48 protein-coding genes, 2 tRNA genes, 3 pseudogenes and 1 riboswitch (1 of these 54 cut by a window edge) are annotated in these 56,245 nt (G+C 72.5%); of the genes and pseudogenes, 30 read left to right on the top strand and 23 right to left on the bottom strand.

The genetic code is table 11. The features are described from left to right. Positions 1–202 precede the first annotated feature (202 nt). Together A949_RS32235 and A949_RS0102765 are read left to right on the top strand one after the other, a co-directional pair. Positions 203–508, top strand: coding sequence for a hypothetical protein (locus tag A949_RS32235; protein WP_019354478.1), 306 nt, complete (start codon positions 203–205; stop codon positions 506–508). A gap of 25 nt (positions 509–533) precedes the next feature. Continuing rightward, on the top strand, positions 534–1,649 hold the full coding sequence (locus A949_RS0102765; protein ID WP_019354479.1) for a YlbL family protein: 1,116 nt from the start codon (positions 534–536) through the stop codon (positions 1,647–1,649). Between the two features lie 142 nt (positions 1,650–1,791). Here the strand turns inward: A949_RS0102765 and A949_RS0102770 are convergent, their stop codons facing one another. Continuing rightward, complete coding sequence (locus A949_RS0102770) at positions 1,792–2,358, bottom strand: PPA1309 family protein (RefSeq protein ID WP_026004281.1); 567 nt, start codon at positions 2,356–2,358, stop codon at positions 1,792–1,794. Positions 2,359–2,498: 140 nt separating this feature from the next. Between A949_RS0102770 and A949_RS32240 the strand changes: the two genes are divergently transcribed. The 4 genes from A949_RS32240 to A949_RS0102790 all read left to right on the top strand — a co-directional run bounded on the left by A949_RS32240 (position 2,499) and on the right by A949_RS0102790 (position 7,835). After that, positions 2,499–5,420, top strand: coding sequence for a UPF0182 family membrane protein (locus tag A949_RS32240; RefSeq protein ID WP_175488538.1), 2,922 nt, complete (start codon positions 2,499–2,501; stop codon positions 5,418–5,420). A 47-nt stretch (positions 5,421–5,467) separates the two neighbouring features. Next, a tRNA-Met gene (locus A949_RS0102780) sits at positions 5,468–5,544 on the top strand. A 167-nt stretch (positions 5,545–5,711) separates the two neighbouring features. Continuing rightward, positions 5,712–7,586 carry a tetratricopeptide repeat protein gene (locus A949_RS0102785; protein WP_175488537.1) on the top strand — a complete coding sequence of 625 codons (1,875 nt, stop codon included), beginning with the start codon at positions 5,712–5,714 and terminating at the stop codon, positions 7,584–7,586. A gap of 175 nt (positions 7,587–7,761) precedes the next feature. Continuing rightward, positions 7,762–7,835, top strand: a tRNA-Met gene (locus A949_RS0102790). A gap of 191 nt (positions 7,836–8,026) precedes the next feature. Here A949_RS0102790 and A949_RS0102795 read toward each other — a convergent pair. Then, positions 8,027–8,443, bottom strand: a complete 417-nt coding sequence (locus tag A949_RS0102795) for a Fur family transcriptional regulator (RefSeq protein ID WP_019354483.1) — start codon at positions 8,441–8,443, stop codon at positions 8,027–8,029. A gap of 134 nt (positions 8,444–8,577) precedes the next feature. Here A949_RS0102795 and A949_RS0102800 point away from each other — a divergent pair, with 134 nt between their 5' ends. Beyond that, positions 8,578–10,044, top strand: a complete 1,467-nt coding sequence (locus A949_RS0102800) for a catalase (protein ID WP_019354484.1) — start codon at positions 8,578–8,580, stop codon at positions 10,042–10,044. Positions 10,045–10,195: 151 nt separating this feature from the next. Here the strand turns inward: A949_RS0102800 and A949_RS0102805 are convergent, their stop codons facing one another. Together A949_RS0102805 and hisN are read right to left on the bottom strand one after the other, a co-directional pair. Next, positions 10,196–10,618 carry a CBS domain-containing protein gene (locus A949_RS0102805; RefSeq protein WP_019354485.1) on the bottom strand — a complete coding sequence of 141 codons (423 nt, stop codon included), beginning with the start codon at positions 10,616–10,618 and terminating at the stop codon, positions 10,196–10,198. Positions 10,619–10,784: 166 nt separating this feature from the next. Next, positions 10,785–11,579, bottom strand: a complete 795-nt coding sequence (gene hisN, locus A949_RS0102810) for a histidinol-phosphatase (RefSeq protein ID WP_019354486.1) — start codon at positions 11,577–11,579, stop codon at positions 10,785–10,787. A gap of 191 nt (positions 11,580–11,770) precedes the next feature. Here hisN and A949_RS0102815 point away from each other — a divergent pair, with 191 nt between their 5' ends. Beyond that, positions 11,771–12,400, top strand: coding sequence for a TetR/AcrR family transcriptional regulator (locus A949_RS0102815; RefSeq protein WP_026004282.1), 630 nt, complete (start codon positions 11,771–11,773; stop codon positions 12,398–12,400). Between the two features lie 64 nt (positions 12,401–12,464). On the opposite strand, the gene A949_RS0102820 is transcribed toward A949_RS0102815, so the two are convergent. The 4 genes from A949_RS0102820 to A949_RS0102835 all read right to left on the bottom strand — a co-directional run bounded on the left by A949_RS0102820 (position 12,465) and on the right by A949_RS0102835 (position 16,115). Next, positions 12,465–12,788 (bottom strand): DMT family transporter, encoded by a 324-nt coding sequence (locus tag A949_RS0102820; protein WP_019354488.1) that lies wholly within the window; start codon positions 12,786–12,788, stop codon positions 12,465–12,467. An 82-nt stretch (positions 12,789–12,870) separates the two neighbouring features. Further along, positions 12,871–13,887, bottom strand: a complete 1,017-nt coding sequence (gene rsgA, locus A949_RS0102825) for a ribosome small subunit-dependent GTPase A (protein ID WP_019354489.1) — start codon at positions 13,885–13,887, stop codon at positions 12,871–12,873. Positions 13,888–13,900: 13 nt separating this feature from the next. Further along, positions 13,901–15,298 (bottom strand): 3-phosphoshikimate 1-carboxyvinyltransferase, encoded by a 1,398-nt coding sequence (gene aroA, locus A949_RS0102830; RefSeq protein ID WP_019354490.1) that lies wholly within the window; start codon positions 15,296–15,298, stop codon positions 13,901–13,903. 76 nt (positions 15,299–15,374) lie between these two features. Beyond that, positions 15,375–16,115 (bottom strand): M50 family metallopeptidase, encoded by a 741-nt coding sequence (locus A949_RS0102835; RefSeq protein WP_019354491.1) that lies wholly within the window; start codon positions 16,113–16,115, stop codon positions 15,375–15,377. Between the two features lie 96 nt (positions 16,116–16,211). On the opposite strand from A949_RS0102835, the gene A949_RS0102840 reads away from it, so the two are divergent. From A949_RS0102840 to def, 8 genes and pseudogenes are all read left to right on the top strand, one after another. After that, entirely contained in the window at positions 16,212–17,069 is an 858-nt protein-coding gene (locus A949_RS0102840; RefSeq protein WP_019354492.1) for an SOS response-associated peptidase, read from the top strand. Between the two features lie 61 nt (positions 17,070–17,130). Further along, positions 17,131–17,820, top strand: a complete 690-nt coding sequence (locus A949_RS0102845; RefSeq protein ID WP_019354493.1) for an alpha/beta hydrolase family protein — start codon at positions 17,131–17,133, stop codon at positions 17,818–17,820. Positions 17,821–18,119: 299 nt separating this feature from the next. Beyond that, positions 18,120–18,791, top strand: a complete 672-nt coding sequence (locus A949_RS0102850; RefSeq protein WP_019354494.1) for a sigma-70 family RNA polymerase sigma factor — start codon at positions 18,120–18,122, stop codon at positions 18,789–18,791. Continuing rightward, complete coding sequence (gene rsrA, locus A949_RS32245; protein ID WP_019354495.1) at positions 18,788–19,165, top strand: mycothiol system anti-sigma-R factor; 378 nt, start codon at positions 18,788–18,790, stop codon at positions 19,163–19,165. The genes A949_RS0102850 and rsrA overlap by 4 nt, the downstream gene beginning before the upstream one ends. A gap of 468 nt (positions 19,166–19,633) precedes the next feature. Next, a pseudogene (locus A949_RS32250) lies at positions 19,634–20,443 on the top strand (HD-GYP domain-containing protein); the annotation flags it as partial. Continuing rightward, positions 20,440–21,711, top strand: coding sequence for an HD-GYP domain-containing protein (locus A949_RS0102865; RefSeq protein WP_019354497.1), 1,272 nt, complete (start codon positions 20,440–20,442; stop codon positions 21,709–21,711). The pseudogene A949_RS32250 and the gene A949_RS0102865, both read left to right, overlap by 4 nt. 172 nt (positions 21,712–21,883) lie before the next feature. Next, complete coding sequence (locus tag A949_RS0102870; RefSeq protein WP_019354498.1) at positions 21,884–22,885, top strand: tetratricopeptide repeat protein; 1,002 nt, start codon at positions 21,884–21,886, stop codon at positions 22,883–22,885. 104 nt (positions 22,886–22,989) lie between these two features. Next, positions 22,990–23,634, top strand: a complete 645-nt coding sequence (gene def / locus A949_RS0102875; protein ID WP_019354499.1) for a peptide deformylase — start codon at positions 22,990–22,992, stop codon at positions 23,632–23,634. Positions 23,635–23,736: 102 nt separating this feature from the next. Here the strand turns inward: def and A949_RS0102880 are convergent, their stop codons facing one another. From A949_RS0102880 to A949_RS0102905, 6 genes are all read right to left on the bottom strand, one after another. Further along, the gene (locus tag A949_RS0102880; RefSeq protein WP_019354500.1) at positions 23,737–24,762 is read right to left on the bottom strand and encodes a ribonucleotide-diphosphate reductase subunit beta; all 1,026 of its coding nucleotides are present in this window, start codon (positions 24,760–24,762) and stop codon (positions 23,737–23,739) included. Next, complete coding sequence (locus tag A949_RS0102885) at positions 24,762–27,203, bottom strand: ribonucleoside-diphosphate reductase subunit alpha (RefSeq protein ID WP_019354501.1); 2,442 nt, start codon at positions 27,201–27,203, stop codon at positions 24,762–24,764. The genes A949_RS0102880 and A949_RS0102885 overlap by 1 nt, the downstream gene beginning before the upstream one ends. Before the next feature lie 160 nt (positions 27,204–27,363). After that, positions 27,364–27,498, bottom strand: a riboswitch (cobalamin riboswitch). 159 nt (positions 27,499–27,657) lie between these two features. Further along, positions 27,658–28,155, bottom strand: a complete 498-nt coding sequence (locus tag A949_RS0102890; protein ID WP_026004284.1) for a GNAT family N-acetyltransferase — start codon at positions 28,153–28,155, stop codon at positions 27,658–27,660. Positions 28,156–28,263: 108 nt separating this feature from the next. After that, a complete protein-coding gene (locus A949_RS0102895; RefSeq protein WP_026004285.1) occupies positions 28,264–28,467 on the bottom strand; it encodes a CstA-like transporter-associated (seleno)protein in 204 nt (67 codons plus the stop codon). A gap of 20 nt (positions 28,468–28,487) precedes the next feature. Continuing rightward, positions 28,488–30,674: a carbon starvation CstA family protein gene (locus A949_RS0102900; RefSeq protein ID WP_019354504.1), complete on the bottom strand. Its 2,187-nt coding sequence runs from the start codon at positions 30,672–30,674 to the stop codon at positions 28,488–28,490. 194 nt (positions 30,675–30,868) lie between these two features. Then, a complete protein-coding gene (locus tag A949_RS0102905) occupies positions 30,869–31,663 on the bottom strand; it encodes a GntR family transcriptional regulator (RefSeq protein ID WP_019354505.1) in 795 nt (264 codons plus the stop codon). A 277-nt stretch (positions 31,664–31,940) separates the two neighbouring features. On the opposite strand from A949_RS0102905, the gene A949_RS0102910 reads away from it, so the two are divergent. From A949_RS0102910 to A949_RS0102940, 7 genes are all read left to right on the top strand, one after another. Continuing rightward, positions 31,941–33,209, top strand: coding sequence for an extracellular solute-binding protein (locus tag A949_RS0102910; RefSeq protein WP_026004286.1), 1,269 nt, complete (start codon positions 31,941–31,943; stop codon positions 33,207–33,209). A 66-nt stretch (positions 33,210–33,275) separates the two neighbouring features. Further along, a complete protein-coding gene (locus A949_RS0102915) occupies positions 33,276–34,298 on the top strand; it encodes a carbohydrate ABC transporter permease (RefSeq protein ID WP_026004287.1) in 1,023 nt (340 codons plus the stop codon). Then, positions 34,298–35,128 (top strand): carbohydrate ABC transporter permease, encoded by an 831-nt coding sequence (locus A949_RS0102920; RefSeq protein ID WP_019354508.1) that lies wholly within the window; start codon positions 34,298–34,300, stop codon positions 35,126–35,128. The genes A949_RS0102915 and A949_RS0102920 overlap by 1 nt, the downstream gene beginning before the upstream one ends. A gap of 122 nt (positions 35,129–35,250) precedes the next feature. Continuing rightward, positions 35,251–36,792: a glycoside hydrolase family 3 protein gene (locus tag A949_RS0102925; protein WP_019354509.1), complete on the top strand. Its 1,542-nt coding sequence runs from the start codon at positions 35,251–35,253 to the stop codon at positions 36,790–36,792. A gap of 132 nt (positions 36,793–36,924) precedes the next feature. Further along, positions 36,925–37,986: an SIS domain-containing protein gene (locus tag A949_RS0102930; RefSeq protein ID WP_019354510.1), complete on the top strand. Its 1,062-nt coding sequence runs from the start codon at positions 36,925–36,927 to the stop codon at positions 37,984–37,986. A 13-nt stretch (positions 37,987–37,999) separates the two neighbouring features. Next, the gene (locus A949_RS0102935) at positions 38,000–38,650 is read left to right on the top strand and encodes a class II aldolase/adducin family protein (protein ID WP_019354511.1); all 651 of its coding nucleotides are present in this window, start codon (positions 38,000–38,002) and stop codon (positions 38,648–38,650) included. Positions 38,651–39,140: 490 nt separating this feature from the next. Beyond that, positions 39,141–40,610, top strand: coding sequence for a sensor histidine kinase (locus A949_RS0102940; protein ID WP_026004289.1), 1,470 nt, complete (start codon positions 39,141–39,143; stop codon positions 40,608–40,610). Positions 40,611–40,821: 211 nt separating this feature from the next. Here A949_RS0102940 and A949_RS0102945 read toward each other — a convergent pair whose 3' ends face one another. Together A949_RS0102945 and A949_RS0102950 are read right to left on the bottom strand one after the other, a co-directional pair. After that, positions 40,822–41,085, bottom strand: coding sequence for a WhiB family transcriptional regulator (locus A949_RS0102945; RefSeq protein ID WP_016469673.1), 264 nt, complete (start codon positions 41,083–41,085; stop codon positions 40,822–40,824). Between the two features lie 314 nt (positions 41,086–41,399). Then, positions 41,400–42,368 (bottom strand): diacylglycerol/lipid kinase family protein, encoded by a 969-nt coding sequence (locus A949_RS0102950; RefSeq protein WP_019354513.1) that lies wholly within the window; start codon positions 42,366–42,368, stop codon positions 41,400–41,402. 67 nt (positions 42,369–42,435) lie between these two features. Here A949_RS0102950 and A949_RS0102955 point away from each other — a divergent pair, with 67 nt between their 5' ends. Continuing rightward, complete coding sequence (locus tag A949_RS0102955) at positions 42,436–42,891, top strand: hypothetical protein (protein ID WP_019354514.1); 456 nt, start codon at positions 42,436–42,438, stop codon at positions 42,889–42,891. 91 nt (positions 42,892–42,982) lie between these two features. Here A949_RS0102955 and A949_RS0102960 read toward each other — a convergent pair whose 3' ends face one another. The 5 genes from A949_RS0102960 to A949_RS0102980 all read right to left on the bottom strand — a co-directional run bounded on the left by A949_RS0102960 (position 42,983) and on the right by A949_RS0102980 (position 48,362). Beyond that, positions 42,983–43,921, bottom strand: coding sequence for an RNA polymerase sigma factor SigF (locus A949_RS0102960; RefSeq protein WP_051019376.1), 939 nt, complete (start codon positions 43,919–43,921; stop codon positions 42,983–42,985). Positions 43,922–43,941: 20 nt separating this feature from the next. Beyond that, positions 43,942–44,355, bottom strand: coding sequence for an anti-sigma regulatory factor (locus tag A949_RS0102965; protein ID WP_019354516.1), 414 nt, complete (start codon positions 44,353–44,355; stop codon positions 43,942–43,944). A gap of 519 nt (positions 44,356–44,874) precedes the next feature. Next, on the bottom strand, positions 44,875–45,867 hold the full coding sequence (locus A949_RS0102970) for a 1-aminocyclopropane-1-carboxylate deaminase/D-cysteine desulfhydrase (protein WP_019354517.1): 993 nt from the start codon (positions 45,865–45,867) through the stop codon (positions 44,875–44,877). Positions 45,868–45,945: 78 nt separating this feature from the next. Further along, entirely contained in the window at positions 45,946–46,536 is a 591-nt protein-coding gene (locus A949_RS0102975; protein WP_019354518.1) for an N-acetylmuramoyl-L-alanine amidase, read from the bottom strand. A 74-nt stretch (positions 46,537–46,610) separates the two neighbouring features. Continuing rightward, entirely contained in the window at positions 46,611–48,362 is a 1,752-nt protein-coding gene (locus A949_RS0102980; protein ID WP_019354519.1) for a hypothetical protein, read from the bottom strand. 250 nt (positions 48,363–48,612) lie between these two features. On the opposite strand from A949_RS0102980, the gene A949_RS0102985 reads away from it, so the two are divergent. Together A949_RS0102985 and A949_RS0102990 are read left to right on the top strand one after the other, a co-directional pair. Beyond that, positions 48,613–49,968, top strand: a complete 1,356-nt coding sequence (locus A949_RS0102985) for a hypothetical protein (protein WP_026004290.1) — start codon at positions 48,613–48,615, stop codon at positions 49,966–49,968. Positions 49,969–50,053: 85 nt separating this feature from the next. Beyond that, a complete protein-coding gene (locus A949_RS0102990) occupies positions 50,054–50,584 on the top strand; it encodes an NUDIX hydrolase (RefSeq protein ID WP_026004291.1) in 531 nt (176 codons plus the stop codon). A gap of 63 nt (positions 50,585–50,647) precedes the next feature. Here the strand turns inward: A949_RS0102990 and A949_RS0102995 are convergent, their stop codons facing one another. Beyond that, positions 50,648–50,881, bottom strand: coding sequence for a hypothetical protein (locus A949_RS0102995; protein ID WP_019354522.1), 234 nt, complete (start codon positions 50,879–50,881; stop codon positions 50,648–50,650). A gap of 219 nt (positions 50,882–51,100) precedes the next feature. On the opposite strand from A949_RS0102995, the pseudogene A949_RS32255 reads away from it, so the two are divergent. After that, positions 51,101–52,292 (top strand): annotated as a pseudogene (locus A949_RS32255) (methyltransferase). A 60-nt stretch (positions 52,293–52,352) separates the two neighbouring features. Here the strand turns inward: A949_RS32255 and A949_RS32260 are convergent. Continuing rightward, positions 52,353–53,125 (bottom strand): annotated as a pseudogene (locus A949_RS32260) (GNAT family N-acetyltransferase). Positions 53,126–53,379: 254 nt separating this feature from the next. Here A949_RS32260 and A949_RS32265 point away from each other — a divergent pair. The 3 genes in view from A949_RS32265 to A949_RS0103020 are tightly spaced (at most 2 nt apart) and all read left to right on the top strand, a layout consistent with a single transcriptional unit that may run on beyond the window. Continuing rightward, a complete protein-coding gene (locus A949_RS32265) occupies positions 53,380–54,564 on the top strand; it encodes a type III polyketide synthase (protein WP_078534009.1) in 1,185 nt (394 codons plus the stop codon). Further along, positions 54,561–55,172, top strand: a complete 612-nt coding sequence (locus A949_RS32270; protein ID WP_019354525.1) for a cupin domain-containing protein — start codon at positions 54,561–54,563, stop codon at positions 55,170–55,172. The genes A949_RS32265 and A949_RS32270 overlap by 4 nt, the downstream gene beginning before the upstream one ends. A gap of 2 nt (positions 55,173–55,174) precedes the next feature. After that, on the top strand, positions 55,175–56,245 hold the 5' portion of the coding sequence (locus A949_RS0103020; RefSeq protein WP_019354526.1) for a cytochrome P450. Its footprint extends 126 nt past the window's final position; the window shows 1,071 of its 1,197 coding nt (coding positions 1–1,071); its start codon is at positions 55,175–55,177; the stop codon falls past the right edge of the window.

Genomic DNA, 56,245 nt, shown 5'->3' on the forward strand with positions numbered 1-56,245 from the left:
GGCCGCCGACGGCCCCGGAACCGGCCCGGACCGGCCCGGACCGGCCGGTCCCGCCGCGCACGCGGGTGCAGCTCGCTCCGGTTGCGTAACCGGCCCCTCGCCCCGACCGTTGAGACACCGACGGTTAATCTGCTCATCGGCCGGTCTGCCGGTCGCCGGGCCGCGTGCCCGGGAGGCACCTACGAGGGTCGGGAGGTTCCGGATGGCTGCTCTCGCCTGGTTGCTGATTCCGTTGGTCGCCGCTGTCGCCACGAGCATGTGGGGAAGCTGGGTCGGGCGGCGCCGGGTCAAGACGCCCGACGCCGCGGGGGTGGCCGGATACGAGCGCTTCCGGGTCGCCATGGAGCGCTCCCGCGCCGACGACGCCCCCGATGCCGCCGCGGTGGCCGACGAGCCGGCGGCCCGCAGGGACCTCCGGTGGTGGAGGCGGAAGGGGGATCTCGACCTCGCCTCCGCCGGGGCGGCGGCCCGCACGGCCCCGGACGGACCGGCCCGGGAAGCAGGTTGACAGGCCCTTCCCGTACTGTCGTGCCATGCCTCGCCGCACCGCGACCCTGCTGACCTCTGCGCTGCTGCTCATAACGATGTTCTGCGTCGGAGCGCTCCTGAACGTGCCCTATGCCGAGATGTCACCGGGGCCGACGGTGAACACTCTCGGTACGCACGACGGGGATCCGGTGCTCAACGTCAAGGACGAGCCGGACCGCAAGGGGCGCCCCGAGGTGTACGACACCTCGGGCAACCTCAACATGACGACCGTCCGCGTCACCAGCTCCGAGTACCGGATGACCCTCTTCGGGGCACTGTCCGGCTGGCTGCGCCATGACAGCCTGGTCGTCCCGCACCACACGCTCTATCCGGACGACAAGTCGGCCCAGGAGGTCGACGAGCAGAACGCCGAGGAATTCACCGCCTCCCAGGAGAGCGCCAAGGCCGCAGCGCTGAAGGAGCTGGACCTCCCGGTCAGCACCCACATCCTGGTCGGCTCCGTGGAGAAGGGCGCCCCCGCGCACAAGCGGCTGCACGCGGGAGACGTCATCACGGCGGTGGACGGCACGCCGGTCGCCGGGGCGCAGAGCGTGGGCAAGCTGGTCACCGAGCACAAGCCCGGTGAGAAGGTCACCTTCACCGTGATCCCGGCGGACCGGGTGAAGGCCGCCCAGAAGCGGGGCGAGAAGCCCCCCGCCGAGGACGCGAAGCAGGTCACCGTCGGCACGCGGAAGGCCGCGGACGACGGCCGCGCGGTCGTGGGCATCCAGCCCGCGGTGGGGCACACCTTCCCGTTCGAGATCGACATCAAGCTCGCCGACATCGGCGGCCCCAGCGCCGGACTGATGTTCGCGCTCGGCATCGTCGACAAGCTCACCCCGGCCGACCTGACCGGCGGAAAGTTCGTCGCCGGCACGGGCACCATCGACGACGACGGCAAGGTGGGCGAGATCGGCGGCATCCAGATGAAGACCGTCGGCGCCCGCAAGAAGGGCGCCGAGTACTTCCTCACCCCCGCGGGCAACTGCGCCTCCGCCGCCAAGGACAAGCCCGAGGGCCTCACCCTGGTGAAGACCGCCACCATCGACGACGCGCTCGGCGCGCTGAAGAAGATCCGCAGCGGCAGGACCGACGAGCTCACCCGCTGCAAGGCGCCCTGACCGCCGAGCCGGGCCCGAGGGCGCCCCGAGCCGGACCCGCCCGCCGCGCCCCCGGCGCCCTCCTTCCGGCCGCGCCGCGCGCCCCCTGCGGCCCCCCGGGGGGCCGGGCGGCGGCGCGGTGCGGCGCCGCCTGCGGCCCCGGCTACTCCGCGAAGGTCGCGGCCAGCGCCTCCGCGAGACCGGGCACCAGATCGCCGCCGGTGAGCACCTCCGTGGCGGAGTCCTTCTCCCGCAGCCGCAGCGCCGACTCGCGCTCCCCGCCCCGCAGGACCGCCACCGTCATCCGCACCTCGCTGCGCTCGGGGTGCTCGGCGACCCAGCGGGCCAGTTCCGCCTCGCCGAGGTCCTGCGGCACCGCCGCCTCCGCGGACGGCGGCAGCATCAGGCGCTCCACGGTGACCGCGCAGCCGTCGACCGAGGGGGGCCAGGCGATCGTCCCCAGGAACTCGTCCAGCGGCACGTCCGCGGAGATCTCGTCCTGCTCGACGGGGGTGAAGGAGGTCCCGCGGGCGCTGTCCGGCTGCTGGTCCAGTCCCAGCTGCCCGGCCAGACCCGGCTCCTCGGCCCGCAGCCGCTCGGTGTTCACCAGCGCGAAGAGCCGGGCGGGCTGGTCCCAGCCCAGGCCGGAGGCGTATTCGTCGATCTCCAGTACCGCGCGGGTCAGCGGTCCGGAGGCGAGGGGCGTGCCCTCGGGAGAGAGGTTGTCCATCCCCATATCGTGCCGTCCCGGTGCCGGAAAACGTGACTCGGACCCCGGAACCGGGAACTGGGTAAAGCTTCGTTAAGTTGCCTAGGTGGGCCTACGATGCGGGCCCAGCATCATCGCTTCATAAACTGCGAATCTTTGAGGTGCGCACCTTGGCTTTCCAGATGCCGGACCGGGGCTCAGGGGGTCCCTCCGGGCCACGGATCAGAGTGGGCCGGCCATCCCGGCGCGCCCGGACGCTGTTGATGACAGCGGGCGTGCTGGTGGTCCTGGCGATGCTCTTCGTCATGTTCTCCGGGTTCTGGACGGACTGGCTGTGGTATCGCTCGGTCGACTACAGCTCGGTCTTCACCAAGACTCTGTGGACCAAGATCGGCCTGTTCGCGGTCTTCGGACTGCTGATGGCCGTGGCTGTCGGGTTCAACATCTGGCTGGCCCACCGGCTGCGCCCGCCGCTGAGCGCGATGTCGATGGAACAGCAGAGCCTCGACCGCTACCGCATGGCGCTGGCGCCCTACAAGAAGTGGGTGCTGCTGGGGGCCACGGCCCTGATCGGGCTGATCTCCGGCGCCTCCGCGGCAGGCCAGTGGCGCACCTGGCTGATGTGGGTGAACGGTGTCCCGTTCGGCTCCAAGGATCCGCAGTTCCACAAGGACATCTCGTTCTTCGCGTTCGACCTGCCCTTCTACCGGTTCCTGCTGGGCTTCGGCTTCGCTGCCGCGATCCTCTCGCTGCTGGCCGCCGCCCTGGTGCACTACCTCTACGGCGGGCTGCGGGTGACGACCCCGGGCGCGCGGGCGACGGCGCAGGCGACCGGGCACCTGTCGGTGCTGCTGGGCGTCTTCGTGGCGCTGAAGGCGGTGGCCTACTGGCTGGACCGGTACGGCCTGGCGGTCAAGTCCGGCGACTTCAAGGCGACCGACAACTGGACGGGCCTCAAGTACGTCGACGCCAATGCCTACCTGCCGGCGAAGACGATCCTGTTCATCATCGCCATCATCTGCGCGCTGCTCTTCTTCGCCACGATCTGGCGCCGCACCTGGCAGCTCCCGGTGATCGGCTTCGGTCTGATGGTGCTCTCGGCCATCCTGATCGGCGGGCTGTACCCGGCGCTGGTGCAGAAGTTCCAGGTCTCGCCGAACGAGCAGGCCAAGGAGACGCCGTACATCAAGAAGAACATCGAGGCGACGCGCAAGGCGTACGACATCGATGACGCCGAGGAGCAGGACTACCGGGGCACCAGCAAGGCGAGCAACGAGAAGCTGCGCAACGCGGCCGACACCACCGCGAGCATGCGGCTGCTGGACCCGAACGTCGTCTCCCCGACCTTCCAGCAGAAGCAGCAGGTCCGCGGGTACTACCAGTTCCCGGCGACCCTGGATGTGGACCGCTACAAGAAGGACGGCAAGGAGCAGGACACCGTCGTCGGCCTCCGGGAGATCAACACCAACGGCATCCCGGAGAAGAACTGGATCAACGAGCACTTCAAGTACACCCACGGCTTCGGCATGGTCGCCGCCAAGGGCACCTCGGTGGACAAGGACGGTGCTCCCGACTTCACCGAGAAGGACCTGCCGCCGGAGGGCGACCTGGGCGAGTACCAGGGCCGGGTCTACTACGGGGAGAAGACGACGCAGTACTCCATCGTCGGCGGTCCGCAGAAGGAACTGGACTACGCGGACGACAACGGGGAGAAGACCTACACCTACAAGGCCGACAGCGGCGTCAACCTCTCCAACCCGCTCAACCGCGCGGCCTACGCGGTCAACTTCAACGAGCCGCAGATCCTCTACTCGGGAGCGATCGGCGAGGGCTCGCGGGTCCTGTACAAGCGCACTCCCAAGGAGCGCGTGGAGGCGGTCGCCCCCTGGCTGACCATCGACGGCGACCCCTACCCCGCGGTGGTGGACGGGCGCATCAAGTGGATCGTCGACGCCTACACCACCTCCAACGGCTACCCCTACTCGTCGCGGACGACCCTGGGGGACACCACGGAGGACTCGCTGACCGACGGGCAGCGCGCGGTGGTCGCCCAGCAGAACCGGGTCAACTACATCCGCAACTCGGTCAAGGCGACGGTGGACGCCTACACGGGCAAGGTCGAGATGTACCAGTGGGACAAGAAGGACCCGGTGCTGAAGACCTGGATGAAGGCGTTCCCCGACACGGTGAAGCCCAAGAGCGCCATCAGTGACGACCTGATGGACCACCTGCGCTATCCGCAGGACCTCTTCAAGGTGCAGCGCGACCTGTTGCAGACCTACCACGTGACCTCGCCGTCGCAGTTCTACAGCGGCAGTGAGCGCTGGCAGGTCCCGGACGACCCCACGCACAAGGGCAACGCCGTCCCGCCGTACTACCTGAGCATGAAGATGCCCGGCCAGAAGGAACAGCAGTTCCAGCTCACGACGACGTTCAACCCGAACAAGCGCGAGACGCTGGGCGCGTTCATGGCCGTCGACGCGGACGCGAAGAGCGGCGACTACGGCAAGCTCAGGCTGCTGAGACTGCCGCCGAACACCACGGTCGCCGGTCCCTCGCAGGTGCAGAGCAAGTTCAACTCCGACCCGGTGATCGCGGACAAGATCAACATCCTGAAGAAGGGTGACTCCGAGGTCGAGTACGGCAATCTGCTGACCGTGCCCGTGGAGGGCGGCCTGCTCTATGTGGAGCCCGTGTACGTCCGCGGTGCCGGCACCAACTATCCGCGGATGCGCAAGGTCCTCGTCGCCTACAACGAGCGCATCGCCTTCGAGGACAGCCTCGAGCAGGCCCTGAACAAGGTCTTCGGTACCGAGGGCCGGCAGCAGGACGGCGAGCGGACCGGTCCCGGCGACCAGGAGAAGGACAAGGGCAAGGACAAGGAGAAGAATCCGCCCAACGCCTCGGTCGCCGACGCGCTCAAGGACGCCCAGACCGCGTGGGACAAGAGCGAGAAGGCGCGCGAGAAGGGCGACTGGGAGGAGTACGGCAAGCAGCAGAAGGCCTTGGCGGACGCGTTGGACGAGGCGGCCGAGGCCGAGAAGAAGGGCAGTGACGGGAGCGGATCAGGCAGCAGCGGGTAGCGGGTGAGACCACCCTGCCGAGTGGTGTAGAGTTGTACTCACAACGGCGCGGGGTGGAGCAGCTCGGTAGCTCGCTGGGCTCATAACCCAGAGGTCGCAGGTTCAAATCCTGTCCCCGCTACCACTCGGAAGAGGCCCGGAGTCAACAGACTCCGGGCCTCTTTCGCTTGTGCGGGGGACAGTTGGGCCAGGGGGTTTGGGGAATCTCTTCGTCGGGAAGTCGACAAACCTCTGAAGTGACCTCACCGGCTGCGGTATACGAGGTGTACGCGGGTTGCGGGTGGTGCGACGATGGAGCTTATGGGGGAGAAGGCAAGGCTGACGGACCCGGTGCGTCCCGGTCCGGGCCTGAGCGTGGAGGAGTACGCCGAGCGGAACACAGCAGCCGTGCGGATCGCAGCAGTCGAGGAGACGACGGCAGTCGGGAGGACCACAGCGGACGAGAGCGCAAGGGCGCCGGCCGACACGAGCGCGGCCGACAGCGTGCTGGGCGCCCAACTGCTGCGCCGGGGGGACCTGAACGGCGCCGAACCGCATCTGCGCGCGGCCACCGCCGCGGGAGACCGCGCGGCCGCCAACAACCTGGGGGTGCTGCTGCACCAGCGGGGCTACCCGGAGGAGGCCGCCGAGTGGTGGCGTACCGCGGCCGTCGCCGGCTCCGCGGCCGCCGCGCACGCGCTCGGCCGCTACCACCGGGAACGCGGCGACGAGCCCGCGGCCTTCTACTGGCTGCGGCAGTCCGCCGAGTCCGGCCACGCGCTGGGCGCCTACGCGCTGGCGGACCTGCTGGAGCACCACGGTGAGGACGGCGCCGAGGAGTGGTTCCGTGCCGCCGCCGAGCGCGGGCACCGGGAAGCGGCCTACCGCGTCGCCCGTGCGGTGCACGCGCGCGCGGAGGAGCTGGCGGCCCGGAGCGGACCGACGGCCGCCGCGGCGCGGGAGACCGCCGAGGAGGCAGAGCGCTGGTTCCGGCAGGCGGCCGCCCGTGGTCACCGCAGAGCGGCGCTCCGGCTCGGCGCGCTGCTGGAGCGCCGCGGCGAGCTGAAGGAGGCGGGCCGGTGGTATCTCACCTCCGCCAAGGACGGTGAGGCGCGCGCCGCCTGTGCGCTCGGCTTCCTGCTGCGGGACGCGGGTGACGAGGAGAGCGCCGCCGTGTGGTGGCGCCGGGCGGCCGAGGACGGCGACGGCAGCGCCGCCAACGCGCTGGGCGCCCTGCACGCCGACCGGGGCGAGCGGCAGGCCGCCGAGCGCTGGTACCGCGTCGCGCTCGACGCCGGTTCCGACAACGGTGCCTTCAACCTCGGGCTGCTCTCCGCGGCCCAGGGCCGCACCGCGCAGGCCGAGCAGTGGTACCGCCGAGCCGCCTACGCCGGGCACCGGGAGGCCGCCAACGCGCTCGCCGTACTGCTGCTGCAGCGCGGGGACGCCGAGGGCGCCGAGCCGTGGTTCTCCAAGGCCGCCGAGTCCGGCAGCGTGGACGCGGCCTTCAACCTCGGCATCCTGTACGCCGGGCGGGGCGACGAGCCCACCGCCCGCCAGTGGTACGAGCGCGCGGCGGCCTCCGGGCACGCGGAGGCCGCCCTCCAGGTCGGCATCGCGCTGCTGCGCGAGGGCGAACTGCACACCGCGGAGCGGCATCTGCGCTGTGCCGCGGGCGGCGGCAGCGTCGAGGGTGCCTTCCGGCTGGGCGCGCTGCTGGAACGGGTGACCCGGCACGGCACCGGCGAGCTGGGTTCGGAACACGAACTCGGACGTCCGGACGGCGCCAGACCCGAGTACGAGGAGTGGTACGAACGCGCCGCCGAACACGGCCACCGCCGCGCCCAGGTGCGGCTGGGCATGTGCGCCGCCGCGCGCGGCGAGGTGGTGGACGCGGCCCGCTGGTACCGCGCAGCGGCCGAGTCGGGCAGTCCGAACGGTGCGTTCAACCTGGGCCTGCTGCTGGCCCGCGAGGGCAGCGAGCCGGAGGCGGCCGTGTGGTGGGCCCGCGCCGCCGAGGCCGGACACGGCAGGGCCGCGCTGCGGCTGGCGCTGATCAGCGCCCGGGGTGGCGAGCTGGACGAGGGACAGTTCTGGTGCGCCCGTGCCATGGAGCTCGGTCCGGCCGAGGTGGCCGAACGGGCGGCGAAGCTCCGTGAGGCCCTCCGCTCGGAGCTGACGGCCTGAGGAGCCGGGACCCGTCCTTCCCCGTCCCCGTCCCCGTCCCCGTCGGGGACGGGGACGGGGCGTTCTCCCGCGGGTCCGGGGCCGCCGGGGCCACCCCGGCGCACGGGCCCCGGCCGCCATCGGGATCTCGATTTGCGCTGGTCGTCGGGCCGGGTTAGAGTTGTGCACACAACGGCGCGGGGTGGAGCAGCTCGGTAGCTCGCTGGGCTCATAACCCAGAGGTCGCAGGTTCAAATCCTGTCCCCGCTACTGAAGACGAAGGCCCGGATCCTCAAGGATCCGGGCCTTCGTGCTTTTCGGTTTCTTCTCCCCCCGTTCTCCTCTCGGCGCCCCGGACATGCGACGGCGAACGGCCCCGCACCCGGGGGGGTGCGAGGCCGTTCAGAGTCGCGAAGGGATGCCTGCCGGCCCCGTGGAAGCGGGGCCGGGGCCGGGAGTGCTCAGGTGCCGGCGCAGTTCGGGCAGACGCCCCGGTAGGTGACGGTGGCGTCGGCGATGGCGAAGCCGTAGCGCTCGTTCTCCGGGAGGGCCGCCAGCGGATCGCCGGTGGGGTGGACGTCGCGGATCGTCCCGCAGCGGGAGCAGACCAGGTGCTGGTGGGTGTGCCGCGCGTTCGGGTCGTAGCGCTTGGCGCGCCCGTCGGTGCTCACCTCCAGCACCTCACCGAGAGCGACCAGCTCGCTCAGGGTGTTGTAGACCGTCGCGCGGGCGATCTCGGGCAGGCGGTCCGTCGCACGGGCGTGGACCTCGTCCGCCGTGTAGTGCACATGGTCGCCGTCGAGCACCTCGGCGACGACTCGCCGCTGTGCGGTGAGTCGCCAACCGCGATCGCGCAGCCGTTGCAGCAGGTCACTCATGGGTCCAGCCTAGCAGCGGCCGGTCCATGAGCAGAACCCGTACGGGTTTTGCCTTCATCTTGACTTGGACAATGTCCAATGTAGGCTGTCGAGTGGTTGGCCCACAGGACAGATGTGATGCACAGGAGGCGCACGTGACCGTGCAGGACGAGACGGCCGGACCCATGACGACGGAGGCCGGTGCGCCGGTCGCGGACAACCAGAACAGTCAGACCGCCGGAGTGGGCGGACCGGTGCTCGTCCAGGACCAGCACCTGCTCGAGAAGCTCGCCCACTTCAACCGCGAGCGCATTCCCGAGCGCATCGTGCACGCCCGGGGCGCGGGCGCGTACGGCAAGTTCACGGTCACGGCGGACGTGACCGAGTACACCCGGGCGAAGTTCCTCTCCGAGATCGGCAAGGAGACCGAGGTCTTCCTGCGGTTCTCCACGGTGGCCGGCAACCTCGGCGCGGCGGACGCGGTGCGTGACCCGCGCGGGTTCGCGCTGAAGTTCTACACCGAGGAGGGCAACTACGACCTGGTCGGGAACAACACCCCGGTGTTCTTCATCAAGGACGCCATCAAGTTCCCCGACTTCATCCACACCCAGAAGCGGGACCCCTACACCGGCTCGCAGGAGCCCGACAACGTCTGGGACTTCTGGGGCCTCTCGCCCGAGTCGACCCACCAGGTGACCTGGCTCTTCGGTGACCGCGGCATCCCCGCGTCCTACCGCCACATGAACGGCTACGGTTCGCACACCTTCCAGTGGACGAACGAGGCGGGCGAGGTCTTCTGGGTCAAGTACCACTTCAAGACCGACCAGGGCATCGAGAACCTCACGGCGGCCGACGCCGACGCGCTGGCCGGCAAGGACCCCGACAGCCACCAGCGGGACCTGCGGGAGTCCATCGAGAACGGCGACTTCCCGGCCTGGACCGTGCAGGTCCAGATCATGCCCGCGGCGGAGGCGGCGGACTACCGCTTCAACCCGTTCGACCTGACCAAGGTCTGGCCGCACGAGGACTACCCGCCGATCGAGATCGGCAAGCTGGAGCTGAACCGCAACCCGCGGAACATCTTCGCCGAGACCGAGCAGTCGGTCTTTTCCCCGCACCACTTCGTGCCGGGCATCGGTCCCTCGCCGGACAAGATGCTCCAGGGCCGGCTGTTCGCCTACGGCGACGCGCACCGCTACCGGGTCGGGATCAACGCCGATCTGCTGCCGGTGAACGAGCCCAAGGCGACCCAGGCGCGCACCTACGGCCGGGACGGCGTGATGTACGACGGCCGCCACGGCGGTGCGAAGAACTACGAGCCGAACAGCTTCGGCGCGCCGGCCGAGACGGGCCGTCCGCTGTGGCAGCACGCCACCGTGAGCGGCACGACCGAGGACCACCCGGCGGCCGCACACGCCGAGGACGACGACTTCGTGCAGGCGGGGAACCTCTACCGGTTGATGTCGGAGGACGAGAAGCAGCGGCTGATCGACAACCTGGCGGGCAACATCGCCGGCGTCTCCCGTGACGACATCGCCCAGCGTGCGATCGAGAACTTCCGCAAGGCGGACCCGGACTACGGCAAGCGGTTGGAGGCCGCGGTCCAGGCCCTGCGCGGCTGATCGACCGCTCGCCGTACGAGCCCGGAGGGGCCGGACGCCATGGGGCTCCGGCCCCTCCGGTGCGTCCGGCCCCGTCGGCGGTGCGTCCGGCCCCGTGGGCGAGCCCGCGGCGGGGGCTCCCCCGGTGGCCCGGGGCAGGGGTCCTGGGTGCCTAGACGGCGACCTGCTCGGTGGGCTCCGGCGCCACCGGGGTGCGCCGGTCCGACCAGATGCGGACGATGTCGCGAACCGACAGGACGCCCACCGCCTCCCGTTCGTCGAGCACGATCAGATGCCGGAAGCCGCCGCGGGTCATGGCCTCCGCCGCCGCCTCCAGCGTCCAGTCCGGCGCGGCGAAGACGACGTCCTCGGTGGTGTGGTCGTGGGCCCGCTCCCGGTCCGGGTCCTGGCCGGCGCCGAGGGAGTCGAGGATGTCGCGCTCGGTGAGGATGCCGAGCCCGCTGGTGTCGGGGTCGAGGACGACGGCGGCACCGACGCGGCGGGCCGACATCAGCCGGGCCGCCTGGCGCAGGGTGTGGGCCGGGCCGATGGTGAGGACGACGGTGCTCATGGCGTGCTGGACGTGTCCGGGCATGAGGGGGCTACCTCCTTGGCGGAATGCCTCCCGGGGTCCCGGCGGGCAGCCGGCCGGGACCTCGAGAAGCGATTCACAAGAGCACAAGCGAGCGAATTCTCATGTTCACATGTGCTGGAGGCCACAACAAGGACGTGTGTAGGGACCACCCGGACGAGGGGCAGGATCAGGCCGTCAGATAGCTCAGCAGTGTCTCGTGCAGCAGCCCGTTCGACGCCGCCGCGCTGCCGCTGTGCGGGCCCGGCTTCCCGTCCAGCCCGGTGAAGACGCCGCCCGCCTCCTCGACGATCACCGCACTCGCCGCCATGTCCCACAGCGACAGTTCCGGCTCGGCGCAGATGTCCACCGCCCCCTCGGCGACCATCATGTACGGCCAGAAGTCGCCGTAGCCCCGGGTCCGCCAGCAGTCCCGGGTCAGGTCCATGAAGCCGCCCAGCATCCCGCGCTCCTCCCAGCCGTGCAGCGAGGAGTAGGCGAAGGACGCGTCCCGCACCCCGGAGACCTTCGAGACCTCCATGCGGCTGGCCTTGGACAGGCTGCGGCCGGTGTAGGCGCCCGCACCCTTCGCCGCCCACCAGCGCCGGTTGAGGGCGGGCGCCGAGACGACGCCGACCACCGGCCGGTCCCCGCCCTCGCCCATCTCCATCAGCGCGATCAGCGTCGCCCACACCGGAACGCCGCGCACATAGTTCTTCGTCCCGTCGATGGGGTCGATCACCCAGCGGCGCGGCCCATGGCCCTCGGTGCCGAACTCCTCGCCCAGTACCGCGTCGCGCGGCCGGGTGCGCTGGAGCGAGACGCGGATCAGTTCCTCGGCCGCCTTGTCGGCCTCGCTCACCGGCGTCATGTCCGGCTTGGTCTCGACCTCCAGGTCGAGAGCCTTGAACCGCTCCATGGTCGCGGCGTCGGCGGCGTCGGCCAGTACATGGGCGAGACGCAGATCATCGTGATAGTCCAGCATGTCCGAACAGTATCGAGCGGCGAAACCCCCGGCCACAGGGCCATGCGCGTGCGCCGCGTATTGACACCTCTTGGCGGTGCGTCAATTCTGTGCCGCACACCGGGCTGCCGGTCAGCCCGTCTGCGGACGCCTCGCGCGCACAGGCCGCCGGCACCGGCCCGGGCAGCGGGGTGCGGGCCGGGGAGGCGACGATGCCTGCTGCACGCGAGACCCTGCTGGACGCCGCCCATGTGGCGGTACGGGCGCGACCCTGGACGGCGGTGCGAATGGTCGACGTCGCCGCGGCCGCCGGGGTGTCGCGGCAGACGCTCTACAACGAGTTCGGCAGCAAGGAAGGGCTGGGCGCCGCACTGGTCGACCGGCTGCTGGACGACTTCCTGGACGGCGCGGGCCGGGCGGTGGCCGAGGCCTGCGGCAGCGGAGCCGATCCGGCGGCCTGCTGCGCCGCCGCCGCGCACTGGATCCTGCGGACGGCGCGGACGGAGCCCATCGTCCGGGCGGCTCTCACCGACTGCTGGGGCGCGCGGATGCCGCTGCCCGCCCGTCCGGCCCCCGGCCGCGGGCCGGGCGGCGAGCCGGGCGGACTCGCCGCGGTGCTGCGCGGCCGCGCGCTCGCCGGGCTGGAGCGGAGCGGACGGATGCCGGTGGGCGGCCCGGTGCCCGGTGGTCCGGCGCGGCGCGGCGCCGGGCGGCAGGAGCTGGAGCGCGCCTACGAGGCCGGGCTGCGGATCGCGCTCTCCTACGTCGTCGCACCCGAGCACGGCGACGAGGAGCCGTGCGGCCGCGTCGACGAGGTCGTCCGCGCCTTACTGGGGGGCTGACCCGGTGCCCGCACCGAGCGCACCCGGGCACCGGACCGGCCCGCGAGAGGCGCCCGGGGCGTGCTCAGTGCGCGCTGCCGGAGAGCTGGAGGCCCATGACTCCGACGATGACCAGCGTGATGGAGACCAGCTTGAGCGCGGAGATCACATCGCCCATGAAGACCATGCCGTAGATCGCCGTCCCCGCCGCGCCGATCCCCGTCCAGACCGCGTAAGCCGGACCGACGTCCAGCCGCTTGAGCGAGAGCGTCAACAGGCCGAAGCTGCCCAGCGCGAAGGCGCAGAACGCGACCGTGGGCCACAGCCGGGTGAAGCCGTGCGAGAGCTTCAGGCACACCGCGAAGCCCGTCTCCAGCAAACCCGCGACCAGCACCAGCAGCCACGCCATGTGCTCTTCCTCTCGTTGCTCCGGTGGGGCAGCAGGTCAAGCGCAGGAAGCCCAGTATGCAGCGGGAGCCGGGTGGAATCGGTCAGTCCCCTTCGCGCCTCTCCCGCGTCGCCAGCAGGCGGCGCAGCGAGTGCAGGCGGGCCGGGTCGGCGTGCCCGTCGGCCACCCAGCGGTCGAGCGCGCAGGCGGGCTCGTTGTGGCTGCAGGCGCGGGGGCAATCGGCGGCGCCCTCCTCAAGATCGGGGAAGGCGTGGATGACGCGCGAGAGCTGGATGTGGTTCAGGCCGAAGGAGCGCACCCCCGGGGTGTCGATCACCCAGCCGTCCGCGCCGATCGGGGACGGCGGCAGCGGCAGCGCCAGCGCCGAGGTCGTGGTGTGCCGTCCGCGCCCGGTGACCGCGTTCACCACCCCGGTGGCCCGCTGCCGCTCCACCAGCGCGTTGACCAGCGTGGTCTTGCCGACACCGCTGTGCCCCACGCACACCGTCGTCCGGCCGCGCAGCAGTTCGCGCACCTCCTCGGCACCCGGCCCTTCGGCCAGGTCCGCCCGGCTGGTGACGACATGGCGCACTCCCAGCGGCGCGTACGTCTCCAGCAGCGGACCGGCCGGCGCCAGGTCGGACTTGGTCAGCACCAGCAGCGGCTCCAGCCCCGCGTCGAAGGCCGCCACCAGGCAGCGGTCGATCAGCCGGGGGCGCGGCTCGGGGTCGGCCAGCGCCGTGACGACGGCGAGCTGGTCGGCGTTGGCCACCACGACCCGCTCGTACGGGTCGTTGTCGTCCGCCGTCCTGCGCAGCACCGAGCTGCGCTCGGCCACCCGGACGACGCGGGCAAGTGTGTCCTTCTCGCCCGACAGGTCGCCGACCACGGCCACCCGGTCACCCACCACCACCGCCTTGCGGCCCAGCTCACGGGCCTTCATCGCGGTGACCGTGCGCTCTTCCACCAGACAGGTCAGCCGGCCCCGGTCGACGGTCAGGACGAGGCCCTCGGCCGCGTCCTCGTGCTTGGGCCGGGTATGGGTGCGTGGGCGGCTGCCCCGGCGCGAGGGACGGACCCGGATGTCGTCCTCGTCGGTGTGCTTGCCGTAGCGGCGCATCGCGGGCGCCCTCTCAGGCTCTCTCTCCGGCCCCGGACGGGAGTCCCAGCAGCTCGTCCCACATCCGCGGGAAGTCCGGCAGGGTCTTGTACGTCGTCGCGACGTTCTCCACCTCGACGCCCTCGACCGCCAGGCCGAGCACCGCGCCCGCGGTGGCCAGCCGGTGGTCGTCGTAGGTGTGGAAGACACCGCCGTGCAGCGGCCGCGGCCGGATCCGCAGTCCGTCCTCCGTCTCGGTCACGTCCCCGCCCAGGCCGTTGATCTCCTTGACGAGCGCCGCCAGCCGGTCGGTCTCGTGCAGCCGCAGATGCCCGACACCGCGCAGCACCGACTCGCTCTCGGCCAGCGCCGCGACGGCGGCGATGCCCGGCGTCAGCTCGCCCACCTCGCCCAGATCGATGTCGATGCCGTGGATCCGGCCGCCGCCGGTGAAGGTCAGGCCCCGCTCGTCCAGCACACAGGAGCCGCCCATGGCCGTGAAGATCTCCCGCAGCGCGTCACCGGGCTGCGTGGTGTGCTCGGGCCAGTCCGGGACGGTGACCCGGCCGCCGGTCACCAGCGCCGCGGCGAGGAAGGGCTGCGCGTTGGACAGGTCCGGCTCGACCGTCAGGTCCCGGCCGAGCAGCGCCCCGGGCGTCACCCGCCACACGTTCGGCGCGCCCCCGTCCTGCGGCGCGTCCACCTTCGCACCCGCGGCGCGCAGCATGTCCACGGTCATCCGGATGTGCGGCATGGACGGCAGCGTGCGGCCGGTGTGCCGGACCTCGACCCCCTGATTGAAGCCGGGACCGGACAGCAGCAGGGCAGAGACGAACTGGCTGGAGGAGGACGCGTCGATCTCGACCGGGCCGCCCGCCAGCGAGCCGTTCCCGTGCACCGTCATCGGCAGCGCGCCGCGCCCCTCGTCCTCCACCCGGGCGCCCAGCGTGCGCAGCGCGTCGATGACGCCGTGCAGCGGGCGCTCGTAGGAGCGCGGGTCGCCGTCGAACCGGATCGGCCCCCGGGCGAGCGCCGCCAGCGGCGGCAGGAAGCGCATCACGGTGCCCGCGTTGCCGACGTCCACGGTCGCCGGGCCGCGCAGCGCCGTCGGGATCACCCGCCACGCCTCGCCCCCGGGGCGTTCGCTGTCGGCCGCCGTGGCCGAGTACGCCGAATACGCCGAGGAGGACGACGAGACGGTCTCCTCGATCCCCACCCCCAGGGTCCGCAGCGCCTCCGCCATCAGCAGGGTGTCCCGCGACCGCAGCGGGCGGCGCAGCCAGCCCGGTTCGGAGGAGAGCGCGGCCAGTACCAGGGCGCGGTTGGTGACCGACTTGGAGCCCGGCACGGTGACGGTCGCCTCGACCCGGCCCGGTGCGGTGGGAGCGGGCCAGAGTGCGGTCTCTGCGGGGCTGGTGCGCTGGTCGGTCATGGGGCCACTGTAATGGCTGGTGGCCGGCCGCCCCGCTGGTCGGCACCCGGCCCGCGGCGGGCTGCCGGGCCCCGGCTCACAGCCCCAGCAGCCAGCGCCCGCCGCCGACGAGGGAGCACAGCGCGACCGCGTGGAAGAGGAACAGCCACGCGGCCGCCGGGAGGTGGCTCAGCCGGGCGAGCTGGTCGGCGTCCGAGTCCGGCATTCCGGGCCCGGCCGGGCCGCGGTGCGCCCCCTGCCGCCGCCGCTTGCCCTGCAGCTCGAAGACCGGCCGCACGCCGCCCAGCAGCAGGAACCACACGACCACGTAGGCGAACGCCGCCTGCACCTGGGGGCCGGTCAGCCAGGAGATGAGCAGGAACGCGCCGCCGGTCAGGACGAGGGCGAGCACGCCGTAGGCGTTGCGGATCATCACCAGCATCGCCACCAGCAGCGCCGTGGCGCCCCACAGCAGCGCGGTGACGTGGTGGGAGGACAGCAGCCAGGCGCCGCACAGGCCGAGCAGCGGGGGAGCGGTGTAGCCCGCGGCGGCGGTCAGCACCATGCCGAGGCCGTGCGGCTTGCCGCGCGAGACCGTCAGCCCCGAGGTGTCCGAGTGCAGCCGTATGCCGTCCAGCCGCCGCCCGGTGAGCAGGGCTATGAGTCCGTGTCCGCCCTCGTGCGCGATGGTGACCGCGTTGCGCGAGATGCGCCACACGCCGTGCGGCGCCACCGCGAGCAGCGCGACGAGACCGGTGACCAGCACCAGCCACTCCTCGGGGGGCTGCTGGCCGCCGACGACCCGGTCCCAGACATCCGTGATGCTCGCGTTGTCCATGTTCGGGGTGTTCTCCTCGTGTGCTCGGGGGCCGTGCCGCTCCGCGTCCGGTCGACGCACGGCGACGGCCCGGCGTGCCGTGGCAGTCTTGCAGGCATGTGCGGACGGTATGCAGCGAGCCGGAGTGCCGAGGATCTGGTCCGGCTGTTCGAGGTGGAGAAGTGGGAGCCCGCCGAGGCGGCGGAACCGGACTGGAACGTCGCGCCCACCAAGCGGGTCCACGCGGTCCTCGACCGCCCCGTCAAGGGGAGCGACGACCCGCGGCCGGTGCGGCAGCTGCGCACGCTCAAGTGGGGCCTGGTGCCCGGGTGGGCCAAATCACCCGACATGGGCGTCAAGATGATCAACGCCCGGGCCGAGACCGTGCACGAGAAGCCGGCCTACCGCCGTCCCTTCGCCGCCCGCCGCTGCCTGCTGCCCGCCGACGGCTACTACGAGTGGGTCACCGCACAGGGCGAGCTGAAGCTCGAACAGGAGGGCAAGCGCAAGCGGCCCCGCAAGCAGCCCTACTTCATTTCCCCCGCGCCGCACGCCCCCGCGCCGCACGCCGCCCAGCAGGAGCGGCCGGTGATGGCGATGGCGGGCCTGTACGAGTTCTGGCGGGACAAGACGCTGCCCGACGACCATCCGCAGGGCTGGTGGGCGACGTGCACCGTCCTGACCACCGCGGCGGAGACCACGCCGCTGGCCAACGCGGACGAGCAGAGCGAGGGCGGCCCCCGGTCGCTGGCCGACATCCACCCCCGGATGCCGCTGATGCTCACCCCGGACCGCTGGGACGCCTGGCTGGACCCCGCCCTCGGCGGCTCCGGGGAACTGCGGGAGCTGCTGGCCCCGCCGCCGGAGGGCCTGCTGCGCGCCTGGCCCGTCTCCACGGACGTCAGCAACGTCCGCAACAACGGCCCGCACCTCCTCAAGGAGCTTCCCGCGCCGGAGGAGGAGACCCTCTTCTGACGGCTGAGCGTGCCCGGGGCGTGCCGGGCGACTGTCCGCGGTCCGCTGGCAGGATGCCGGTATGAGCACGCAGCAGCAGGCCCCGCAGCCGCGCGGAGCCGGACCCCGGGCCGAGACCGTCGCCACCCCCGCGGGCGAGGCCAGGATCACCTGGCACGACGCGCGTCCGGCACACACGGTGCTGGCCCTCGGGCACGGCGCGGGCGGCGGGATCGAGGCCCGGGACCTGCGCGCACTGGCCGCCGCGCTGCCCGCCCGGGGTGTGACGGTGGCCTTGGTCGAGCAGCCCTGGCGGGTGGCCGGGAAGAAGGTGGCACCGGCGCCCCGCACCCTGGACGCCGCCTGGAGCGCCCTGTGGCCGGCGCTGGCCCTGCCGGGACTGCCGGTGATCGCCGGAGGGCGCAGCGCGGGTGCCCGCGTCGCCTGCCGCACCGCGGCGGCGCTGGGCGCCTGCGCGGTGCTGGCGCTGTCCTTCCCGCTGCACCCGCCGGGCAGGCCGGAGAAGTCCCGCGCCGAGGAGCTGGCCTCGGTGGAGCTGCCGGTGCTGGTGGTGCAGGGCGGACGTGACCCGTTCGGCCGCCCCGAGGAGTTCCCGGCCGGTACGGCTCCGGTGGAGGTGCCCGGCGCCGACCACGGCTTCGCCCTGCCGAAGTCCGCCGAGCTGACCGAGGCGGCGGCGATGGAGCTGGTCACCGGTGCCGTCACCCGGTGGATCACCGGCGGCCGGGAAGCGTGGCACGGCCAGGGGTGAGCGGCCCCCGCGCGGCCCGGGAATGATCGGCGCACCCGGATGGTTGCACGGGGTGTCCGGCTGCGGAGGGAATCCGCGGCCGGGAAGAGTGTGAGATACAGCCATACCCTCCATGAGGAAAGGGAGCCGCCCCGATGGGTTCTGTCGCTTGCCCCCAGCGTCCGCGGGCCGCTGACCTGGACTGGGCCACGGTGGCACTGTCCTCCGGCGCGAAGATTCAAGCGGCGGGCGGTGGCGGTCGTCGTCTATTCTCCGATTCGGGCGGGTCTTCGTTCGGGCTCGCCACCACGTTGGAGGAGGTGGGTCCGGTCACCGGGACCGAAGGCGGCTCGAACACACAGCAGGAGACAGCGGCGTCGGAGACGGTGGAGCAGCGCAGCGCGCGCTTCGAGCGGGACGCGCTCGCGTTCCTCGACCAGATGTACTCCGCCGCGCTGCGGATGACGCGGAACCCGGCCGACGCCGAGGACCTGGTGCAGGAGACCTACGCGAAGGCGTACGCCTCCTTCCACCAGTTCCGTGCGGGCACCAACCTCAAGGCGTGGCTGTACCGCATTCTGACGAACACCTTCATCAACTCCTACCGCAAGAAGCAGCGCGAGCCCCAGCGCAGCGCCGCTGAGGAGATCGAGGACTGGCAGCTGGCGCGCGCCGAGTCGCACATGTCGACCGGACTGCGCTCGGCCGAGGCACAGGCACTCGACCACCTGCCGGACTCCGACGTGAAGGAAGCGCTCCAGGCCATCCCCGAGGAGTTCCGCATCGCCGTCTACCTCGCCGATGTCGAGGGCTTTGCGTACAAGGAGATCGCCGACATCATGGGGACACCCATCGGTACGGTGATGTCCCGTCTGCACCGCGGACGGCGCCAGCTTCGCGAGATGCTGGAGGGCTACGCGCAGGAGCGCGGCCTGGTCCCGGCCGGTGCCGCGGCGGACGGGTCGCAAGACCGGAAAGGCTCGGGCTCATGAGTTGCGGAGAGCCGCACGAGACGGACTGCTCCGAGGTCCTGGACCATCTCTACGAGTACCTCGATCGGGAGATGCCCGAAGGCGACTGCGCCAAGTTCCAGGAGCACTTCGACGAATGCTCGCCCTGCTTCGAGAAGTACGGGCTGGAGCGCGAGGTCAAGAAGCTCGTCAAGCGCTGCTGCGGCCAGGACGACGTCCCCTCCGACCTGCGGTCCAAGGTCATGGGGCGGATCGAGGTGATCCGCCAGGGCGAGGCCCGCGAGGGCGCGGACGCCGGTCCGGGCCAGGAGGCGGGCCCCGGGTCCGCGTCCGGCGGCGCGTCGGCGGAGACCGCCGACGCGGTCGGCTCCGGGGACGACAAGAACCCCGGCTGACCGCCGGACGGCACATCCCCGGCTGAGCCGCAGGCCCGCCGGGAACCCGGGCCCAGCACCGGAGACGGCCCGGAAGCCGCGCCGGCTGCCGAAGCCTCGGCAGCCCGCCGGGCACCGCAGGACGCCAGGAACGCGGCCCGGTTCCGGAGTTCACGCCGGGCGCGGCCTGTCCACAGCTCTCCGGGCGGCGTTCCGGGCTGTTTTCCGGTACGAGGCGGGTACGGGACCCGGACGGGACCGCCCCTTCTCCCTCCTTCGGGTGAGGAAGGACCGTCTCGTACGGGGGAACCTGCCCGAGTGCCGTGAGCCGCCCCGCGTACTGCTCCTAGTGTCCCCGCCATGCAGCAGGCGGGGAGGAGGCCGCAGATGCGGCTCACGAGGAGCAGGCCACAGGCGGCGGCCGCCGCGGGGACGGCGCCGGCACCCGCACGGACGGCCGGGACGGCCCGGACGGCGGAGGGCAACCGCGCGGCGCTCGCGCTGGCCGGTGTGCTGACCGTGCCGGTGGCCGTCCTGCTGTGGCGCAGTGCCTACGGTCCGCTCGCCGTGCTCCCCGCGCTGGGGCCGGTGTGGCTCGGCTGGTGGGGGCTGCGGTGGTGCCGCCCCGAGCGCGTGGCCCGGCAGGCCGCGGTGCGGGCGCTCTCCCAGGCGGTGCAGATCAAGGACCACTACACCCGCGGCCACGGCGAACGGGTCGGCCTCGCCGCCGTGCTGATCGCCCGCGAACTGGGGCTGGACGAGGAGCGCACCGAGACGCTGCGCTGCGCCGGCGTCCTGCACGACATCGGCAAACTCGGCGTCCCCGCAGGACTGTTGTGCAAGGCCGGCCCGCTCACCCCCGCCGAGCGCCGCGTCATGGAACGGCACCCCGAGCACGGGGCCGAGATCGTCCGCGGGCTCGACTTCCTGGGAGAGGCCCGGGCGGCGGTCCTCCACCACCACGAGCGGATGGACGGAACCGGGTATCCGCGGGGCCTGGCCGGAGCGCAGATCCCGGAGGCGGCCCGGATCGTCGCCGTCGCCGACGCGTTCGACGCGATGACCTCCACCCGCTGCTACCGCCCGGGGCGGCCCGTCGCCGCGGCGCTGGAGGAGCTGGAGCGCTGCGCGGGCACCCAGTTCGACCCCCGGATGGTCGCGGCCCTCGGCCGGGCGCTGAGCCGGCACGGCTGGCCGTTCGCCGAGGTCTCCGGGGCACGCGCGGCGGCCCCGCCGCCGACCGGCCGCCGGAGCACGGCGCAGGCGGCCGGGGCGCGGATCGACGGCGTCGCGGTATGACCCGGACCACGGCAGCACGGCTGGTCGCCGCCTGCAACGCGGCAGCGGCACTGGTGGTGTGCGGCGCCCTGGGCAGCACCCTGTGGCGCGGCCTCGCCCGGCCCGGCACCGCGCTGGTCTTCGGACTGCTGGTCGCCGCCGGGGAGTTGGCCCGGGTGCGGCTGCCCGAGGAGCGCGCCGGGGTCCGTACCACCGGGCTGCTCTCCGGCGCCGCGGCGCTCGGCTACGCCCTCTGCGGTCAGGTGGCCGGGGCATCCGCCGGGCACGGTCCCGCGCAGGCCGTCGCGGTGGCCGCCGTCGGCTCCCTCGTCGGACTGACCCCGCTGGTGGCGCTCGGGCAGGCGCCGCCGCCGCAGGCCCTCGCCCGGCTCGTGCTCGGGGTGGGCGCGGCGGCCCTGTGCTGCCAACCGCTGTACGGCGGGGGCCGGTCGGACGGCGCCGCCGTGCCGGACGGACTCCTGCCGCTGTGCCTGCTGTCCGTGGCCCTGCTCGTCGGCTGCCTCGACGCGCTGCTGGCCGCTGCCGCCCTGCGCGCCGACGCCTCCGGGGCCGCTCCGGCGGGGCACCACGGCCGGGCCGGGCGCCACCCGTTGCGGTCCCACCTGGCCACGGTGCCCGCCCTCGCCGCGACCGCCGTGCTCTTCGCACTGGCCGTCGCCGCCGCCGGGCTCCCGGCACTTCCGCTGTGCTGCGCCCCCGTCCTCGTCGTCCAGTGCGCGCTGCGCCGCCGGGCCTCCGCACGGGCCACCCACCGGCCGACCCTCGCCTCCCTCGCGCGGGCCCCCGAGGTGGCGGGCTGCACCCCTCGTGGGCATGCGCGCCGGGTGGCGGACCTGAGCCGTGCCGTGGGGCGCGAGCTGGGCCTGACCGGCGGGGAACTCACCGCGCTGGAGTACGCGGCCCTCACCCACGACGTGGGGCAGCTCTCCCCGGCCGATCCGGTGCCCGGCGGTGCCACGGCGGTGCTGGATGCCGGCAGCCAGCGCCGGGTGGCCATGCTGGGCGGCGCGGTGCTGCGGCAGGCGGGCGTCCGCCGTCGGGTGGCGTCCGCGGTGGAGGCACAGGCCGATCCGTATCGGGAGCAGCCGGTGACGGCGCGGGTACTCCGCACGGTCAACGCCTACGACGACCTCGTCGGCGACAGCGGGACTGCCGGTGCCGTGGCCCGTGCGCGGGCCCTGCACCGGCTGCGCGCGGCCGGCCGGGATCACGAACCACGCGTGGTGGAGGCCCTGTCACGGGTCGTGGCGAGGGCGGCGGAGGTCTGACGCACGGGTAATGAGCGGGCACCCGAGCGGGCATGGTTGGATGCGAAGGGGGAACCGCGAGAGGCGAGGACGGGCGTGCGGCGTCCGGAATGCACAACCCCATCGGCAGACGGCGGGCCGGGCGCGGGCCGGGCCCGAGGACAGGCGGAACGGCGGGATCGGCGGGAGCACATTGAGGATCTTCGGCAAGGTGCGGCACCGGCCCTCCGCCTCATGGCGGCAGGCGACGGACCGGGCTTTCACGCTTATCGGCGACGGGCGCTACGAGGATGCGGGCGCCCTGCTCACCCGTGCCGCCGACCTGGAGCCGTGGCTCTCGGAGTCCTGGTTCAATCTCGCGCTGCTGTACAAGTTCCGGCACGACTGGGAGCAGGCGCGCACGGCGGGGCTGCGCGCCGTGGCGCTGCTGGACCGCGAGTCCGGGGCGCCCGACTGGTGGAACGTGGGCATCGCGGCCACCGCGCTCCAGGACTGGCCGCTGGCCCGCCGGGCCTGGCAGGCGTACGGGCTGCACGTGGCCGGTCCCTCGCACGGAGCGGCCGCCGCCGAGGAGCCCACCGGGATGCAGCTCGGCAGCGCCGCCGTACGGCTCTCCCCGGAGGGCGAGGCCGAGGTGGTGTGGGGCCGCCGTATCGATCCGGCGCGGATGGAGATCCAGAGCATCCCGCTGCCCTCCTCGGGGCGCCGCTGGGGCGAGGTCGTGCTGCACGACGGTGTCCCGCACGGCGAGCGCACCACGGCGGCCGGGCCGTCGTACCCGGTCTTCGACGAGATCGAGCTGTGGGCACCCTCGCCGGTGCCCACCTGGGTGGTCCTGCTGGAGGCGGCCACGGAGAGCGACCGGGACGCGCTGGAGCGGCTCGCGGCCGACGCCGGGTTCGCGGCCGAGGACTGGTCCTCCTCGGTGCGGCTGCTGTGCCGGGCCTGCTCGGAGAGCGCCATGCCCGCCGACGAGGGCGACGGCACCGTGCATCTGGATCCGCACGACCACAGTTCGCCCGGTCACCCCGGCCCGCTGGGCCATATGACGCAGGGCGGGCCGGGGGAGCTGTGGGTGCCCGAGCGCGAGTGCGGACTGGCGGCGCCTGCCGCGCTGGTGCACGGGTTGCTGGACGGCTGGGTCGCCGACAGCCCGGACACCCGTGAGTGGCGGGATCTCGAGGAGGTCTGCTGAGCCGTCGGTGGCGGGCCCGTACCCTGTAGGGCGGGTCCGTACGGGGCCCGAGCCGGATCACCGGCCGCTCTCAGCTCACGGGTCGCAGGAAGGCGTACGACGGCATGGCGCAGCAGCAGGAAACGACGGCCGGGGCGGCCGCTGCCCCCGAGGGCGAGTTCGTCGACGACGTGACGGACGCGGCGGCCCGCGAGGAGGCGCACACCGAGCGGGGCACGGCCCGGCCGGTCACCGTCGTCGGGAACCCGGTGCTGCACCGGGAGTGCCGGGAGGTGACGGAGTTCGACGACGAGCTGGCCGCGCTGATCGACGACATGTTCGCCAGCCAGCGCGCCGCCGAGGGGGTCGGCATCGCCGCCAACCAGATCGGCGTCGACCTGAAGGTGTTCGTCTACGACTGCCACGACGATGCGGGCGTGCGGCACGTGGGCGTCGTCTGCAACCCGGTGCTCGACCAGCTTCCCGCCGAGCGGCGGGTGCTGGACGACGGCAGCGAGGGCTGCCTGTCGGTGCCCGGCGCCTACCACCCGCTGGCGCGGCCCGACCAGGCCGTGGTGCGGGGCCAGGACGCGCAGGGCAAGCCGATCGCCGTGCGCGGCACCGGCTACTTCGCCCGGTGCCTGCAGCACGAGACCGACCACCTCTACGGCTATCTGTACATCGACCGGCTCTCCAAGCGCGAGCGCAAGGACGTGTTCCGGCAGATGGCCGACAGCACGCCCCGCTACGAGACGGTTCCCAACGAGTGAGCCGCGCGGCCCGGGCCGAGTGCCCGGGCCGCCGGTGCGGCGGTGGAAACCGGGCGGGAGCCTGGGCCACCTGGCCCCCGCCCGGGGTCTGTGGGGCGTTCCTCAGAACTCGTCGTCGAAGGAGACCGAACCCTCCACCGCCACCTGGTAGGCCGAGGGGCGGCGTTCGAAGAAGTTCGTCAGCTCCTGGACGTTCTGCAGCTCCATGAACGTGAAGGGGTTGCCGGACCCGTAGCGCTCCGGGAAGCCCAGCCGGCGCAGCCGCTGGTCGGCGACCGCCTGGAGGTACTCGCGCATGGAGTCGGTGTTCATCCCCGGCAGGCCGTCCCCGCACAGGTCGCGGGCGAACTGCAGCTCCGCCTCGACGGCCTCCTCCAGCATCGCCGTCACCTGCTTCTCCAGCTCCGCGTCGAAGAGTTCGGGTTCCTCCTGGCGCACGGTGTCCACCACGTCGAACGCGAAGGACATGTGCATCGACTCGTCGCGGAACACCCAGTTGGTCCCGGTGGCCAGCCCGTGCAGCAGCCCGCGCGAGCGGAACCAGTAGACGTAGGCGAACGCGCCGTAGAAGAACAGCCCCTCGATGCAGGCGGCGAAGCAGATCAGGTTGAGCAGGAAGCGCCGCCGGTCCTCGCGGGAGGCCAGCTCGCCGATGTTCTCGACGGCGTCCATCCAGCGGAAGCAGAACTGCGCCTTCTCCCGGATGGAGGGGATGCTCTCCACCGCGGCGAAGGCCGCCGCGCGCTCGTCGTGGTCGGGCAGATAGGTGTCCAGCAGCGTCAGATAGAACTGGACGTGCACGGCCTCCTCGAACAGCTGCCGGGACAGATACAGTCGCGCCTCGGGCGAGTTGATGTGCTTGTAGAGCGTCAGCACCAGGTTGTTGGCCACGATCGAGTCCCCGGTGGCGAAGAACGCCACCAACCGGCTGATCATGTGCTGTTCGCCCGGGGTGAGCCTGGCCAGGTCGGCGACGTCGGAGTGGAGGTCGACCTCCTCCACGGTCCAGGTGTTCTTGATCGCGTCGCGGTAGCGCTCGTAGAAGTGCGGGTAGCGCATCGGGCGCAGCGTCAGTTCGAAGCCCGGGTCGAGCAGGTTCTTGGCGGCTGTCGGGTCGCTCGTCGTCATTACTGGCATGCCTCGCAGGACTCGGGGTTTTCCAGGGAGCAGGCGAGGGCCTCGTCGGCCGTCGCGGGAGCGGGAGCGGGGGCGGGGGCGGGCACCGAAGCGGTGGCTCCGGCCGCCTGCGCGATCCGGGTCGCGGGGCGCGACCGCAGGTAGTACGTGGTCTTGATGCCGCGCTTCCAGGCGTAGGCGTACATCGAGCTGAGCTTCCCGATGGTGGGCGAGGACAGGAAGAGGTTCAGCGACTGGCTCTGGTCCAGATACGGGGTGCGGGCCGCCGCCATGTCGATCAGCGCCCGCTGCGGGGTCTCCCAGGCCGTCCGGTAGAGCGCGCGGACCTGCGCGGGCACCCACTCCAGCTCCTGCACCGAGCCGTTGGCCTCGCGCAGCGCCTCCCGGGCGCGCGCGTCCCACAGCCCCAGCCGCTTCAGCTCCGCGACCAGATAGGTGTTCACCTGGAGGAACTCGCCGCTGAGCGTCTCGCGCTTGAACAGGTTGGAGACCTGCGGCTCGATGCACTCGTACACGCCCGCGATGGAGGCGATGGTGGCCGTCGGAGCGATCGCCAGCAGCAGTGAGTTGCGCATCCCGGTCCGGGAGATCCGTGCCCGCAGCGCCTCCCACCGCTGCGGCCAGGCCCGCTCCCCGGCCGTGGCCGGATAGTGGTCGGGGTGCAGCACGCCGCGCGCCGTGCGGGTCGCCTCCCAGGCGGGCAGCGGCCCGTGCTGCTCGGCCAGCTCGGCGGAGGTCTCGTAGGCGGCCAGCATGATGCGCTCGGCGATCCGGGTGGACAGCTCGCGGGCCTCCGGGGAGTCGAAGGGCAGCCCGAGCCGGAAGAAGACGTCCTGCAGGCCCATCACTCCCAGGCCCACCGGCCGCCAGCGGGAGTTGGAGACGGCGGCCTGCCCGGTCGGATAGAAGTTGATGTCCACCACGCGGTCCAGGAACCGCACCGCGGTGCGGACCGTGGCGTCCAGCCGCTCCCAGTCCATCCGGTCCGGCAGCGGGCCGCCGTCCTCCTCGCCCAGGTGTGCGGCCAGGTTCACCGAGCCCAGATTGCAGACGGCGGTCTCCCCGTCGTCGGTGACCTCCAGGATCTCCGTGCACAGGTTCGAGGAGTGCACGGTGTTGCCCGGCTCCGCGGTCTGGTTGGAGGTGCGGTTCGCGGCGTCCTTGAACGTCATCCAGCCGTTGCCGGTCTGCGCGAGGGTGCGCATCATCGCGCCGTACAGCTGCCGCGCGGGCAGCCGCTTGACCGCGCGCCCCGCCGCCTCGGCACGGCGGTAGGCGGCGTCGAACTCCTCCCCCCACAGGTCCACCAGCTCCGGCGCCTCGGACGGGGAGAAGAGCGACCACTGCTCGTCCGCCTCGACCCGGCGCATGAACTCGTCCGGGATCCAGTGCGCCAGATTGAGGTTGTGGGTGCGGCGCGCGTCCTCGCCGGTGTTGTCCCGCAGTTCCAGGAACTCCTCCAGGTCCGCGTGCCAGGTCTCCAGGTAGACGCAGGCCGCTCCCTTGCGGCGGCCGCCCTGGTTGACCGCGGCCACCGAAGCGTCCAGCGTGCGCAGGAACGGCACGATGCCGTTCGAGTGGCCGTTGGTGCCCCGGATCAGCGCTCCGCGGGAGCGGATCCTGGAGTACGACAGACCGATGCCGCCCGCGTGCTTGGACAGCCGCGCGACCTGCTGGTAGCGCTCGTAGATCGAGTCCAGTTCGTCCTGGGGGGAGTCGAGCAGATAGCAGGAGGACATCTGCGGGTGGCGGGTGCCGGAGTTGAAGAGCGTGGGGGAGGAGGGCAGGTAGGCGAGGGAGCTGGTGAGCCGGTAGAAGTCGGCCACCTCCGCGAGGGCCTGCGGCGATTCGTCAGCGGCCAGTCCGCAGGCCACCCGGAGCAGGAAGTGCTGCGCCGTCTCGACGGGGCGCCGGGTGATCGGGTGCCGCAGCAGGTAGCGGGAGTGGACCGTCCGCAGCCCGAAATACCCGAACCGGTCGTCGGCGCCGTCCTCGACGGCCTCCCGCACCAGCGCGTCCAGCCGGTCGGCGTGCCGGCGGACGAACGCGTGCGTGCCGTCCGCGATCAGCCCCTCCGCGTGGCCCAGTGCGACCGCGTCGGAGAACGAGACGACGCCTTCCGCGGCCGCCTCGTCCCGGATCGCGAGGGTCAGCAGCCGGGCCGCCAGCCGGGAGTACGCGGGATCCTCGCTGATGCGGCCGGCCGCGGACTCGATGGCCAGGGTGCGCAGTTCCACCGCGTCGGCGCCGGGCTGCCTGCCGCGCAGCGCCGCGGCCAGTACCGGCGCCGGGTCCGCGTCCGGGAGGTCGGCGGTGAGCGCGGCGAGGGTCGCGCGCAACGCGGCGGCCGACGGGTCCTCGCCGGCCTCGTCTCCCGTGGCGGAGCCGGGGGTGGCGGGTGCCGGAAGGGTGGGGGCGGTGGTGACGGTCACGCGGTGCTCTCCCTCGCTGCTCACTGGCCGTGGGCAGCGCACGGGGGGAGAGGCGCGCGCCCGGCCGCCCCGCTCGGGCACCGAGCCCGGTTCCGGGCCCGGACCCCTGTTCAGGGCACGGCGCGCTCCGCCCACCGGTCCGACCCACGAGACCTGGACGTTCTTCGGGCCGCCGCCGGCAGGTACTCGGACTTGCGGGCGGGCTCGCGCCGGCCCCTCACCGTTGCGGGACAGTTCCGGATTCGCACCGGATTCCCCTGCGTCGAGGGCGACAGCCGTGAGACACCATACATCTTGTGCTCGGCTTAAGCAGGCACCCCATATCTTGTGCCGTCCCGCGTCGTGTCGGGCAACGGCTCCGGCTCCCCGCAGCGCCCCCGGCAGGGTGCCGGGCACCGGCGCGGAGACCGGCCACCCGGGCCGGACGCGGCGGTCGGCCCGGGCGGGAGCGCGTTCACAGGCGCAGCGCGTAGGCCCACAGGGTGACGCCCGGGACCGGACTCCAGTCCCGCCCGGCGTCCCGGCGGAACCCGAGGCGCCGGTAGAGGCGGTGGGCGGCATGCATGGTCGGCTGGGTCGAGAGCACCAGCCCCGAGAGCCCCAGCGCGCGGGCCCGGTCCGAGCAGGCCGTCACCAGCGCCTCCCCGACCCCGCGTCCGCGTGCCGACTCGCGCACGCCGAGCATCCGGAACTCGCCCTCGTCCTGCCGCGCCCGCTCCGCGAAGGGCCCGCCGCGGCCGACGAAGGTGACGGTGCCCAGCAGTTCGCCCCGGTCCCCCTCGGCCACGAGCAGCTCCGCGTGGCCGGCGCGGCCCGCCGCGTCCCGCAGGGTCTCCAGATACGGGTCCGCCTCGCCGAGGTCCAGCAGCCCGCCGCTCAGATAGGCCCGGGCGACCAACTCGCCGAGCTCCGGGTACTCCTCGGGCCTGGCCGTTCTCACGGTGATGTCCATGCCGTCATCATCCGCCACACCACCGACACCGCGGCCCGCCGCCGGCTGCCGGAAGGCGCCGCCGGGGTGGTCGGCGGAGCCGTGCGACCGCACCCGGCGGGCGCGTACTCAGCAGCAGCGGAAGCCCTCGCGCGGGTCGCCCTCGCGGGCGTCGGTGCGGCGCCGCTCGAACTCTTTCCTGCCGGGGACCTCCGCGTCCGGGCCCTGGTACCGGCGCACATGGGCCACATACCGGTCGTAGGCGCCCTCGTCGGTCAGCTCGCGCACATACCAGCGCACCCAGCGTCCGGCGCGCAGCAGCCGGCGCAGCATCCGGTCGGCGGCTGCCGCGCTCACCGGGAGTCCCCGTCCGCTCCGCCGCCGGACGGCCCGGCTGCGGCCGCTTCGGCCAGCTCGGCCTTCTCTTCCTTGGTGGCGATCAGTCCGGCGGGCGCCGTCAGGGTCGACTTCCGGTAGGGCGCCTCGTGCATCCGGGTGCCCTCCGGGTCGCGGACCGCGCGCACGCAGGTGCGGGCCGCGTCGGCGAGGACGACGACGACCAGCAGCGCGAAGAGCGCCGAGAGGACCCCGTCCACGGTCGAGTTGGTGACCACCGTGTGCATGTCGTCCATGCTCTTGGCGGGGGCGATGACCTTCCCCTGGTCGATGGCCTCCTGGTAGTCGGCGCGCTGCTGGAAGAAGCCGATCTTCGGGTCGGTGGAGAAGACCTTCTGCCAACTGGCCGTCAGTGTGACGACGGCGTCCCACGCCAGCGGTACGGCCGTGACCCACGCCCACTTCAGCCGTCCGGACTTGACCAGCAGCGTGGTGCAGACCGCCAGGGCGACGGCGGCCAGCAGCTGGTTGGCGATCCCGAAGAGCGGGAAGAGCTGGTTGATCCCGCCGAGCGGCTCGTGGACGCCCACCCACAGGAAGTAGCCCCACAGCGCCACGATGACGCCGCTGGACAGCAGCAGGCCCGGCCACCAGCTCACCCGGCGGAAGGGCTTGTAGACGTTGCCGAGCATGTCCTGGAGCATGAACCGGCCCACCCGGGTGCCGGCGTCCAGGGCGGTCAGGATGAACAACGCCTCGAACATGATTGCGAAGTGGTACCAGAACGCCTTCATCCCGGAGCCGCCCACGACCTCCGAGAAGATGTTGGACACCCCGATCGCCAGGGTGGGTGCTCCACCCGTCCGGGAGAGCAGCGACTGCTCCTCGACGGCCTTGGCGGCGGCGGCCAGCTGGTCGGGGGAGATGCTGTACCCGAAGCTGCGCACCGCCTCGGAGGCGGCCTGCACGTTGTCGCCGATGACGCCGGCGGGCGCGTTCATCGCGAAGTAGAGGCCCGGGTCGATGATGCTGGCGGCGACCATCGCCATGATGGCGACGAACGACTCCATCAGCATGGAGCCGTAGCCGATCATCCGGATCTGGGTCTCCTTCTGGATCATCTTCGGCGTGGTGCCCGAGGAGATCAGCGCGTGGAAGCCGGACAGGGCGCCGCAGGCGATGGTGATGAAGACGAACGGGAAGAGCGAACCGGCGAACACCGGCCCGTCACCCACCCCCGCGAAGTCGGTGATGCCCGCCATCTTCAGCGTCGGCAGCGTCACCACCACACCGACGGCCAGCAGCCCGATGGTGCCGATCTTCATGAACGTCGACAGGTAGTCGCGCGGCGCCAGCAGCATCCACACCGGCAGGATGGAGGCGATGAAGCTGTAGACCAGGATCCAGACGACCAGAGTGCCCGGCTCCAGGGTGAAGGTGTCGGCCCAGGAGGACTCGGCGACCCATCGTCCGGCCACCAGGGCGAGCAGCAGCAGCGCGATGCCGATCAGCGAGACCTCGGTGACCCGCCCGGGGCGCAGCACCCGCAGACAGAACCCCATGAGCAGCGCGATCGGGATCGTCATACCGATCGAGAAGGTGCCCCAGGGCGACTCGGCCAGCGCGTTGACGACGACCAGCGCCAGTACCGCCAGCAGAATGATCATGATGGCGAGAACGGCGAGCAGCGCCGCCGCGCCGCCGACCGGGCCGATCTCCTCGCGCGCCATCTGCCCCAGCGACTTGCCGTCCCGCCGCATGGAGAAGAAGAGCGTCACCATGTCCTGGACGGCGCCGGCCAGGATCACGCCGACGACGATCCAGATGGTGCCCGGCAGATATCCCATCTGGGCCGCCAGCACCGGGCCGACCAGCGGGCCGGCGCCCGCGATCGCGGCGAAGTGGTGGCCGAGCAGCACGCGCCGGTCGGTGGGGTGGAAGTCGATGCCGTTGTCGAGCCGTTCGGCGGGTGTGGCCCGCGTCTTGTCGACGCGCAGCACCCGGGTGGTGATGAAGCGCGCGTAGAAGCGGTAGCCGATGGCGTAGGAGCCGAGTGCGGCCGCCACCATCCACGCGGCGGAGACCTCTTCGCCGCGGGCGAGGGCGAGCATGGCCCAGCCTGCCGCGCCGATCAGTGCGACGGCTGTCCAGACGGCTATGGAGCGTGGACCGAGCTTGCCGGCCGGGTGTGCAGTGCTGGGCACGCGCGTCCCTCCTCGACCTCACCTGCGCACCATTCGAGGTGGCGCGCCTACCACGACAGCAGGCCGACCGTAGAACACCGCCTTGATCGGCGCCATACCTCGGGAGGGGGGGAACCGCGATCCGCGGCGTGGAACGGGGAACTCGCGGCGCGGAGCCGCCGGTTGCGCCGACCGGCGGTGGCGGGGCGGCGGGGTCAGGCCGTGGGGCGCTGGAGGTTGGCCACGAACTTGTAGCGGTCCCCACGGTAGACCGAACGCACCCACTCCACCGGCTCCCCGGCGGTGTCCCGGGAGTGCCGCGAGAGCATCAGCATCGGCAGTCCGACGTCGGTGCCCAGCAGCCCGGCCTCGCGCGGGGTGGCCAGTGAGGTCTCGATGGTCTCCTCGGCCTCCGCCAGGTGGATGTCGTAGACCTCGGCGAGTGCGGTGTAGAGCGAGGAGTACTTGACCAGGCTGCGGCGCAGCGCGGGGAACCGCTTCTGGGACAGATGGGTGGTCTCGATCGCCATGGGTTCGCCGCTGGCCAGCCGGAGCCGCTCGATGCGCAGGACGCGTCCGCCCGCGGGGATGTCCAGCAGCACGGCGAGCCGGTCGTCGGCGGTGACGTAGCCGATGTCCAGCAGTTGCGAGGTGGGTTCGAGTCCCTGGGCCCGCATGTCCTCGGTGTAGGAGGTGAGTTGCAGCGCCTGCGAGACCTTGGGCTTGGCGACGAAGGTGCCCTTGCCCTGGATCCGCTCCAGGCGCCCTTCGACGACGAGTTCCTGGAGCGCCTGCCGCACGGTGGTGCGCGAGGTGTCGAACTCGCTGGCCAGCGTCCGCTCGGGCGGTACCGGGGTGCCCGGCGGCAGGGTCTCGGTCATCTCCAGCAGGTGCCGCTTCAGCCGGTAGTACTTGGGCACGCGCGCGGTGCGGGCCGCCGATCCGTTGCCGCCCGCGGACCCGGTGTCCGCCGCGGCCGGCGCGACCGCGCCGCCCCCGTCCGTGCTCATGGCCCGCCTTCCCGACTCCTGTGGTGCTGCCGTCACCGGCTTCCTCCGTGTTGCGTAGCGGCTCACATCGTGGCACGGCCCCGGTCCGGGCGGGCGTCCCAGCTCAGATGTCGTTCCGATAACGGAACCGACAGCGAGCTTTATACACCGTTGACACCCCTAAAGGTCTAGGCCAAGCTCTCTTCATCTCATTGGTCTAAACCAACTCCGTCCGGAAGCCACTCCGGATTTGCGGTGCGGAGCGTTCCAGTGTGCAGGGGAGAATGCTGTGGTACGCATACATAGGGGCCTCATTGCCGCGGCCGGTGTCGCGGCGCTGATGGTGAACGTCGCGGCCTGCGGGTCGGACGGCGACAAGAAGGACGGCCCCGAGAGCTTCAAGGGCCAGACCCTGACCCTCTGGGCGATGGACGGCTCCACGCCCGATCAGTGGACCAAGGACGTCAAGGCGGCCTTCGAGAAGAAGACCGGTGCGAAGCTGAAGCTGGAAGTCCAGCAGTGGAACGGCATCCAGCAGAAGATCACCACCGCCCTCTCCGAGTCCGACCCGCCGGACGTGATCGAGGTCGGCAACACCCAGACCCCGGCGTACGCCCGCACCGGCGGACTGGCCGATCTCAGCGACCTGAAGAAGGGGTTGGGCAAGGACTGGACGCCCTCCCTCAACAAGTCCGCGGTCTACGACGGAAAGCAGTACGCGGCACCCTGGTTCGCCGTCAACCGCACCGTCATCTACAACAAGAAGATCTGGTCCGAGGCGGGCATCGAGGGCACACCCGAGACCCGCCAGGAATTCTTCGACGCGCTCGAGAAAATCGGCAAGAAGACCGACGCCGAGCCCCTCTACATGCCCGGCCAGAACTGGTACTTCCTGGACGGCCTGCTCATCGGCCAGGACGCCGACCTGGTGAAGAAGAAGGGCGGGAAGTGGGTCTCCAACCTCGCCGACCCCAAGGTCGGCAAGGCCATGGACATCTACAAGAAGTACGCCTCCTACTCCGAGGCGCCCAAGGACAAGGACGAGGCCACCCCGCAGCAGGCCGAGGTCTTCGCCAAGGGCAAGACGGGCGCCTTCATCGGACTGAGCTGGGAAGCGGCCACCGCGATCAAGGCCAACAAGAAGATCGAGAAGGACATCGGCTACTTCACCATCCCGGGTGAGACCGCCGACGAGCCCGAGGGCGTCTTCCTCGGCGGTTCGAACCTCGCCGTCGCGGCCGGCAGCGAGAAGCAGGAGCTCGCCAAGGAGTTCCTGAAGATCGCGCTGTCCGACAAGTACGAGGGCGAGCTCGCCAAGGAGGGCGGGGTCATCCCCAACAAGTCCGCGCTGCAGAGCAATCTGAAGGGCAACCCCGCCGCCGAGGCCGCCGCGCCCGCGGTCGAGGGCGGCGGTCTGACGCCGCTCATCCCCGAGTGGGGTGCCGTGGAGAACCCGCCCAACCCGATCAAGACCTATATGACGTCGGTCCTGAAGGGGAAGTCGCACGCCGACGCCGCCAAGGCTGTCGAGGGCGAGATGAACAAGAGGCTGTCGCAGAAGCAGTGACCCGTTCGCCAGGGCGGGGGTGGGGGCGGTGCCAGGCACCGCCCCCACCACCGGGTGGGAGTTTGAATGTCTGTGAAAACCGATGAGGCGGCACCTCCTCGTGGCAGGACGCCCGTCAGGACGGTGGAGGTGTCCGGCCCGCCGCCGCGCGCCGGCCGGCTCGCCAGGAAGGGCACCCTGCCCTACCTCCTGCTGCTGCCCGCCCTCGGGCTGACCGCGGTCTTCCTCGGGTATCCGCTGGTCACCAACGGCATGTTGTCGTTCCAGAACCTCAACATGACGCAGCTGATCCAGCACGTCACCGAGTGGAACGGGTTCGAGAACTACGCCGACACGCTCGGGAACGACACGTTCTGGCGGGTCACCCTGCGGTCGGTGATCTTCACCCTCGTCAATGTCGTCGTGATCATCGTGGTCGGCACCCTCGTCGGACTGCTGCTCGCGCGGCTCGGGTCCAAGATGCGGCTGCTGCTCTCGATCGCCCTGGTGCTGGCCTGGGCGATGCCGATCATCGCCGCCACGACCGTCTACCAGTGGCTGTTCGCCCAGCGGTTCGGTGTCGTCAACTGGGTGCTGGCCAAGCTCGGCTTCGACTCGATGGCCGACTACAACTGGACGGGGACGCAGCTGTCCACGTTCTTCGTCATCTCGCTGCTGCTGGTGTGGACATCCGTCCCGTTCGTCGCGATCAACCTCTACGCCGCGACGACGACCATCGCCAAGGAGCTGTACGAGGCCGCGGCACTGGACGGCGCGGGGGCGTGGCAGAGCTTCAAGAACGTCACCTTCCCGTTCCTCAAGCCGTTCCTGATGGTCGCGACGTTCCTCGAAGTCATCTGGATCTTCAAGGCGTTCCCGCACGTGTTCGCCATCAACCAGGGCGGTCCCGACCGGCTCACCGAGACGTTGCCGGTGTACGCGTTCGTGGAGGGCGTCGGCAACCAGCACTACGGAGCCGGTGCGGCGATCTCCGTCCTGACGATCCTGATCCTGCTGGCCCTGATGTCCTACTACCTGCGGCTGGTGATCCGGCAGGAGAGCGCGGACGAGGCCGAGGGTTCCGAGAAGAGCAAGGGGGGCAGGGCCTGATGCGACGGTCACTGCTGGGCCGGATATGGCCGAACGCGACCGCACTGGTGCTGTTCGTGGCGTTCGCCTTTCCCGTGTACTGGATGTTCAACACGGCGTTCAAACCGAACGGGCAGATCATCAGCGAGGACCCGGTCTGGTTCCCCACCTCGCCGACCTTCGAGCACTTCAGCACGGCGGTCAACGCCGAGAACTTCTGGACGCTGGTCCGCAACTCCGTCACCGTCACCGTGCTGGCCGTCGGAATCTCGCTGCTCGTGGCGCTCTTCGCCTCGTTCGCGCTCGCCCGGATGCGGTTCAAGGGCCGCAAGGGCATCCTGCTGACCTTCATGGTCGCCCAGATGGCACCCTGGGAGGTCATGGTCATCGCGATCTACATGATCGTGCGCGACGCCGAGATGCTGAACAGCCTGGTGCCGCTCACCCTCTTCTACACCGTCATGGTGCTGCCGCTGACGATCATCACCCTGCGCGGCTACGTCGCCGCCGTGCCCAAGGACCTGGAGGAGTCGGCCATGGTCGACGGCTGCACCCGGCTCCAGGCGTTCCGCCGGGTGATCTTCCCGCTGCTGGCCCCGGGCCTGATGGCCACCTCGCTGTTCGGATTCATCACGGCGTGGAACGAGTTCCCCCTGGTGCTCATCCTCAACAAGGACGACGAGGCGCAGACGCTCCCGCTGTGGCTGTCGAAGTTCCAGACCGCCTTCGGCGACGACTGGGGTGCCACCATGGCGGCAGCCTCCCTCTTCGCCGTGCCGATCCTGCTGCTCTTCCTCTACCTCCAGCGCAAGGCCGTCGCCGGTCTGGCCTCCGGCGCGGTCAAGGGATAGGCCGAGGAACAACGGGACACAGGAACCAGCGACCACAGGGACACAGGGACGACAGGGACCACTGTGCGACACCGCCGCCCGACCCCTCGGCACAGCAGGGAAGTGAAGGGACACCGCGCCGCATGACCACCTCACTCCGAGCCCCGGACACCCTCACCCGCGACGCCCTCGCCGTCCTCCAGCCCGGCTTCGCCGGAACCTCCGCCCCCGCCTGGCTGCTGCGGCACCTGGAGGAGGGGCTCGCCTCGGTCGGCCTGTTCGGGCGGAACATCGAATCCGCCCAGCAGCTCGCCCTGCTCACCGAGCAGCTCCGCGACGTCCGCCCGGACCTGCTGGTCGCCATCGACGAGGAGGGCGGCGACGTCACCCGGCTGGAGGTGCGGACCGGCTCCTCCTACCCCGGCAACCTCGCCCTCGGCCGCGTCGACGACCCCGACCTGACCCGGGCGGTGGCCTTCGAACTGGGCAGCCGGCTCGCCGCGGCCGGCGTCAACCTCAACTGGGCGCCCTCCGCAGACGTCAACTCCAACCCGGACAACCCCGTCATCGGGGTGCGCTCCTTCGGCGGCGACCCGCAGCTCGTCGCCCGGCACACCGTCGCCTACGTCGAGGGCCTCCAGGCGGCCGGGGTCGCGGCCTGCGTCAAGCACTTCCCCGGGCACGGGGACACCGCCGTCGACTCGCACCACGACATGCCCCGCATCGACGCCGACCTGGAGACCCTCCGGGCCCGCGAGCTCGTCCCCTTCGCCGCGGCGGTCGAAGCGGGCAGCAAGTGCGTGATGAGCGCCCACATCCTGCTCCCGGCGCTGGACGCCACGCGCCCCGGCACCCTCAGCCCCGCCGCGCTCACCGGACTGCTGCGGGCCCCCCGCGACCAGGGCGGCCTGGGCCACCAGGGGCTCATCGTCACCGACGGAATGGAGATGCGGGCCATCTCCGCGACCTACGGCCTCGAACGCGGCAGCGTCCTCGCGCTGGCCGCCGGGGCCGACGCCATCTGCGTCGGCGGCGGACTGGCCGGCGAGGACACCGTGCTGGGGCTCCGCGACGCGCTGGTGCGCGCGGTGCGGGACGGCGAGCTGGCCGAGGAGCGGCTCGCCGACGCCGCGGCACGGGTGCGCGGCCTGGCCGCGTGGGCGCGGGGGGTGCGGCGGCCGGACACGGGGGGTCCGGCCGACCCCGCCCTCCGCGCGGACCCGTCCGGTGCCGAAGCGGGCATCGGGCTGGAGGCGGCGCGGCGCGCGCTGGTGGTGACCGGGCTGGAGGGCCACCGCCGCCCGGCCGGGCCGCTGTACGTCGCGGCCCTCACCTCGGTGGCCAACATCGCGGTCGGTGACGAGACCCCCTGGGGCCCCGCCGCCGAGCTGGAGCGGATGGTGCCGGGAACCCGGACGGGCACCTACCGGGCCGCCGACGGGGACGTCGGCGCCGCGGTGCTCGCCGACGCGGGGGAGCGGCCCGTCGTCGTGGTCGTCCGCGACCTGCACCGCCACCCGTGGATGGCGGACGCGGTGGCGCGGCTGGTCGCCGCCCGCGAGGACACCGTGGTGGTCGAGATGGGGCTGCCCCAGGCGCCGCCGCAGGGCGCCCTGCACATCGCCACGCACGGTGCGGCACGGGTCTGCGGGCGGGCCGCGGCCGAGGTCATCGCCCGCGGCTGAGCCCCGGTCCCACTCCAGGGCCGGGGCCCGGGACCGGGACCCGGAGCCGACCCGGGGCAAAACGTGCCCAACCGCCACGCCGTAGGATCGAACCGCGACCGCACGCGAACATCACCCCTGGGAGGGACCCGCATGTCCTCGAACGCCCCGTCCGAGCCGGGCACCGTCATGTCCGGTGAGATGGCCGAGCAGCCGGCCGTGCTGCGCCGCATCCTGGACGAGGGCGCTCCCGCCATCCGCGAGGTGGCCGAGCGGATCGCCGCGAAGAACCCCCGCTTCGTCCTGCTCACGGCGCGGGGCACCTCGGACAACGCCGCGCTGTACGCGAAGTACCTGCTGGAGATCCAGCTCGGCAAGCCGTGCGGGCTGACCTCCATGTCGACGACGACCGCGTACGGCGCGCGCCCCGACCTCACCGACTGCCTGGTGATCACCATCAGCCAGTCCGGCGGCAGCCCGGACCTGGTGGCCTCCACGGAGGCGGCCCGGGAGGCGGGCGCGATCACACTCGCCGTCACCAACAACGCCGACTCGCCGCTCGCACGGGTGAGCGAATTCCACATCGACGTGCTGGCCGGCCCGGAGAAGGCGCTGCCCGCCACCAAGACCTACACGGCGGAGCTGCTGGCGCTCTACCTGTTCGTGGACGGCCTGCGCGGCGGCGGGGGCACCGAGGCCGCCAAGGCGCTGCCCGGACTCGCCGAGGCGGTGCTGGAGCGCAGGGGCGAGGTCAAGGCGCTGGCGGCGCGCTACCGGTTCGCCGAGCGCATGGTGCTCACCTCGCGCGGCTACGGCTACCCGACGGCGAAGGAAGCCGCGCTGAAGCTCATGGAGACCAGCTACATCCCGGCCCTCTCCTACTCCGGCGCCGACCTGCTGCACGGCCCGCTGGCGATGGTGGACAACATCTCGCCGGTGATCGCCGTGGTCGCCGACGGCAAGGGCGGCGAGGCCCTGCAGCCGGTGCTGGAGCGGCTCCGCGACCGGGGCGCCGACCTGGTGGTCATCGGCCGCCGCGAGGAGGTGGAGCGGGCGTCGGCCGGCTTCGCGCTCCCCACCGAGGGGCTGCCCGAGGAGCTGCAGCCGCTGATCCAGATCCTGCCGCTGCAGATGCTCGCCTACGAGGTCACCATGGCGCGCGGCCAGGACCCGGACGCGCCCCGCTCCCTCGCCAAGGTCACCGAGACCCGCTGAACGGGGGCGTGGCATGGCGCAGCCGTCCATGAAGCAGGCGACCACCACCGACGGCCTGGTGGAGCAGCTCATCGACGTCGGGGCGACCGCCGTGCGCCGGGGCTTCGTCCTGGCCAGCGGCGGCAATCTGTCGGCCCGGCTGCCCGGTTCCGAGGAGTTCGTGGTCACGGGCGCGGGCACCTGGCTGGACCGGCTGGCGCCGGAGGACTTCACCGTCATGAACCTGGCGGGCGAGATCGTCGGCGGCAACCCGCAGCCCTCCAGCGAGTGGAAGCTCCACCAGCGCACCTACCGGGTGCGCGAGGACGTCAACGCGATCGTCCACATGCACCCGCAGCACGCCGTGCTGGTCGACGCACTCGGCCACGAGATCCGGCTGCTGACCCTGGACCACGCGGTGTACGTGCGCTCCGTCGGCCGTACCGGCTTCTTCCCGAACGGCTCGGACGAACTCGCCGACACCGCCGCCGAGCAGGCCAAGGAGCACAACTGCGTGCTGCTGGCGCACCACGGCTGCTCGGCGCTGGGGGAGCACGTCGGGATGGCCTTCCGGCGGGCGATGAACCTGGAGGAGGCGGCCACGGCCACCTACCGCGCGCTGCTGCTGGGGGACCGCACGACGCGCTTCCCGGTACCGGCGGACGAGGCGATCCGGCACGCCTGAGCCGTGCCCGGGGCCGCGGGCATCCCTCTCCGCGGCTCGACGCCGGGACCCTCCGGGCTGCCTCCGGGACCCTCCGCGGTGCCGGAGGCCGGAGGAGGGCCGCAGCCGGCCCCGGACGGTCCCGGACACCGGAGAGGCGGCGGCGGGCCGTGGGCGGCTCGGAACCCGCACCGGGCCCGGAACGCACTACGGGCCGCGGCGCCGGTACGGGACCCTCAACCCGTCCGGCACCGCAGCCCGGAGCTGCAAGGCCCCGGCGCTGTCAGGGCAGAGAGCGCCGCGGACCTCGATCCGCCCTCCTGTGCGGGGAGGACAGAAGTTCTTCCGGAAGGATTCTGGACTAGACCACGGCTGTCTGTCTACGGATCGCGCGTTTCCGCCGTCCCGCGGCACCCCCTCCGGTCCGCCGCGCGCCGACCGGGAACCCGGCCGGAGCCGGGTGGCGCCGGCCCGCGCGGCGGCCTGCCGTACCCTCGGCCCCGTGCCCTCCATGAACGACCTCGTACGCCAGCACACCGCCCTCTCCGCCGTGGAGCTGGAGTGGCTGCACATGCTGGTCTCCGAGTGGCAGCTCCTCGCCGACCTGTCCTTCGCCGACCTCGTGCTGTGGGTGCCCACCCTGGACGGCACCCGCTACGTCTCGGTCGCCCAGATGCGCCCGAACACCGGTCCCACCTCGCACCAGGACGACATGGTCGGCCATCTGGTGCCCCGGGGGCGCCGGCCGCTGCTGGACGCGGCTCTGGACGAGGGCCGGATCGTGCGGGAGGGGGACCCGGAGTGGCGCGAGGAGGTGCCGGTGCGGGTCGAGTCCATCCCGGTCCGCCGCGAGGGGCGGGTCCTGGGGGTCATCGCGCGCAACACCAATCTGCTGACGGTCCGCACCCCCAGCAGGCTGGAGCTGACCTATCTGCAGAGCGCCTCCGACCTCGCACAGATGATCGCGGCGGGCAGCTTCCCGTTCCCCGGGCACGAGGTGGACATGGACCATGTCCCGCGCGTGGGGGACGGCTTGATCCGGCTGGACGCCGACGGCCATGTGCAGTACGCCTCCCCGAACGCGCTGTCCGCCTACCACCGGCTGGGACTCGCCGCCGACCTGGTCGGGCTGCACCTGGGCGAGGCGACCGCGGAACTGGCTCCCGCCCGCGGGGCGGTTGATGAGGCCATGGTCAAGCTGGCCAGCGGCTGGGCGCCCCGCGGAGCCGAGGTGGAGGCCAACGACTGCATCGTCCAACTGCGCGCCATCCCGCTCAAGCCCAAGGGCACCCGGATCGGTTCGCTCATCCTGCTGCGGGACATCACGGAAGTGCGCCGCCGCGAACGCGAGTTGATCACCAAGGACGCCACCATCCGGGAGATCCACCACCGGGTGAAGAACAACCTCCAGACGGTGGCCGCGCTGCTGCGCCTGCAGGCCCGCAGGATGGACTCGGAACAGGGCAAGGAGGCGCTCGGCGAGGCGGTGCGGAGGGTCGGCTCGATCGCCATCGTGCACGAGACGCTGTCCCAGAACCTGGACGAGCGGGTGGACTTCGACGAGATCGCCGACCGGGTGCTCGCGATGGTGGCGGAGATCTCACCCGGCCGGATCACCGGACGCCGCACGGGGCGCTTCGGGATCCTCGGCGCCGAGGTCGCCACGCCGCTGTCCATGGTGCTCACCGAGGTCCTGCAGAACGCCATCGAGCACGGGTTCGGCGCCGAGGAGCAGGGCGCCGTCGAGGTGCACGCGGTGCGCGGCGCGGCCACCGGGCAGGACGGGGCGCGGTTGCTGGTCACGGTGCAGGACAACGGCCGCGGTCTGCCCGCGGGCTTCGACCCCGGGAGCGGCGGCAACCTCGGGCTGCAGATCGTCCGGACACTGGTGGAGGGGGAGTTGGGCGGCACGTTCGACATGCTCCCCGGCAGCACGGGCGGCACCCGGGTGCTGTTCGACCTCCCGGTGGCCGCTGGCTAGCGTCCCGGAGCCGGTCCGGCGGCGTCCCGGAGCCGTTCGCCGGGGAGCGCGACGAAAGCGCCGAGCCCCCGGTCCCTGGGCGAGGACGGGGGGCTCGGCGCTTCACGCTCTGCTTTGAGTTGTGCGGGCGCTCCGCGTACTGCTGGGCGCTCCGAGGGCACTGCGTGCTGCGTCTCGGGCTGCCGCTGGTGCAGGGCTGGTGTCAGGCGTGTCAGGCGGTCGCGGCGTTGTTCCGCGCCCGGTTGCGGGCGGCACGGCGCTTCATCGCGCGGCGCTCGTCCTCGCTCAGACCACCCCAGACACCGGAGTCCTGACCCGACTCCAGAGCCCACTGCAGGCACTGCTCCATGACGGGGCAGCGGCGGCAGACAGCCTTGGCTTCCTCGATCTGCAGCAGCGCGGGACCGGTGTTGCCGATGGGGAAGAACAGCTCGGGGTCTTCCTCGCGGCAAACGGCGTGGTGACGCCAGTCCATGGCTGCTACCTCTCCTCGTGTGTGGCTTGCTTGTGAATGTGAACGCTTTCACGAATCCCTTGACGGGGGAAGTGGGGCCTCACAAATGTGATGCGGGTCCCACTGAAGTCAAAGAAAGGGATTCCGGCTCTCAAGGGGGCCCTGGTGGCGGGCCGTCCCGATCGCCATGAAGAGACTCGCAAACCTCGGCGGCGGATACAACCCCTTCCGGAAACTTTTTTTTGAATCCTTGGTGTCGACTAGCTCACAGCCGTCATTCGAGGGGGTGGACCCTGGCCTAAACGTTCGAGTGGAAGGACTTTGGCCCCTTCCACTTACACAATCACACGCAGTGCACGCCGTACGCCTGTGAAGCTCACGCTCGTACGCAGTCCCAGGTGGTCACCGTCCATCTGAAACGGCAATGGCGCCTGCGAATGCAAGGTGAACCGGGTGAGGTCGTGCAGTGTCACCGCGTGCTTGCCGCGGGGCCCCCGTTCCGGGCTGGAGGTCAGCAACTGGGTGCCGTAGCGGCTCACCGCCAGCGGCGTCAGTCTCTGCAGTCCCAGCACGTCGAGGCCGGTGTCGAAGGACGCCTCCGGCGCCGCGTACAGCGGCTTGTTCCCGAAGTACGACCACGGCGCGGTGTTGCACACGATCGAGAGCGCCAGCTCCCGCACCGGCTCGGCGTCCTCCCGCTCCAGCGTGATCGTCCCGGTGCGGCGGTGCGGCTCGTTCAGGAACTGCCGTACGACCTGGCGCACATACAGCGGATGCGTGGAGCGCTTTCCCCGCTCCCGCTGCTGCTCCACCCTGCCGATCACCCCGGCGTCGAACCCCAGCCCCGCGGTGAAGGTGAACCAACGGTCGGGGATCTCCGCGTCGTCGGAGCCCGGAACGCCTCCGGCGATCCCCAGGCCGACCGTCCGTTCGGAGCCGGCCTCCAGCGCGTCCAGCAGGTGCCCGGTGGCCTCCACGACGTCGTTGGGCATCCCCAGGGCGCGCGCGAAGACATTGGTGGAGCCGCCCGGTACCACGGCCAGCCTGGGCAGCCGCTCCGGATCGGGGCCGTCGTGCAGCAGCCCGTTGACCACCTCGTTGACCGTGCCGTCCCCGCCGAGCGCGATCACCAGCTCGGTGGTGCCGCCCTGGGCGGCCTGCCGCGCGAGGTCCCTGGCGTGGCCCCGGTACCGGGTGGTCGCCACCTCCAGTTTGAGATCGCTCGCGAGGGCATGCGCCAGCACGTCACGGGTCCGGGCGCTGGTGGTGGTGGCTGCCGGGTTGACCACGAGTAGTGCGCGCATGGGGTGAGGGTACCTACCGCGGGGTACACGGCCCAGCCCCGCCGGTGCCGACGGCTAGGCTGCCCTGGTGAGCGAAAGGTCGAAGCGGGCGGACGCCGCCACGGAAGCGGACGAGGCGACGGGGACGCGGCGGGGGGCGCGCGGTCCGCGCAGGATCGTCGCCGCCGCCGTACTGACCGGCGCCGAAGGGCTGGTCGTCGCGGCCTTCGGGGTCGTCTCGCTGGTGCTGCTGGTCACCCGGCGGCCGGATGACACGACGCAGGCCGCCACCCTGGCCGCCACCGTCCTCGCGCTGTCCGTGCTGCCGCTGGCCGCCGCCGGCGGGCTCTGGCACCGGCGCCGCTGGAGCCGGGGACCCTCCATGATCGTGCAGCTCATCGCGCTGCCCGTCGCCTGGCAACTGGGCCGGAACGGGGGCGGTTCACTGGCCGCCGCCGTCGTGCTGGGCCTGGCGGCCGTCGTCGTGCTGGGGTGCCTGGTGAACCCGAAGGCCACCGAGGCGCTCGGAGTCGGCCGGGACTGAGCCCCCGGGGCCGGCCCGTCCGGTGCGCAGCGCCCCCTCCCGCCGACCGCGGGACGCGCCCCGGGTCAGGGGAAGGGGCGGAACGGGAGGATCACTCCTCCACCAGCAGGCGGTCCCGCAGTTGTGCCAGGGTTCTCGCCAGGAGTCTGGAGACGTGCATCTGGGAGATGCCGACCTCCTGGGCGATCTGGGACTGGGTCATGTTGCCGAAGAACCGCAGCAGCAGGATCTTCTTCTCCCGCGGCGGCAGCTCCTCCAGCAGCGGTTTGAGTGACTCCCGGTACTCGACGCCCGCCAGGGCGTCGTCCTCGGCGCCCAGGGTGTCGGCGACGGCCGGGGACTCCTCGTCGGTGTCGGGCACGTCGAGCGACAGGGTGCTGTAGGCGTTCGCGGACTCCAGGCCCTCGAGGACCTCCTCCTCGGAGATCGAGAGCCGCTTGGCCAGTTCGTGCACGGTCGGGGCGCGCCCGTGGAGCTGGGAGAGCTCGGCCGTCGCCGAGGTGAGGGACAGCCGCAGCTCCTGGAGCCGCCGGGGCACGCGCACGGCCCAGCCCTTGTCGCGGAAGTGGCGTTTGATCTCGCCGACGACCGTGGGTGTCGCATACGTCGAGAACTCGACGCCGCGCTCTGGGTCGAAGCGGTCGACCGATTTGATCAGGCCGATCGTCGCGACCTGCGTCAGGTCGTCCAGCGGCTCGCCGCGGTTGCGGAAGCGGCGGGCCAGATGCTCGACGAGGGGCAGATGCATCCGCACCAGGTGGTTGCGCAGCTCGGCGCGCTCGGGCCCGTCCGGCAGCGTGCGCAGCCGGACGAAGAGCGCCCGCGCGCCGCCGCGATCCTGCGGGTCGGGCCCGTGGGACGCGCCCGCGTCGTGGCCGGCGGCCCGCTCACGCCGCTCGTGCTGCTGCTGGTCCATAGCGTCCGCCCGCTCTGCCTGCTTGGGTCGCTGCATGCTGGGGTCGGCCGGGTGCGGCCGGGGCTGTTGCTCGGGAACGCCCCGGGAGACCGCCCCCGGGCGGCCTGACCACATCTGACTTGCCTCGTGCTCGGTCACGATGCTCCGGGTCCTGCACCGCGCTTCTTGTGCAGGCTGATGCTGACCGTACGGTCATCCGACACTGCTGAACCCACCTCACCGGCCAGGGCCGAGAGCACCGTCCACGCGAAGGTGTCGCGTTCGGGGGCACGGCCATCGGTCGTCGGCGCCGAGACGGTGACGTGCAGCGAGTCGCCGACGAGCTGGAAGACACAACTGAGCACGGAACCGGGGACGGCCTGCTGGAGCAGGATCGCGCACGCCTCGTCCACGGCGATCCGCAGATCCTCGATCTCGTCGAGGGTGAAGTCCAAGCGGGCCGCGAGCCCGGCGGTGGCCGTCCGCAGCACCGACAGATAGGCACCCGCAGCCGGCAGCCGGACCTCGACGAAGTCCTGCGACGCGGGCTCGCCTGCGATCTGGGACACCCTCACCTCCAAGGTGGCACGAGCCGGTCGGGCCTCACGGGCCGAAACGGCTGTTGATTCGTTTCGTCAGTGACGCTATCGCGATCCGTGTCACGATGCCGCACGCATCGATCACCGCCGCCTCATTCCTGAGCGTCACCCATAGTAAACATATGGGTACTTTCCGTGGCTAGGGGGTGGAGGCCCCAAATCCGCCGTGATTACGCTGTGTTGGCCTTATGGGGTCGCCGTGGGCCGCTTTCCGGAACGACTCCCGAGATCCCCGTGGCCACCCTGTGTGCCCGGTCGGGGGCGCCTCGGCGACGCCGGAAGGGCCTGCCATGTCAGTACCCGTCACCTGATGCGTTCATAGCCCCTCGCGGCACAGGCTCCGACAAGGGCCGAAACCCGCCCCTGCGAGTGACCCCGAAACGGGCCGGAGGTGCCCGAGGGGTGCGAGGGATGGCTACTCAGTGTCACCCCTGGTGGAGATGCGGCGAAGACCCGGGTGCGGAGAGTGAGGAAGAACCTCACGGTGTGTCACCACTCCGAGGCGGATGCCCGGCCGGTGACGACGGCGGTCACCGTGCTGCCCCGGGGGAAGGCGCCCTCCTCCGTGAGCCGGGTGAGCGCGAACAGCAGCTTGGTCACATAGGTCTCCTCCAGCGCGGGCAGCCCGTGCCGCTGGGCGAAGTCCGCTGCGAAGTCGGACAGCTCCGGGCTCGTCCTCGCGTAACCGCCGCCGTGGAAACGTTCCTCCAGCCACCAGTCGCCCCGCGGCCCGCCGAAGGTCTCCCGCTGGAGCCGCGCGATCTCCCCGCCGAGGAACCCGCCCTTCAGTACCGGCACCCCGAGGCCGCGCTGACCTGCAGAAAGGCCCGCCGCCATGCCCGCGAGGGTGCCGCCGGTACCGCAGGCGACGGCAGCCACATCGGTGTGCCCGCGCAGTTCCGCGCCCAGTGCCGCGCACCCGCGCACGGCCGCCGCGTTGCTGCCGCCCTCGGGGACGACGGCGCAGGGCCCGAAGCGGGCGCGCAGCTCGTGGTGGAACGCGGGGTCGGCCCGGCGGCGGTAGTCGGCACGCGTGACGAAGTGCAGCAGCATGCCGTCTTCGGTGCAGCGGGCGAGGGACGGGTTGAGCGGCCGGTCGGCCAGCTCGTGGCCCCGGACCACCCCGACCGTGCGCAACCCGAGCAGCCTGCCCGCCGCCGCGGTGGCGCGCAGATGGTTGGAGTAGGCCCCGCCGAAGGTCAGCAGCCGCCGGTGGCTGCTCTCGGCCACCGCCCGCAGATTGGGGGCGAGTTTGCGCCACTTGTTACCGGAGGGGTAAAGCTCCACCGGCCCCGGCCCCGGCCCCGGCCCCGGCCCCGGCCCCGGCCCTGCCGCCCGACCGTCGGCCGTCGCGTGCACCAGGTCCTCCCGCTTCAGCAGCAGCCGCACACCCCGGCGGGTGAAGCGCTCGTCCTCGACCTCCTGGAGCGGGGAGGGCGGGCGGGGCCGCAGGGCCGCGGCGACATCGACGGGGTGGCTCACCCCTCCATTGTGGCGGCCGGACTCCGGTGCCCGCGGTCCCCGCCCCGGCCGCGGGGACGCGGCGGGGCAGGCGACCGGTCACCTGAGGCGCTCGGCGATCCGCTCCCGCAGGGTGTCCATGGTGAAGCCGCGGGGGTCGCTCTTCTGGTCCGTCCACTCCAGGTGGCCGATGACCGACCGGGCGCCCCAGCCGTGGTGCCGGCACAGCGCGGCCGCGGCCCGCACGATCGCCTCCAGCTGCTCGTCCGGCCACGGGTCCTCGCCGTCTCCGAGGTTCTCGCATTCGAAGCCGTAGAAGTACCGGTTCCCGTCGGTGTTCTGCTGGTTCGGCGGCGGGGTGGCGCGCTCGGCGACGACGGCGCGCAGTACGTCGCCGTCGCCGGAGCCCGCGTGGTTGGCCCGGCCGTGGCCGGTCAGATGCACGGTGCCGTCCTTGGTGACGCAGCCGTGGGCGAGCGGCCCCGGCAGATCCTCGCGGCCCTCGTAGATCAGATCGACCGTCGCGGCCGAGCCGCTGGTGACGGTGTGGTGGATCACGACACCGTGCACCGGCCCCCACGGCCCCTGCTGGTCGCGGTTGTGGGTGCGCCAGTCCCGGACCTCCTCGACCCGGGCCCCTTCCTTCTCCAGGGCCCGGACGAATGCGGTCGCGGTGATGGGTGTGGCCATGCTCGCCTCCGGCTGCCGGGTGCCCGGCCGCGGCCGGAACCTGTCCCGGGGGCATACCCGTTGCCGCGCCGTTTCTAGCCGCGCCGGGCCGCATCCGCGGTGGGGGTCACCCGTACGAGGAGGGCGTGCGCCCGGGGGTCGCGCCCCCAGGGCCGCAGCAGCTCCGGTATCCGGGAGCGGGCCGCCCGCACCCGGCCCGAGCGGACCTGCGCGGACACCTCCAGGAACGCGCTCCACGCGGCGCACGCCTCCTCCAGCCGACCGCGGGAGAGCAGCAGTTCGGCCAGTTCCGCCTGGCACACGGCGCGGGTGCGGCGCTCGCCGGCGGGACGGTCGTGCAGCGAGGCGCGCAGGTCGTCGATGGCGCCTTCGCGGTCGCCGAGCGCCACCCGCACCTGGCTGGACTGGTAGCGCAGCGCGGCGCTCCGGTAGCTGCCGACCGGCTCGCCGGTGGGGCTCTCCGGACCGGTGGTCAGATCGACCGGGGACCGGGCCAGTTGCCGCTCCGCGCGCTCCAGCGCCTCCAGTGCCCGGCCCTCCTGGCCGCACGCCGCGTCCGCCACGGCCAGTCCGGCGTACAGGAACGCGCGCGCCGAGGGGTCGGTGTCCGCCGGGGCCGCGGCCAGGGCCGCCCGGGCGAGCAGCAGGCTCTCGCGCGGGTGGCCCAACTGGTGCGCCTGCGAGCTGAGGGCGCGGCGGGCCAGCGCGACCCCCTCCGGATCGGCGGCCTCCGCGGCGAGTTCCGCCGCGGTGAGAAAGGCGCGCTGGGCGAGTCCGTGCCGCTGCTCGTCCACGTAGACCCGGGCCAGCAGGAAGCTCAGCCGTGCGGCGCCCGCCTGGATGCCGCGCCGGTGCACGCCCTCCTCGCCGTGGCGCAGCGAGCGGACGAGCCCCGAGAGGCAGGCGGCGAGCGGGGTGCGGATATGACCGCCGCCGTACCGGTCGGCCTGCAGCGCGAAGAACCGGGCGTGCTCGTGGACCGAGGCCACCTGGCCCGGTTCGGGGGTGCGCGCGGGGCGGGAGCCGCGGGCCGTGCAGCCGTTCCGGGCGCCGGGCAGCGGCGCCGGGGTGGGGGCTCCGGGCGCGGTGGCCGGATCGTCCGCGGCCGGGTCGCCGCCCGCTTCCGCCGGGGCGCCGTCCGGACGGCCGTCCCGGCGTCCGCGTACCGTCTCGGTCAGCAGCCCCAGGGTGTAGGGCGCCGGTGGCGGGGTGTCCGCGCGGGGCGGCGGGATCACCGGCGCGGTGAGCGCGGTGAGCTGGTCGGCGGGGCGCAACGGCCGGCCGAGGCCGAACAGACGGGCGTCCACCGGGTGTTCGCGGCCCCCTGCCGGTGCCTCGGCGTCGGCCGCCGGAGCACCGGAGCCGAGCGGCTCCCGGAGCCGCTTCCGGTGCCCGGCCGGTGCGGCCCCCGCGGTGGGGCGTGGTCCTTCCTCCGCCGGGTCGGAGGTGTCGTCCTCGCCGCCACCGCCACCGCCACCGCTGTCGCCGCGCGGGCGGGCCGCCGTGCCGGGGCGGCAGCCGCGGGCGCCGAGCATGCCCAGGTCCGCCACCGTGATCCGGCGGCCGAGGCGGCGCGAGAGCGCCTCCGCCATCAGGTGCTGCACCCGGGGGTCGGGACGGCTGCCGCGCAGCCAGTGGGCGACTGAAGTTCTGTCGTACCGGAGATGGATGCCGACCTCGGCGCCGAGACGAGCCAGGGCACGCGCGAACGCCGCCTGCGTCCACTCGCTCTCCTCCAGCAGGGCACGCAGCGCGCGGTTGGGGGCGCGGGTGCGGGACCCGGTGCTCGGGGACGCCGTGACGCGTACGGGGTCAGCGGGTCGCATGGTTGTTCCTGTGGTGGAGTCGGATGGGGTCGTTCACTGTTCTGCCTCACTTCCGGAATCAGGTGATGTCTTTCCGTAGCTCTCCGTGTGCTTGATGTGCTGTCATGCACCCGGACGTTTTCAGGGAACCGCATCGCTCCCCGCTGCGGGAGCATGTGCCGGGCGCACGACTGCGTGGTGCTTTCACACCCCGTGTGAATGCCGGTCCACTACTCTGCGAGACGACACGTTGGACCCGACGGAGGGCGGCATGGAGCCCAACAGCCAACTGGACGCGCTCCTTGACCAGGCAGGGATGTCCCGAGCCGGTCTTGCGGCGAGAATCAATCGATTAGGCGACCAAGCAGGGATAACCCTGCGTTACGATCACACGGCCGTGGCGCGCTGGTTGAAGGGGCAACGGCCACGCGGCAGCGTCCCCGAGTTGATCTGCGAGATCCTCGGGCGCCAGCTCGACAGAACCCTCACACTCAGTGACATCGGCATGGATGTCCCGGCGGACGGCCGGCTACCCGGAGCCGCGCTCGGCTCCGAAGCGGCGGGCCTGGACCGGTTCGTGGAGCGCGCTGCCTCCCTGTGGCGCTCCGACCGGGTGCACGGGGGCCGGCTCGGCCCCGCCCTGCTGACCGGCGGCGCGGCCGTCGCGCCGGTGTGGGAGTGGGAGAACCCGCCCGAGGACCGGGACGTCTCGCGCACCGGCGGTGCCGAGGTCACCGGCGCGGACGTGGGCGTACTGCACGCCGCCCGCGGCCACTACGAGCACCTGTACCGGAACGCCGGAGGAGTCGCCACCCGCGGCCGCGTGGTCGGTTTCCTGCACGGTGAGGTCGCCCCGCTGCTGCGCGGGAGCTACGACGACACCACCGGCCGCGCGCTGTGCCGCGCCGCCGGCTCGCTTGCGGCCATCAGCGGCATCTGCGCCTACGACGCCGACGCGCAGGGGCTGGCCCAGCGCTACTTCCACCAGGCGCTGCGGCTGGGCAAGGCGTCCGGCGACCTGGTCTTCGGCGGCTACGTGGTCGCCCTCCTCGTCAACCAGGCGCTGTTCCTGGGCGACACCCGGCACGCGCTCGCCTGTTCCGAGGCCCTGCTGCGCACCACGGGACCGCGCATCAGCGCCGCGCTCGCCACGGATGTGTACGCGATGCAGGCCGGTGCGTACGCCCGGCTCGGGGACCGGCGCAGCGCGCACGACTGCATGCGCCGGGCCGAGGCGTACTCCGAGCGCATTCGCCCCGCGGAGGAGCCCGAGGAGACCAGCTACGTCCAACCGGGACTGGTCGAGGTGCGGTTGGCCGAGGCGCTGATCCTGCTGGGAGAGCTGTCCGCGGCTGCCGAGTACGCCCAGCGGGCGGCGCGCGCGCCCGCGCACGCCCGCGGCCGGGTGAACCGGCTCGCCACCCTCACCGACGTGGCGCTGCACGCGGGGGAACCCGAACGTGCCGCGGTCACCGCGGCGGAGATGGTGGACACCGCGCAGGGCATCGAGTCGCAGCGGCTGCGCGGGCGCATGCGCAGGGTCAGGAAGCGGCTGGAGCAGCACCCCGGGACTTCGGCGGTCGAAGCGGCGAAGCTCATCGAGGACTCGCTGAGCGTGCCGTTCTGAGCCGGGGCGCGCGCTGCGCCCCTGTCAGCGGGCGCGCACGACATGCTGGGATGTGCCCAACCTCCGTCGGGAAGGGGGCACATACGTGCGATGGAAGAACCTGGGTGAACACACTGTGTACGAGAACCAGTGGCTTCGGGTGAATCTGGCGGATGTGGAACTGCCGAACGGGCGCCACCTGGATCACTATCTGATCCGGCTGCGGCCCGTCGCCGCGGCGACCGCGGTCAACGAGCGCAACGAGGTGCTGCTGCTGTGGCGGCACCGCTTCATCACGGACAGCTGGGGGTGGGAGCTGGCGGCGGGCGTCGTCGAGGAGGGCGAGGACCTGGTCGAGGCGGCGGCCCGGGAGATGCTGGAGGAGACCGGCTGGCGCCCGGGACCGCTCCGCCATCTGATGACCGTCGAGCCGTCCAACGGACTCACCGACGCCCGGCACCACATCTACTGGTCGCCGGGGGCCGACTACGTGGGGCCGCCGGAGGACGACTTCGAGTCCGAGAAGCGCGAATGGGTCCCGCTCAAGGAAGTGCCCGACCTCATCGCCGCGGGCGAGGTCCCCGCGGCGAACATGGCCGCGGCGCTGCTGATGCTCCACCGCGTCCGCTTCGGATGAGCCGGCCGGGCCGCTCCTCGGCCGGTGAGGAGCGGCCCCGGACCCCGGCCGTGCGGGGCGGCCTCAGCTCTTGAGGAAGTCGTCGCCGTTCTGCGCCACGTGCTCCTGGACGGCGGCGAGGGCCCGCTGGACCTCCTGCGCCGAGCCGGAGCCCTGCTGCTCCGCGTAGTAGGCGGCGCCCAGCCGGCGCAGCAGGTCGTTGCCCGCGCGCTGGGCCTGGACCTCCTCCACCTTCTCCTTGCCCTGCGCGATGCCCCGCTGAGCCTGCTCCTTGGCGCGGTCGAGAAAGCCTGCCATGGTCCTGCCTCCGTCGTGTACGGCTCTACCGGCCGGGTCGGCTCCGGTACACCCGTCAACGTATGCCGTGATCAGCCGGTTCCCCGCCGCCCACGGCTGCGTCGAACCGGCTGGTCAGTCCATTTCACACGATCGTCCGAACGGCCCTCGGCGGGGCCGGCGGGCCCGTGCTCCGGCCGCGCCGGAGGGGACACCCGCGGGCGCGGTTACGGTTGTCCGGTGAACGCACAGCCAGAGGCCGGGGACGGCACCGTCCGGTGGGACGAGGGAGGCCGGGAGCGGACCGCCGTGTGGCGGTCGGAGAGCGGTGCCCGGCCGCCGCGGCGGGTCGCCGTCGCCGATGACCGGATGGCCGCCGACATCGCCTACAAGCTGGTCTGCGAGGGGACCGCGCTGCTGTGGCGCGGCGACTACCACGGCGCCCGGCAACTGCTGGCGGCGCTCGGCCGCCGGGTGGACCGCAAGCAGCCCAAACCCGGGGCCACGCCCCTGGAGGGCTTCCACCTCCACCGGCAGGCCCGCTCCCGCCGGGCCCGGATCCTCGGCATGCTGCTGGTCCCGCTGGAGACCGCGCCCGGCGGCTCCTACGCCGTACCGCTGCGCCGCGCGCCGGAGGTGGGCCCCGCCTGTGTGGCCGCCTACGGCGCGCCCGGCGGCGCCGTGGGCGACCTGGCGCTGGTCTCCCTGCGCGAACTGCAGGGCGTGCTCGGCGCGTACGAGTGGTGGCGCAACGGGGTGCCCGTCGACGCACTGGGCGGCGACCGGATCCACCCGCACCACGGGGGTCTTCTCACCGGTACGCGGCGAGTACGTCGACCTGGTCGCACAGGCTCCGCTGCCGGACCGGCCGGCTGCCGGACTGCTGGCCTTCGACGTCGGCACCGGGACGGGTGTGCTGGCCGCGGTGCTGGCCCGGCGCGGTGTGGGCCGGGTGATCGCCACCGATCTGGGCGAGCGGGCGGTGGAGTGCGCGCGCGAGAACGCCGCGCGGCTCGGTGTGGCGGAGGCGGTCGAGGTCGTACGGTCCGATCTGTTCCCGCCCCCGGAGGCCGGGCGTGCGGACCTCGCGGTCTGCAACCCGCCGTGGCTGCCCGCCAAACCGACCTCGGTACTGGAGCAGGCGGTCTACGACCCCGACAGCCGTATGCTGCGGGGCTTCCTCACGGGGCTGGCCGAGCGGCTCGCCCCCGGCGGCGAGGGCTGGCTGATCCTCTCCGATCTCGCCGAGCACCTGGGCCTGCGCCCCCGCGAGCAGTTGCTGGAGTGGATCGCCGGCGCCGGGCTGGAGGTGGCCGGCCGGCTCGACGCCCGGCCCCGGCACGGCAGGGCCGAGGACCCGGAGGCGCCCCTGCACGCCGCCAGGGCCGCCGAGACGACCCGGCTGTGGCGGCTGCGCCCGGCGGCCGGCTGAGCCGCGGACGTCCGCACGGGCCGCGGCCGGTGCGCCGGGGCGCGGCGCGCGGGGCGGCGTTCAGACTGTCCGCCCCGTGGCACGGTGCCGGACCCAGACGTTGGGCTCCACGTAGACGGCGTGCCCCCGCACCGGATCGCAGTGCACCGGCGCCAGTGCGCCCGGCACCCGCACCTCTCCCGCACGGTCGAACGGCAGCCCTGTCCACTCCCGCCACCGGGCGAGGGGCGCGCTCACCGTCATGGAGGCGGGCGCGACCTGCTCCACGGTGCCGCCCGCGCGGACGTGTACCCGCAGCCACGGGTCGGCGGGCAGCCCGTCGGCGCGCAGTTCGCCGATGTGGTCGGCCATCGGCAGCTCCGGCCGCTGCTGCTTGGCCGTCGGGCGCACCGGGGCCACCAGTTCCCGGTGCCCCTGCCGGTGCGCCGCCGCGCGGAGCCCGTCCAGCATCCGGTAGGAGAGTCCGCGGCCCCGGTGCGCCGGGTCGACGGTGATCTCCAGCGCGCTCACCGCCGTGGCCGGACGGCCGTGCCGCCGGTCGGCGCAGGCCCATGTCAGCACCCTGTCCCACCCCTGGTCGGGGGTCTCCTCGCGGCCGGCCGAGGCGGCGTCGAAGGGCACGCCGTACCCGCGCGCGACGACGCGGTCCCGTCTGTGGCGACGACGCAGTACTCCGGGAAGTCCTCCGGGACCTGCGGGAGCAGGGTGCAGGCGACCAGGTCCGCCGCGACGAAGGCCGGCCAGTCGTCGGAGATCTCGTGGAGCCTGCCGGTCAGTTCGGGGCGGTCGGCGAGGCGGGTGATCTCGACGGTGCCGGAGTCGTGGGGCGTCATGGGCCGGACGCTTCCACAAACGGTGGAGCGCGGGCCACGGATTTGTGCGGGGCGGCGCGTTCGGTCTCGGCGGCGACCCCATGGCGGACGCCGGTCCGGTGCGGGGACGGATCGTGTACGTCCGGGGCCCGGGACGCCGACGGCATGCAACGTCTGTCCTTTATGGTGCAGTTGGTTACCATCGCGGTAGTTGGGATTGATTTCCCACCCTATAGTGGAGTACCGTACTGCGTCGGGCCCTCGTTGTTCCTGTCATGGCGACTCTGTGCCGACCTGCTGTACAGGTCCCGCCACACGTGATCACGTTGGCGGACACGCTCGCACTGGCGCGCTCCCAGCACGCGGAGCATCCTCAACTCCCCCTCGTGCTGCGGCTGATCGAGAACACCGGCGTACGGACCAGACATCTCGTCCAACCCCTGGAGCTGACCCTCCGCCACCCCGGCTTCGCGGAGCGGAACTCGGTGTACGAGGCGGAGGCCAAGGCCCGGGTGCCGCGGGTCGTCGGCCGGGCGCTGGCCGCCGCCGAACTGGAGGCCGAGGAGATCGACCTCATCGTCTACGTCTCCTGCACCGGCTTCATGATGCCCTCGCTGACGGCCTGGCTGATCAACACGCTGGGGTTCCGCTCCACCACCCGCCAACTGCCCATCGCGCAGCTGGGCTGCGCGGGCGGCGGCGCGGCGATCAACCGGGCACAGGACTTCTGCACGGCCTACCCCGAGGCCAACGCGCTGATCGTCGCGTGCGAGTTCTGCTCCCTGTGCTACCAGCCCACCGACGTCGGCGTCGGCTCGCTGCTGTCCGACGGCCTGTTCGGGGACGGGGTGGCGGCAGCCGTCGTCCGCGGCTCGGGCGGCACGGGCATCCGGCTGCTGCGCAACGGCTCCTATCTGATCCCGGACACCGAGGAGTGGATCTCCTACGACGTCCGCTCCACCGGCTTCCACTTCCTGCTGGACAAGCGGGTCCCCTCGACCATGGGCCCGCTGGCGCCCGCGCTGTGCGAACTGGCGGCACGGCACGGCTGGGACGCCTCCGAGCTGGACTTCTACATCGTGCACGCCGGCGGTCCGCGGATCCTGCAGGACCTGGGGAAATACCTGGAGGTGCCGCAGCACGCCTTCCGGTTCAGCCGGGCCACGCTGACGGAGTACGGCAACACCGCCAGCGTCGTCGTCCTGGACGCCCTCCGCCGGCTGTTCGACGAGGGCGGCCCCGGCGAGGGCGCGCGCGGGCTGCTGGCCGGGTTCGGCCCCGGCATCACCGCGGAGATGGCGGTGGGCCGCTGGGAGGGCGCCGCGGCGCAGGCAGGCCCGGCGGACGCCGACCGGCAGCGCGCCGGGACCCGGCACGGACCGGAGCCCGCCGGGACGGCCGGGAAGCCACCCGGGCCCCGCCCGGAGAACCCACCGGAAGGAGCACTGAACCCGTCATGACCCGTACCGGAACAGTGGAGCCCGGCCCGCAGCGACCCCGGCCGCGCAGCGGCCTGGTCGTGCCACCGGGCCGCGGGCGCACCCTGCGCACCGCCGCCCAGCAGGTGACCTTCAAGGTGACCGGGCAGCACTCCCGGGCCGCCTCCAGCTTCGAGGTCGTCGTACCGCCCGGCTTCGACGTGGGCGCCCATGTGCACACCCGCAGCGAGGAACTCTTCTACGTGCTGGAGGGCGAGCTGGAGCTGCTCGCCTTCGAACCCCGGGTGCGCACCCGGGACGGCTGGCGGGAGTGGGAGTCGGCCGCCGGCGACCGGCCCGTGCGCGCCACCACGGGCACCACCGTGCTGGTGCCGCCGGGCTGCCCGCACGCGTTCGCCAACCCGACCGGTGCCCCGGCGCGGATGTTCTTCCAGGCGGCACCCCCGCCCGACCACGAGCGGTACTTCGACGAACTGCTGGACATCCTGGCCGTGGACGGCCCGCCGGACGAGGCTGCCGTCGCCGCGCTGCGGGCCCGCTACGACATCGAGCAGCTCACCCCGCTCCGGCACGGCCCGCCCCCGGGACCGGTGCCGAAGGGCGCCCCGGACCGGAGCGAGGAGGGCTGACCATGGCGCAGTGCCCGCTCTACGACGTCCCGGCCGATCCGCCGGAGCTGGAGTTCGACCCGTTCCTGCGGGCGGCCCTGGAGAGCCCGCCGTCCCGCATCCGGCTGCCGCACGGCGAGGGGGACTGCTGGCTGGTGACGCGGTACGACGACGTCCGCTTCGTCACCTCGGACCCCCGGTTCAGCCGGGACATCGTCGGCCGCCCCACCCCGCGCATGACCCGGCATCTGATTCCGCTCGACCGCGCCGTCAGCTTCGTCGACCCGCCCGGACACGCACGGGTGCGCTCCGTGGTGGCGCCGGTGTTCGGCAGCGGCGCGGTGGAACGGCTCCGGCCCCGGGTCCGGGCGCTCGTGGCGGAGCTGGTGGACGGGATGCTGGCGGCGGGCCCCCCGGCCGACGTGGTGCGGTACGTCGTCTCGCCCCTGCCGCTGGCCGTGGTGGGGGAGCTGCTGGGGGTGCCGCCCGAGGACCGTACCCAGGTGCGCGACTGGGCCGTGACGCTGCTGACCCGCGCCTCGGACGACGCGGCGGCCGAACGCGCCCAGCAGGTGAAGGCGGCGGCCCGGCGGTACTTCCGGGAACTGGCGGAGCGGCGCCGGTCCCGGCCCGCCGGTGACCTGATGACGCGGATGGTGGCGGCGGTGGACGCCGGTCGCATCGACGAGGAGGAACTGCTCGCGCTGGCCACCCTGATCGGGCTCAACGGGTGGCACGCGGTGCGCAACAACGTCTCCAACATGGTCTACCTGCTGCTGACCCGGCCGGAGCTGCGCGAACGGCTGCGCGCCGAACCGGAGTCGGTGCCGCGTGCCGTCGAGGAGCTGCTGCGCTGGATCCCGCACAAGCACGGGGTGGGGCAGCCCAGGATCGCCACCGAGGACGTCGAGGTGGGCGGGGTGCTGGTGCGCCGCGGCGAGGTGGTGCAGGTGTCCTACGTGGCGGCGGGCCGCGACCCGCGCCGCTTCCCCGACCCGGACGCGCTCGACATCGACCGCCAGGGCCCGCCGCACCTGGCCTTCGGGCACGGGCCGCACCACTGCGTGGCACCGCTGCTGGCCCGGATGGAGGCG

Source organism: Streptomyces sp. AA1529, assembly GCF_000280905.1.
Lineage (GTDB): Bacteria > Actinomycetota > Actinomycetes > Streptomycetales > Streptomycetaceae > Streptomyces.

Excerpts from the sequence above, each read along its gene's own strand:
- A949_RS0102805 (WP_019354485.1), bottom strand. The coding sequence starts at position 10,618 with ATGCCCGGACACGTCCAGCACGCCATGAGCACCGTCGTCCTCACCATC.
- A949_RS0102835 (WP_019354491.1), bottom strand. The coding sequence starts at position 16,115 with ATGGACAACGCGAGCATCACGGATGTCTGGGACCGGGTCGTCGGCGGC.
- A949_RS0102945 (WP_016469673.1), bottom strand. The coding sequence starts at position 41,085 with ATGGACTGGCGTCACCACGCCGTTTGCCGCGAGGAAGACCCCGAGCTG.
- A949_RS0102880 (WP_019354500.1), bottom strand. The coding sequence starts at position 24,762 with ATGACGACGAGCGACCCGACAGCCGCCAAGAACCTGCTCGACCCGGGC.
- rsgA (WP_019354489.1), bottom strand. The coding sequence starts at position 13,887 with ATGCGCCGCTACGGCAAGCACACCGACGAGGACGACATCCGGGTCCGT.
- A949_RS0102770 (WP_026004281.1), bottom strand. The coding sequence starts at position 2,358 with ATGGACAACCTCTCTCCCGAGGGCACGCCCCTCGCCTCCGGACCGCTG.
- A949_RS0102925 (WP_019354509.1), top strand. The coding sequence starts at position 35,251 with ATGACCACCTCACTCCGAGCCCCGGACACCCTCACCCGCGACGCCCTC.
- A949_RS0102930 (WP_019354510.1), top strand. The coding sequence starts at position 36,925 with ATGTCCTCGAACGCCCCGTCCGAGCCGGGCACCGTCATGTCCGGTGAG.
- A949_RS0102995 (WP_019354522.1), bottom strand. The coding sequence starts at position 50,881 with ATGGCAGGCTTTCTCGACCGCGCCAAGGAGCAGGCTCAGCGGGGCATC.
- A949_RS0102840 (WP_019354492.1), top strand. The coding sequence starts at position 16,212 with ATGTGCGGACGGTATGCAGCGAGCCGGAGTGCCGAGGATCTGGTCCGG.
- A949_RS32235 (WP_019354478.1), top strand. The coding sequence starts at position 203 with ATGGCTGCTCTCGCCTGGTTGCTGATTCCGTTGGTCGCCGCTGTCGCC.
- A949_RS0102920 (WP_019354508.1), top strand. The coding sequence starts at position 34,298 with ATGCGACGGTCACTGCTGGGCCGGATATGGCCGAACGCGACCGCACTG.
- A949_RS32265 (WP_078534009.1), top strand. The coding sequence starts at position 53,380 with ATGGCGACTCTGTGCCGACCTGCTGTACAGGTCCCGCCACACGTGATC.
- A949_RS0102845 (WP_019354493.1), top strand. The coding sequence starts at position 17,131 with ATGAGCACGCAGCAGCAGGCCCCGCAGCCGCGCGGAGCCGGACCCCGG.
- A949_RS0102905 (WP_019354505.1), bottom strand. The coding sequence starts at position 31,663 with ATGAGCACGGACGGGGGCGGCGCGGTCGCGCCGGCCGCGGCGGACACC.
- A949_RS0102915 (WP_026004287.1), top strand. The coding sequence starts at position 33,276 with ATGTCTGTGAAAACCGATGAGGCGGCACCTCCTCGTGGCAGGACGCCC.
- rsrA (WP_019354495.1), top strand. The coding sequence starts at position 18,788 with ATGAGTTGCGGAGAGCCGCACGAGACGGACTGCTCCGAGGTCCTGGAC.
- A949_RS0102890 (WP_026004284.1), bottom strand. The coding sequence starts at position 28,155 with ATGGACATCACCGTGAGAACGGCCAGGCCCGAGGAGTACCCGGAGCTC.
- A949_RS0102985 (WP_026004290.1), top strand. The coding sequence starts at position 48,613 with ATGGAGCCCAACAGCCAACTGGACGCGCTCCTTGACCAGGCAGGGATG.
- hisN (WP_019354486.1), bottom strand. The coding sequence starts at position 11,579 with ATGCTGGACTATCACGATGATCTGCGTCTCGCCCATGTACTGGCCGAC.
- A949_RS32270 (WP_019354525.1), top strand. The coding sequence starts at position 54,561 with ATGACCCGTACCGGAACAGTGGAGCCCGGCCCGCAGCGACCCCGGCCG.
- A949_RS0102865 (WP_019354497.1), top strand. The coding sequence starts at position 20,440 with ATGACCCGGACCACGGCAGCACGGCTGGTCGCCGCCTGCAACGCGGCA.
- A949_RS0102975 (WP_019354518.1), bottom strand. The coding sequence starts at position 46,536 with ATGGCCACACCCATCACCGCGACCGCATTCGTCCGGGCCCTGGAGAAG.
- A949_RS0102765 (WP_019354479.1), top strand. The coding sequence starts at position 534 with ATGCCTCGCCGCACCGCGACCCTGCTGACCTCTGCGCTGCTGCTCATA.
- A949_RS0102815 (WP_026004282.1), top strand. The coding sequence starts at position 11,771 with ATGCCTGCTGCACGCGAGACCCTGCTGGACGCCGCCCATGTGGCGGTA.
- aroA (WP_019354490.1), bottom strand. The coding sequence starts at position 15,298 with ATGACCGACCAGCGCACCAGCCCCGCAGAGACCGCACTCTGGCCCGCT.
- A949_RS0102950 (WP_019354513.1), bottom strand. The coding sequence starts at position 42,368 with ATGCGCGCACTACTCGTGGTCAACCCGGCAGCCACCACCACCAGCGCC.
- A949_RS0102960 (WP_051019376.1), bottom strand. The coding sequence starts at position 43,921 with ATGTGGTCAGGCCGCCCGGGGGCGGTCTCCCGGGGCGTTCCCGAGCAA.
- A949_RS0102935 (WP_019354511.1), top strand. The coding sequence starts at position 38,000 with ATGGCGCAGCCGTCCATGAAGCAGGCGACCACCACCGACGGCCTGGTG.
- A949_RS0102895 (WP_026004285.1), bottom strand. The coding sequence starts at position 28,467 with ATGCTGCGCCGGCTGCTGCGCGCCGGACGCTGGGTGCGCTGGTATGTG.
- A949_RS0102980 (WP_019354519.1), bottom strand. The coding sequence starts at position 48,362 with ATGCGACCCGCTGACCCCGTACGCGTCACGGCGTCCCCGAGCACCGGG.
- A949_RS0102785 (WP_175488537.1), top strand. The coding sequence starts at position 5,712 with ATGGAGCTTATGGGGGAGAAGGCAAGGCTGACGGACCCGGTGCGTCCC.
- A949_RS0102940 (WP_026004289.1), top strand. The coding sequence starts at position 39,141 with ATGAACGACCTCGTACGCCAGCACACCGCCCTCTCCGCCGTGGAGCTG.
- A949_RS0102820 (WP_019354488.1), bottom strand. The coding sequence starts at position 12,788 with ATGGCGTGGCTGCTGGTGCTGGTCGCGGGTTTGCTGGAGACGGGCTTC.
- A949_RS0102795 (WP_019354483.1), bottom strand. The coding sequence starts at position 8,443 with ATGAGTGACCTGCTGCAACGGCTGCGCGATCGCGGTTGGCGACTCACC.
- def (WP_019354499.1), top strand. The coding sequence starts at position 22,990 with ATGGCGCAGCAGCAGGAAACGACGGCCGGGGCGGCCGCTGCCCCCGAG.